Genomic DNA, 55781 nt, shown 5'->3' on the forward strand with positions numbered 1-55781 from the left:
ACCTGCCCGAACGCGGACGCGCGCAGGATCGCGCGCAACTGCGTAAGGAACATCTGCGGCTCGGACAGGCTCCAGCGGATCGCACGCAGGCCGAGCGCCGGGTTCGGCGCCGTCTCGTAGCCTTCGTCGAGCGCCTCGAGCGGCTTGTCCGCGCCGACGTCGATCGTGCGGATCGTCACCGGCATGCCCTTCATCCACTCGACCGCGCGCTTGTACGCGGCGAACTGCTCCTCCTCCTCGGGCATCTCCTTCTGATGCATGAACAGGAACTCGGAGCGGAACAGCCCGACGCCGACCGCGCCAGCCTCGACCGCGGCCTTCGCGTCGTCGGGCAGCTCGATGTTCGCGTACAGCTCGATCTTCGTGCCGCACAGCGTTTGCGTCGGCGAGAACTTCAGGCGCTGCAGCTTGCGTTGCTCGAGCAGCTTCTCCGACTGGCGGTACGAATATTCCTCGAGGACGATCGGCGCGGGATCGACGATCACGATCCCCTGGTCGCCGTCGACGATGATCAGGTCGTCCTGCCGGATCAGCGCGCTCGCATGCTGGACGCCGACCGCGGCGGGAATGCCGAGGCTGCGCGCGACGATCGCCGTGTGCGACGTGCGGCCGCCGAGATCGGTGACGAACGCCTGGAACGATTGCGACTTGAACTGCATCATGTCGGCCGGCGCGATGTCGTGCGCGACGACGATCATCTCGTTCGTGCCGTTCGCGGCCGCTCGGTCGAGCGCCTGCGACGCGGACGGCGCACCGGCGAGTGCCTTCAGCACGCGCTCGACCACCTGTTCGATGTCGGCCTTGCGCTCGCGCAAGTATTCGTCCTCGATATCGTCGAAGTGGCGCGTGAGCAATTCGAGCTGCTCGGTCAGCGCCCACTCGACGTTGTAGCGGCGCGTGCGGATCAGGTCGATGGTTTCCTGCACGAGCATCGCGTCGCTCAGGATCATCATGTGGACGTCGATGAATGCGCCCACTTCGCTCGGGGTGTCGTCGGTCAGGTCGGCGCGCAACGCGTCGAGTTCGCGATGCACGACTTCGAGCGCCGTGCGGAAACGCTCGACCTCGGCGTCGATCTGGTTCGCCTCGACCAGGTAATGGGCGACGTCGAGCGCCGCCGGCGCGATCAGATACGCTCGCCCGATCGCGATACCACGTGAGACGGGAATGCCATGCAGCGTGAAGGACACGCGCACCTCCTCTGTACATGTAAAGCCGCGGCACACTGCTGCGATGCGCTTATGACCCCGGTTAGTGATTATAAATTCCGTACCTCCATGCTGACTGCGTGCAGCGCAGCATTACCATTTCCGCATCAACGCCGCGGACGAAAAAAATGCCGCGGCAAACGCGGCATTCTGCTTCGAAACGACAACGATCCCGCGCGGGGATCACTGACCTTCGCCGAACTTGTCCGCGATCAGCTTGAGCAGTGCATCCATCGCCTCGCGTTCGTCGGGACCGTCGGTCTCGATCGACACGGTGCTGCCGATGCCCGCCGCGAGCATCATCACGCCCATGATGCTTTTCGCGTTGATCTTGCGTCCGTTACGCGTCATCCAGACTTCGGACTGGAAGTTGCCGGCCAGTTGCGTAAGCTTGGCCGATGCGCGTGCATGGAGCCCCAATTTGTTGACGATGGTGGTTTCTTGTTGAAGCATGATTCTCGGTCGGGTCGGTCGCGGCCGCCGGCGACGTGCGTCGGCGGGTCAGTCTAAAACGAAAAACGGGACGGTCAGTGCGATTCGGTGCGCGGTTGCGGCTCGGGCGGAATCGGCGCGCACTGGCCGCAGCCGACTTCGGTCGGCGGCGGCGGTGTACCGGCCGCCACTTCGTGAACGCCCTTCGCGCCGCCGGACAGCGCCTTGTCGACGAGCTTGTCGAGCGGCACGGAACGGTAGCAGACGGCCCGCACCAGCATCGGCAGGTTCACGCCCGCCAGCACGCGCACGTTGTCGAGCTTCGCGAGCTGGCCCGCGATGTTCGCGGGCGTCGCGCCGTACATGTCGGTCAGCACGACGACGCCATTTTCTTCCCTGAGCCGCGCGAGCTCCGCGTGCGCGAACGCCATCACCTGGGTGGGATCGCTGTCGGCCAGCACGTCGATGCAGCCGATGCGCGCGGGCACGCCGCCGTAGATGTGCGCGATGCAGTCCCGCAGCGCGGTGGCGAGCGGTGCGTGCGCGATGATCAGAATCCCGGCCATGTCAGACTGCCCCCGGCCGCCCCTGGCGGGCCGACGCCCCGCAGCGGGGCAACGAGCATAGCGAAAGAGGGAATCGTTTCATGTTCAGCCTTGCAACGGTTTCGGCCCGACCGCCGGGCCTTCGGCGCGCTGGTCGCGGCACCGGGCAAGCGGGCATTGTAGCAGGCCAGTCAAGCTGCTCCGGCGACGGGGGACCTGCGCGGCCGCCGCCGGGGTTGCGCGGGAAGACGGCCTACGCGGCCGCACGTTCCAGCGCGTCGATGAACATCGCGGCGACGTCGAAGCCCGTCTGCTCCATGATCTCGCGGAAGCACGTCGGGCTCGTCACGTTCACCTCGGTCAGCCAGTCGCCGATCGCGTCGAGCCCGACCAGCAGCAGCCCGCGCGACGCGAGCACCGGCCCGAGCGTCTCCGCGATCTCGCGATCGCGGGCAGTCAGCGGCTGTGCGACGCCGAGCCCGCCCGCGGCGAGATTGCCGCGCACTTCGCTGCCCTGCGGAATGCGCGCGAGCGAATACGGCACCGGCTCGCCCGCGATCAGCAGAATGCGTTTGTCGCCCGCCGTGATCTCGGGGATGAACTTCTGGATCATCAGCGAGCGCGTGCCGTCGTGGCCGAGCATCTCGATGATCGCGCCGAGATTCATCCCGTCGGCCTTCACGCGGAACACGCCCATCCCGCCCATGCCGTCGAGCGGCTTCACGATCACGTCGCCGTGCTCGGCATGGAACGCGCGCAATCGTGCGGCATCGCGCGTGACCAGCGTCGGCGCGACGAATTGCGGAAACTCGCCGATCGCCAGCTTCTCCGAATGGTCGCGGATCGACTGCGGCTTGTTGAACACGCGCGCGCCCGCGCGCTCGGCGAGTTCGAGCATCCAGGTGGCCGTCACGTACTCCATGTCGAACGGCGGATCCTTGCGCATCAGCACCGCGCCGAACGACGTCAGCAGACGCGATTGATGCGCGGCCGCCTCGTACCACGGATGGCGATGCAGGTCGGCCGTGTCGCCGACAATCGTCACGCGCTGCACGTCCGCCTCGACGCCCGACCCCGTCCACGCAAGCTGGTGCGGCTCGCACGTGTAGATCGCGTGCCCGCGCCGCGCGGCCTCCGCCATCATCGCGTAGGTCGAATCCTTGTAGATCTTGAAGCGCTCGAGCGGGTCGGCGATAAAGAGAATGTCCATGCGGGTCCTGTACGTAGCGAAGCCGTTACACCTGGATGGCTTCGGGATCGGTCTTTTCCAGTTCGATCGACGACGCGATCAGCGACAGCCGCGCGACGACGCCGTACATGTAGAAACGGTTCGGCGGCGCGGCGCCCGGCTTCGCGCCGGCATCCGGCAGCGCGGTGTGCTCGAAGCCGAGCGGGACGTAGTGCATGCCGGGCGCGTTCAGGTTCTGGTCGCGCTCGCGGCCGCCGTGCGTGCGGTAGAAACCGCCGACCACGTAGCGGTCGATCATGTACACGACCGGCTCCGCGACTTCGTCGCCGACGCGCTCGAACGTATAGACGCCTTCCTGCACGATCACGTCGCGCACCGCGAGGCCGGCCTTCGACTCGGCCATCTGCGCGCGCTCGGCCTTCGACATGCGGCCGATCTCGGCCGCGTCGTGCACGGTCATCACGCCGCGCCCGGCGGTGCCCGCGTCCGCCTTCACGACGACGTACGGCTTTTCGCTGATCCCGTATTCGCGATACTTGCGCGCGATCTTCTTCAGCACGCCGTCGATCGCGTCGGCGAGCGCCTGCTCGCCTTCATGGCCCTGCCAGTCGACGCCTTCGACGTGTGCGAAATACGGATTCACCATCCACGGATCGACACCGACCATCTTCGCGAACTTCTTCGCGACGTCGTCGTAGCACGAGAAGTGCGTCGACTTGCTGCGCACGGCCCAGCCCGCGTGCAGCGGCGGCAGGAGGTACTGCTCGTGCAGGTTTTCCAGCACGGCGGGAATGCCGGCCGACAGGTCGTTGTTCAGCAGGATCGAACACGGATCGAAATTCTTCAGGCCGAGGCGGCGCTGCGAACGCTCGAGCGGTTCGAGCACGATCTTCTGGCCGTCGGCCAGCGTGATCGGTGTCATGTCGGTGATGCTCGGGTCGAGCGAGCCGAAGCGCACGTTCAGGCCGGCCTGGCGCATGATCGTCGCGAGCCGCGCGACGTTTTCCAGGTAGAACGCGTTGCGGGTCGGCAGCTCGGGAATCACGAGCAGGTTCTTCGCGTCCGGGCAGATCTTCTCGATCGCGGCCATCGCGGCCTGGACGGCGAGCGGCAGCACTTCGGACGGCAGATTATTGAACGCGCCGGGGAACAGGTTCGCGTCGACGGGCGCCAGCTTGAAACCGGCGTTGCGCAGGTCCACCGAACAATAGAACGGCGGGGTGTGTTCCTGCCATTCGAGCCTGAACCAGCGTTCGATCGCAGGCGTCGCGTCGAGGATCTTCTGCTCGAGCTCGAGCAGCGGACCGTTCAACGCGGTAACGAGGTGGGGAACCATGAATCACTCGCGAGCGGGAGAATGAAGATTGTAGAGCAATTGCCCTGTCCATTTGGGGATTGTTCCCGGCTTCGCAAGGGTTTGGAGGAAGTTTTCGGCTATTGACCCGATAGCGTGAAGGGTTATGCGCTACGGCAGCACGCGGCAGGAGAAAAAAAAGCCCGCCGGGCGGGCGGGCCGAAGTCGCTGCGCTCATTCGTGGCGGGTGCCGTCTGCGCGGCGGCCCGCCGTCATCCGTACGACTTATTCGACGTGCTCGCCGTGCAGGATCACGTCGAGGCCTTCGCGCTCTTCCTCTTCGGACACGCGCAAACCAATCGTCAGGTCGATCAGCTTGAGCAGCACGAAGCTCAGCACGCCGCTGTAGACCAGCGTGATCAGCACGCCCTTCGCCTGCAGCAGCAGGCTGCCGTCGGCGCCGCCGATGTCCTTGACCGCGAACACGCCCGTCAGCAGCGCGCCGAGAATCCCGCCCACGCCGTGCACGCCGAACGCATCGAGCGAATCGTCGTAGCCGAGCTTCGACTTGAGCCACGTCGCCGACCAGAAGCAGACCACGCCTGCCGCGATGCCGATCACGAGCGCACCCGCCACGCCGACGAAGCCGGCAGCCGGGGTGATCGCCACGAGACCCGCGACCGCGCCCGACACGATGCCGAGCACCGACGGCTTGCCCTTCGCGACCCACTCGGCAAACATCCAGCCGAGCGCCGCGCAGGCCGTCGCCACTTGCGTGGTCAGCATCGCGAAGCCGGCACGGCCGTCAGCCGCGACCGCCGAACCCGCGTTGAAGCCGAACCAGCCGACCCACAGCATCGAGCCGCCGATCATCGTCAGCACGAGGTTGTGCGGCGCCATCGATTCGCGGCCGTAGCCGACGCGCTTGCCGAGCACGAGGCACGACATCAGGCCCGCGATACCGGCGTTGATGTGCACCACCGTGCCGCCCGCGAAGTCGAGCACGCCGTCGGCCGACAGCCAGCCGGTCGGCTCCCACACCATGTGCGCGATCGGCACATAGACGATCAGCGACCAGAGCGTCATGAACACGAGCATCGCCGAGAACTTCATCCGGTCGGCGAACGCGCCGCAGATCAGTGCCGGCGTGATGATCGCGAACGTCATCTGGTAGACGAAGTAGACCGATTCCGGAATCGTCGTCGCCAGGTGGCTGACGGTCAGCGTGGTCGCCTTGTCGCCCTTCACGTAGGTCATCCCGTGCAGGAACGCGCGCGACAGGCCGCCGATGAAGCCGTTGCCCGGCGTGAACGCGAGGCTGTAGCCGACCACCGTCCACAGCACCGTGATCAGCGCGGTGATCGCGAAGCTCTGCATCACGGTCGCGAGCACGTTCTTCTTGCGGACCATGCCCGCGTAGAACAGCGCGAGACCGGGGACCGTCATGAACAGCACGAGCGCGGTGGACGTCAGCATCCACGCGGTGTCGCCCGAGTTGATCTTCGACGAATCGACGGAGAACGGCTCGGTCGGCGCGGCGGGTGCGGCCGGCGCGGACGCGGCGGCGGCAGCCGATGCGTCGGAGGCGGCGCCCGAAGCGGGTGCGGCGGCAGCGGCGGATGCGTCAGGCGCGGCGCTCGCCGTCGCGGCGGGTGCCGCGGCAGCCGATGCGTCGGAAGCCGTTGCGGCGGGCGCGGACGCAGCCGCGGCGGACGCCGCGTCGTCGGCGAGCGCGGGGCCGACACCGGCCGCGATCAGCGAGCCGGCCATCAGCAGGGACATCAGAAGTTTGCGCATCTTGGATTTCCTCTTGTCGCTTGTCTTTGTCTGTTACAGCGCGTCTGCGCCGGTCTCCCCGGTCCGGATCCGAATCACTTGCTCGATCGGCGTGACGAAGATCTTCCCGTCGCCGATCTTGCCGGTGCGGGCGGCCCGCTCGATCGCCTCGACCGCCTGGTCGACCAGATCGTCGGACACGGCCGCCTCGATCTTCATCTTCGGCAGGAAGTCGACCACGTATTCGGCGCCCCGGTACAGCTCCGTGTGCCCCTTCTGGCGCCCGAACCCTTTCACCTCCGTGACCGTGATGCCGGAGACGCCGAGCGCTGAGAGCGCTTCGCGCGTCTCATCGAGCTTGAACGGCTTGATGATTGCGGTAATGAGTTTCATGAAGTCCTCTCGCTGGGTGGTCCCGTCGAATTGGTTGGAATGGTGTGACGGTCTCTCCTCAGCAACTCGCATGCCATGTTCGTGCGAACACCGCCTCGAACGGCTCTTAAACAGGGTCGCATCTGATGCTGAAAGGTGCGAAAGCCCGGCCGAATGGCCAACATGGCCCGGTTCGCTGGCGCGCCGAAAGGATCGTTGCTAGAGTGCACGCACGTCCCGGCTTACCGGGCCATTCACCCATGCGGGCGCCATGCCCGGAAATCGCGCCACGGGCGCACCATTTCCGGTCATGCGTGCATCATGGGCACGTATGCAACTGAAGATGCACATTTTTTGTGCAAGGAAGGGAAATCTCATGAAGCAACCCAGCGATGTTTTCAACGACCTGCAGTCGCGCGTCAGCGACCTGCTAAAAAACTCGCCGGCCAAGGATGTCGAGCGCAACGTGAAGGCCATGTTGTCGCAAGGCTTCTCGAAGCTCGATCTCGTCACGCGCGAGGAGTTCGACACGCAGGCACATGTGCTCGCCCGCACTCGCGTGCGTCTCGAGGAACTCGAGAAGCGCGTCGCGGAACTCGAGCAGAAGCTCGCAGCGCCCCAGGCCTGACGCCCCCACCCGACCGACTGGTCGGGGCGCGGGCCGCCTCGCGCGGCCCGCGCCTGCCCCCCGGAAATCAGCCAGTCGGCAAGCCGTTCCGTCGTTCTTCGCTGTTCCTCGCTCTTCGCAGTTCGTCGTTCCTCGTTCTTTTCCGCGCCACGCCGGCAGCGCGCAACGATTCCTCCGATTCCCGCGGCATGCGGCCCTGAACGGCCGTCGCCCGTCCGATTCATCTACAGGAGCCTCGCCATGTCGCTCGCCGTGGTGCGCAGTCGCGCGCCGGCGGCCGGCCGCGCGCCGGACGTCACCGTCGAAGTTCATCTTGCCAACGGGTTGCCGTCATTCTCGATCGTCGGCCTGCCTGATCTCGAAGTCCGCGAAAGCCGCGAGCGCGTGCGCGCCGCGCTGCAGAACTGCGGATTCGACTTCCCCGTCAGGCGTATCACCGTCAATCTCGCGCCGGCCGACTTGCCGAAGGAGTCGGGCCGCTTCGACCTGCCGATCGCGCTCGGCATCCTCGCCGCGAACGGCCAGCTCCCGGCCGACGCGCTGGCCGGCCGCGAATTCGCGGGAGAACTGTCGCTGACCGGCGCGCTGCGGCCGATGCGCGGCGCGTTCGCGATGGCGTGCGGCGCCGCGCGCGACTGGCGCGCGGGTCATGCCGAAGCGCAACTCGATTCCGGCGCCCGTTTCAGTTTCGATTCCAGCGGCCATGCCGGCGTCGATTGCGCCGCGATATCCGGCGAGACAGCCCCGTCGCGCCCGCCCGAGCTGTACCTGCCGCTCGACAGCGCGGCCGAGGCCGCGCTGGTGCCGGGCGTCACCGTGTTCGGCGCCCCCGACCTCCCCGCGCTGTGCGCGCACCTGGCCGGTGCGCCGGATGCCCGGCTCGCGCCGGTCGCGGCGCCCTGCCTCGATGGCGTGCCGGCGCCGGCCGCGCCCGATCTCGCGGACGTCGTTGGCCAACGCGGCGCCCGGCGCGCGCTCGAAGTCGCCGCCGCCGGCGGGCACCACATGCTGATGATCGGGCCGCCCGGCGCCGGCAAGTCGATGCTCGCCGCGCGGCTGCCCGGCCTCCTGCCGCCGCTGACCGACGACGAGGCGCTGACGTCGGCCGCGCTCCTTTCCGCGAGTCGCATCGGCTTCTCGCCCCCGCAGTGGCGGCGGCGCCCGTTCCGCTCGCCGCACCATTCGTCGAGCGCCGCCGCGCTGGTCGGCGGCCGCAACCCGCCTCAGCCGGGCGAGATCACGCTCGCGCACCTCGGCGTGCTGTTTCTCGACGAGTTGCCCGAATTCGACCGGCATGTGCTGGAAATGCTGCGCGAACCGCTGGAAGCGGGCCGCATCACGATCTCGCGCGCGGCCCAGCAGGCCGACTTCCCCGCCGCATGCCAGCTGATCGCCGCGATGAATCCGTGCCCGTGCGGGTGGCACGGCGATCCGTCCGGGCGCTGCCGGTGCACGCCGGATGTCGCCACGCGCTACCTGCGCAAGCTGTCGGGCCCGTTGCTCGACCGGATCGACATCCAGATCGACCTGCCAGCGCTGTCGCCGGCCGAACTCGCGTCGCGCGCGACGGCACCGGGCGAGCCGAGCGCGGCGGTCGCCGCGCGGGTCGCCCAGGCGCGTGCGTTGCAGCTCGAGCGGCAGGGCAAGACCAATCACATGCTGAGCGGCCGCGAGACCGACGACCTGTGCCGACCGACCGACGACGGCGAGCGGCTGCTGCGCGAGGCCGGCGAGCGCTTCGGCTGGTCGGCGCGCGCGTATTTCCGCGTGCTGAAGGTCGCGCGCACGATCGCCGACCTGGCCGGCGACCCGTTGCCGACGGCCGCGCAGATCGCCGAAGCGATCCGCTACCGGCGTGCGCTCACGGCGCTGTGAGCGCCTTCGGAGGACAAAATACGGCTGTCAAGACTTGACTTATGCACAATTTCACGAACCCGGCCCCAGATCACCCTGCACGGCCGCCCTTTCGTCGAAAAAATCATATCCCGTTGTTTTTATTGATTTTTCTCAAGGGGAGCGTGAGCTGTCAAATGCGCCGGAGGGCCGTCCGGCGCGGCTTTGCGGGAGATCCGGTCAACTTTTCAACAAAGTTATCCACATGCGCTGTGGATAGCCGAAAAATCCCCGCAAAATCCGGCGATTAGCGTCGAAAGCTGCGAATGAACTTTCAATTGCCACGGGAGTCGGAGGCGCCCTCGCCGGCCGCTGTCAGTCGAGTTTGAACGAGCCGAAAAACTGGTCGAGTTGTTCCTGCGCGAGCGGCCGGTCGGCGATCGCGACGGCCTGGTACGCGTGCCGGCCCCGCGCCACGAGCCGCGCCACGATTGTCTTGTGGGAATGGTCGCCGCCGCTGGCCGCGCCCGCGATATGCAGTTCGAGCCCGTTTACCGCACCGCCGGCCGCGAGCGGCACCGGCACCGAGGCCGTCTCTGACACGCCTTCGAGATTGCGCGACAACCCGGCCCGCAGGAACTCGAGCGCCGCGCGGCGCGTATCGTCGCGATCGTCGGGCAGCGTCAGCGTGCCGACCGCGAACACCGCGCCGTCGACATGCGCGGCCTGCATCCGCATCGGCATCGACGCACCGCCGACCGCCACCGGCTGATCCTCGACGGTCGGCTTCGCCGGCAGGTCGATCGTGTAGCCGGCGTCGTTGTGCAGCGTACGCCAGTCATATGACGGCGAGCACGCGGCCAGCGCCGCGCTCACGCACGCGAGCGCGGCGAAGTGTCGCAGGGGGCGAAAAAGGGGGCGCAACGAATGGAGAACTTCCTTCGGCATGGCAGTGATGGGGACAGGCAAAACGCCATTATCCGCCGAAGCCGACGCCCGGTATGCGCGGCGGCCGCCGGTGCATGCGCCGCATTCGCGCTAAAATGAGCGCCGAATTTCGACGTCCTTTGCATCGATCCGCGTCATCGACCGACTCCGAGAGCACCGCAGATGAACACCACGCCTCCCGCCCAGCGCCGCACCGGCCCCGCCCGCTATATCGTCGCGGCCGTCGTCGTCGCGGCCATCGCCGTTGCCGGCTTCTTCGCGTTCAACGGCAAGTCCACCGTGCCGGACGCCACGTTCACGCTGCTGTCGGGCCAGAAGGTGTCGACGGCCGGCGACCTGAAAGGCAAGGTCTACCTCGTGAATTTCTGGGCGACGAGCTGCGCGACCTGCATGCAGGAAATGCCGCAGATGGTCGATACCTACAATCGCTTCAAGGGCCAGGGGCTGGAATTCGTCGCGGTCGCGATGAACTACGATCCGCCGATGTACGTCGCGAACTACGCGCAGACGCGCCAGCTGCCGTTCAAGGTCGCGCTCGACGACGGCAGCGTCGCGAAGCAGTTCGGCAACGTGCAGCTCACGCCAACGACCTTCGTCGTCGACAAGGACGGCAAGATCCTGAAGCGCTACGTCGGCGCCCCGCAATTCGCGGAACTCGACGCGCTGCTCAAGAAGGCGCTCGACGGCAACGCGGCCTGAGCGCCGCACGACAGGACTCGCGGGGGCGTCCACTGCGCCCTGCTCCGCACCACGGACCGCCCGACCGGCCAGCCCGGTTCCGCGGTCCGTCTCTTTTTCAGCGCTCGGTTTCGCCTTTCGCCGACAGCCCGTAGCGCTTCATCTTCTCGTACAGCGTCGCCTTGCCGACATGCAGCCGGTCGGCCGTCGCCGCGACCGCGCCGCCCGTCTGGTTCAGCGCCTCGGCGATCACTGCGCGCTCGAACTGCTCGATGCGCTCCTTCAGCGTCTGGTCGCTCTGAGCATCGTCGCCGCCCGCGCCGGCTTCCTGCGGCATGTCGGCGACGCCGAGCACGAAGCGGTCGGCCGCGTTGCGCAGCTCGCGCACGTTGCCGGGCCAGTCGCGCTGCATCAGGCTCGCGCGCTGCCGGTCGGTCAGCACGGGGGCCGGCCGCCCGTAGCGCACGGCCGCGTCGAGCATGAAGTGCTCGAACAGCGGCACGATGTCCTCGCGGCGCTCGGCGAGCGGCGGCAGCGCGATCGTCACGACGTTGAGCCGGTACAGCAGGTCGCGCCGGAACGTGCCGGCCGCGACGAGTTCGCTCATGTCGCCTTTCGCGGCCGCGACGACGCGGCAGTTCACGCGGATCGGCTGGTTCGAGCCGAGCCGCTCCAGCACGCCGTCCTGCAGCACGCGCAAGAGCTTCACCTGCAGCGCGAGCGGCATGCTTTCGATTTCGTCGAGGAACAGCGTGCCGCCGGATGCGTATTCGAGCTTGCCGACGCGGCGTTTCGCGGCGCCGGTGAACGCGCCGGGCTCGTAGCCGAACATCTCCGACTCGAACATCGGCTCGGGCAGCGCGCCGCAGTTCACCGCGATGAACGGCTTGTCGCGACGCGGCGACAGCTCGTGCAGGCTGCGCGCGATCAGCTCCTTGCCGGCACCCGTGTCGCCGTTGATCAACACCGACGCGTCGGTCGGCGCGACGTTCGCGATCAGCTTGCGCACTTGTTCGATCGCCGGGCTGCGGCCGATGATGCGCGGCGCGACGATGTTCTGCCCGGCCAGCTCGCGCCGCAGCGCATGGTTCTCGAGCACGAGCTCGCGCCGCTCGAGCGCGCGGCGCACGGTCTCGATCAGCCGCTCGGCCGCGAACGGCTTCTCGATGAAGTCGTACGCGCCGTCGCGCATCGCCTGCACGGCCATCGAGATGTCACCGTGGCCCGTGACGAGGATCACCGGCACGTCGGGCACGCGCTCGCGGCACTGCGCGAGCAGGTCGAGCCCGCTCGCGCCGGGCAGCCTGATGTCGCTGACGATCGCGCCGGCGGTTTCCGCGACGATCGCCTTGTCGGCCGCCTCGGCCGATTCGAACCCGACGACGTCGAACCCCGCGAGCTGGAGGCTCTGCACGCTCGCCCGGCGAACGAGCGCATCGTCTTCGATATAGATCACTTGCAGCCGGTTGGCCATCTTGGTCACTTGCTCCTGACAGGCCGCGCGGCGCGGGTGCGCGCGGCTCTCGTTGATGCCGGTCGTGCGGCGAACGGGTTTGCGGCGAGTCCTAGTGCGAGCCCGCCGGCTCGGACACCGAGTCCGGATGATGCGTGCGCGCGCGCCGCAGCGTCAAGACGAACAGCGCGCCGCCGGACGGTGCATTGCGCGCGGTCAGCGCGCCGCCCGCGTCGCTCGCGATCGACGACGAGATCGCGAGGCCCAGCCCGAGCCCGCGCCCCATTTCCTTGGTCGTGAAGAACGGCTCGAACAAGCGTGGCAGCAAGTCGGGCGCGATGCCGGAGCCGTTGTCGCGTACCTCGATCGCGAGCGTCGCGACCGACACCGCGATCGTCACTTCGATTGCCGGTGCCGCGACGCCCGCGACCGCGTCGAGCGCGTTGCCGAGCAGGTTGATCAGCACCTGTTCGAGACGCAAGTCCTCGCAGCGGGCGACGAGTTCCGGATAGTCGCCCGCGAGGTCGAGCGGCGCATCCTGCGCGGGCGATACGGTCGCATCCTGCAGCGTCAGCGTGAGCGCGACGCCGTGCAGCCGGTCGCCGAGCAGCGACAGCACGCTGCGCAGCGCGCGCACGACGAGCGCCCGTTCGTTGCGCGGCTTCGCGCGGCCGACGAACAGCTTCAGCTGGTTGGTGATCTTGCCCATCCGCTCGGTCAGCGCGGCGATCGCCTCGAGGTTTTCGCGCGCGGCCGCCTGCTCGCCTCGATCGAGCAGCACGCGCGTGTTGTCCGAGAAGCTGCGCAGCGCCGCGAGCGGCTGGTTCAGTTCATGCGTGATGCCGGCCGCCATCTGGCCGAGCGCGGCGAGCTTGCTCGCCTGGATCAGTTCGTCGTGCGCGGCGCGCAATTCCTGTTCCGCGCGGATCCGGTCGCCGACTTCCTTCTGCAATTGCTCGTTCGCCTCCGACAGGTCGGCCGTGCGCTCCTCGACGCGCCGGTTCAGCTCGGCATACGCCTGCTGCAGCAGTGCGCGGCCGCGGATCATCTCGCGCACGCGTGCGCGGCGCATGCGCCAGTAGAACGCGAGCAAGGCGACCGACACGAAGCCGAAGCCGGTGACGATCGTCGCATTGCGCGCGTCGGCGTCGATGGGCGCGATCGGCGCGAGCGTCACCAGCAGCCAGTCGGGTTCGCCGATCCGCCGCTTGCTGGCGAGGAAGCGCGGCGCGCGCAGGCCGGGACCGAGACGCACGATCTCCGCGTCGGCGTCGAGCACCTGCTCGACGCGCAGCGGCAGCGGCGTGACGGGTTGCTGCGCGTACTGGCGCGTCTCGTAGATCGACGCGGCGACGGGCCCCGTCAACGGATGCAGCGTGTGGTATTTCCACGCGGGCACGGACGACAGGAACACGACGCCGTGATCGTCCGCGACGACGAGCGGCTCGGACGCGTCGGCGCCCTGGAACCATTCGAGATTGAGCTTCACGACGACGACGCCCGCGATCCTGCCGTCGCGCCACACCGGCTGCGAGATGTAGTAGCCGGGATCGCGCGAGATCGTGCCGATCCCGAAGAAGCGGCCGACCTGGCCGCCCATCGCATCGATGAAATACGGACGAAACTGGTATCCGGTCCCGACGAAGCTGTCGGGCGCGCGCCAGTTGCTGGCGGCGACGCACAGGCCGTCCGCGCCGATCACGTAGGTGACGGTCGCGTGCGCGTGTTCGTTGAGGTCTTCGAGATAGCGGTTCGCGCGCGCGGTGAAATCGGCGCGCTTCGGCTCGGCGAGCAGGTCCAGGACGTACGGGTGGCTGCCGAGCAGATAAGGCAGCGACTCGTAACGGTCGAGCGTGCTCTTGAGCGCGTTGGTGGTGCGGTCGGCCCGCACCGCGGCGTTGCGCTGCAGCTCGGCGACGCCGCGCCGCCACGTGATGGTCCACGTCAGCGCGCACGCCGCCGCGAGCGCGGCGGCAAGCATGACGAGGATGAGCAGGCGGCGCTTCACGGACGTGACTTCCTGGCGATGCGGATCGCCTATTGTGTCATAGGGCTCCATATCGCCGCCCGGGCCGCCGCGCGGCGCACCGCCCGCGGGCGGTGCCGCCGCCTGCTCATTCATGACGTCAGACGCCGGCCGTCTCGGTCGTCGCGACCTCGCCGCCGCCCTTCAGCGCCTGGCGCAGCTTGTTGCGGTCGAGCTCCTTTTCCCAGGCCGACACGACGACCGTCGCCACGCCGTTGCCGACGATGTTGGTCAGCGCGCGGCATTCGCTCATGAAGCGATCGATGCCGAGGATCAGCACCATGCCCGACAGCGGGATCGTCGGCACGACGGCGAGCGTCGCGGCGAGCGTGATGAAGCCCGCGCCCGTGACACCGCTCGCGCCCTTCGACGTCAGCATCGCGACCGCGAGCAGCGTGAGCTGCTGCATCCACGTCAGCTCGATGTTGGTCGCCTGCGCGATGAACAGCACGGCCATCGTCATGTAGATGTTGGTGCCGTCGAGGTTGAACGAGTAACCGGTCGGCACGACGAGGCCAACCACCGAGCGCGAGCAGCCGGCCTTCTCCAGCTTTTCCATCAGCTGCGGCAGCGCGGCTTCCGACGAGCTCGTGCCGAGCACGATCAGCAGCTCTTCCTTGATGTACGACACGAAGCGGATGATCGAGAAGCCCGTGGCGCGTGCGATCGCGCCGAGCACGACCAGCACGAACACGACCGCGGTCAGGTAGAACGTGCCGATCAGCTTGAGCAGCGGCACCAGCGAGCCGACGCCGTACTTGCCGATCGTGAACGCCATCGCGCCGAACGCGCCGATCGGTGCCAGCTTCGTGACGATGTGCACGATGCCGAACAGCACGCGCGTGAAGCCGTCGATGAAGTCGGTCACGACCTTGCCGCGCTCGCCGAGGTGCGCGAGCACGCTGCCGAACAGCAGCGCAATCAGCAGGATCTGCAGGATCTCGCCCTGCGCGAACGCATCGACCATCGTGTTCGGGATGATGTGCATCAGGAAGTCGACCGTCGACTGCCCGTGCGCCTTCGCCGCGTACGACGCGACGGCCTTGCCGTCGAGCGTCGCCGGATCGATGTTGAAGCCGACGCCCGGACGCAGGATGTGCGTGGCCGCGAGGCCGAGCAGCAGCGCGAAGGTCGACACGATCTCGAAGTACAGCAGCGCCTTGCCGCCGACGCGTCCGACCTTCTTCATGTCCTCCATGCCGGCGATGCCGGTGACGACCGTACAGAAGATGATCGGACCGATCACCATCTTGATCAGCTTGATGAAGCCGTCGCCGAGCGGCTTCATGTCGGTGGCGAGCGCCGGGTAGAAGTGGCCGAGGATCACGCCGACGATGATGGCGAAGATCACCTGCACGTAGAGCACTTTGTAGAAGGGTTTCTTCTTCACGATGGTTCCTGCTGAAGTAGATGAGCCGATGGAAACGGCGTCACGCGCGCGGACGAATGTGTCAGGGGAAAAGTTACTCGCCCGCGCGGCTGCCGTGCCGCAACAAGCGATGCCTCAGGACGTCCGGAGGGAGTGGAAGGCAGTGGTCATCGATTGTCTCCTTGGTTTAATAGTCGGCCGGGGGATGGCCGTGCTTTTCATATTGCAAGGTCGATGCCAGGTGTCCGGAACCCCTCAAGCCGTTGTTTTCATTGTATTTCTCATAATGCGGCAGGCAAGGAAATCCGGGATTCCGGATTTCCGGAAAACATCCGTCCGGCGATCCGGACGGATGGGGCATTTCATCTGACGAATCAGTGCTGCACGGCTTCACCGGCCAGCACGCCCGTCTGCGCATAGAACTCCTGCCGCGCGAAGGCCTCGCGTTCGCGCCGCGCGCGCTCGCCGCGGTCCGCGAGCGAGCCGACGACGATCCCGAAGAACGCGAGCGGCACCGACACGAGCGCCGGGTTGTCGAGGAACACCGGCGCATGCGCGTGGTGCAGCACGTCGACCCACACCGACTTCGACAGCACCGTGAGCGCCACCGCCGACGCGAGGCCCAGGCTGCCGCCGAGCACCGCGCCGCGCGTCGTCATCCCGCGCCAGAAGATCGACATCGCGAGCACCGGGAAATTGGCGCTGGCGGCCACCGCGGCGACGAGGCCGACCATGAACGCGACGTTCACGTGCTCGAACAGGATCGACAGCGCGATCGCGACCGCGGACAGCCCGATCGTCGCCGCGCGCGAGATGCGCATTTCCAGCCGCTCGTCGGGCTTGCCGCGCGCCCACATCTGCGCGTACAGGTCATGCGAGATCGTGGTCGCGCCGGCGAGCGTCAGCCCGGCGACCACCGCGAGGATCGTCGCGAACGTGACGGCCGCGATGAAGCCGTAGAACCAGTTGCCGCCGACCGCCTGCGCGAGCTTCACCGCGACCATGTTGGAGCCGCCGAGCAGGTCGTGCGTCAGGTTGAAGGTGCCGTTCGCGCCGAGCTTGAAGAACTCGGGATGCTGCGCGAGCAGCACGATCGCGGAGAAGCCGATCACGAAGGTCAGCAGGTAGAAGTAGCCGATGAAGCCGGTCGCGTAGAGCACCGACTTGCGCGCCTCCTTCGCGTTCGGCACCGTGAAGAAGCGCATCAGGATGTGCGGGAAGCCGGCCGTGCCGAACATCAGCGCGATGCCGAGCGACAGCGCGTTGGCCGGATCGCGGATCAGCTTGCCGGGCCCCATGATGCCGAGCGCGCCCGGATGCACGGCCACCGCACGGCGGAACATCTCGTCGATGCTGAAGCCGAATTCGGCGAGCGCGAGCAATACGAGCAGCGTCGCACCGCACAGCAGCAGCACGGCCTTGATCACCTGCACCCAGGTGGTCGCGGTCATCCCGCCGAAGAACACATACACGACCATCAGCACGCCGACGATCAGCTCGGCCGTGCCGTACGACAGCCCGAACAGCAACTGGATCAGCTTGCCCGCGCCGACCATCTGCACGACCAGGTACAGCACGACGATCGTCAGTGCGTTCGCGGACGTCAGTAGCCGGATCGGCCGCTGCGCGAAGCGGTACGCGACGACGTCGACGAACGTGAACTTGCCGAGGTTGCGCAGCGGCTCGGCGATCAGGAACATCACGAACGGCCAGCCGACCAGGAAGCCGATCGAGTAGATCAGTCCGTCGAAGCCGAACATGAACACCATCCCCGACAGCCCGAGGAACGACGCGGCCGACATGTAGTCGCCCGCGATCGCGAGCCCGTTCTGCAGCCCGGTGATGCCGCCGCCGGCCGTGTAGAAGTCGCGCGTCGAGCGCGTGCGGCGCGCGGCCCAGCGCGTGAGCGCGAGCGTCGCGAACACGAACGCGAAGAACATCGCGATCGCGACCGGGTTCAGCTCGACCTTGTCGGGCATCGGCCCCGCGACGGCGCTCGCGTGCACGGTGCAGGTGGAGAAAACGAGAACGGCCAGCGCGCCGAGCGCGCTCGAGATGCGTCGCATGTCGGCCTCCGTCACGAACGTTGCAGGATCGCGTCGACGCGGCGGTCGAACGCACGGTTCGCGCGCAGCACGTAGCACGCGGTCAGTCCGATCGCGACCAGGATGATCGCGACGCCCGCGACGATCCCGACCGTGGTCGTCGCGCCGCGGTACAGCGGCGCGGCCAGCACGTGCGGCGCGAGCGCGACGAGCAGGATGAAGCCGTAGTAGGTGGCGATCATCAGCGCCGTCAGCGTGAAGCTGAAGCGGCGTCGGGCACGCACGAGCTGCTGGTAGTCACGGCGCGCCGTGACCGATTCGATGAAGGAATGCTGCATGGTGTCTCCAATGTCCCCTCGTCGTTCGCGAGGCGTGTCTTATGGATGGTCGGCGCGCGTCGACTGCTCCGCCCGCGCCGCGGCGGCAATACATGAAACGCGCTACACGACGCGATCCGCATGCAGCCGCGCCAGGTCGTCCGGCGACAGCCCGAGCCAGCTACCGAGCACGTCGTCCGTATCGGCGCCGAGCACGGGCGGCGCACCGCGCACCGGCAGGCGCGCGCCGTCGAAGCGATACGGCGGCGCGAGCACGTCGACGCCGCCCGCGACCGGATGCGGCTGCCGCGTGACGAGCCCCGCACGGGTCGCGCGCTCCGACGTCAGCGCGTCGTGCAGCCCGAGCACCTCGCCGCACGGAATGCCCGCATCGGCGAGTGCCGCGAGCAGCATCGCGCGCGGCCGCCGCGCGAGCTCGCCCCGAATCTCCGGCAGCAGCGCGGCGCGGTTCTCCGAACGGCCGAGGTTGGTCCTGTAGCGGTCGTCCGCGGCGAGGTCGGGCCGCTCGATCGCGTCGCAAAAACGCGCGAACTGCGTGTTGTTGCCGACCGTGATCACGAGCGGACCGTCGGCCGCGTCGAACACGCCGTACGGCACGATCGACGGATGCGCGTTGCCGTAGCGCGGCGGATCCTCGCCCATCAGCAGCGCGTCGAGTCCGTAGTACGCGGTGATCATCAGCCCGCAGTCGAACAGCGCCATCTCGATGCGCCGTCCGCGCCCCGTCGCATGGCGCTCGTACAGCGCGGCGAGGATCGCCTGCGCCGAATACATGCCGGTGAACAGGTCGACCGCCGCGACGCCGAATTTCAGCGGCGGCTGGCCGGCCTCGCCGTTCAGCGCCATCAGCCCCGCCTCGCCCTGCACGACGAGGTCGTAGCCGGGCCGCGCGGCCTCCGGGCCCGAGCGGTCGTAGCCGGAAATCGCGCAATGCACGAGCCGCGGATTCAATTCGGCCAGCGCGTCGTAGCCGAGGCCGAGCTTCTCCGCGCCGCCGAACTTGAAGTTGTGGATCAGCACGTCGGCCTGCGCGGCTAGCTCGCGCGCGATGCGCTGCCCCTCTTCGGTCTGCAGGTCGACGCAGATCGACCGCTTGCTCCGGTTCACGCTGTTGAAGTAGGTCGTCTCGGTCGCGCCGATCCGCAGCCCCCAGTCGCGCGTGTCGTCGCCGCGCACCGGATGCTCGACCTTGATCACGTCCGCGCCGAAATCGGCGAGCACCATCGCGCTCCACGGGCCCGCGAGCACGCGCGAGAAATCGAGCACCTTCACGCCGGCCAGCGGCAATGCGCGCGGGTCGTTCGTCATCCTTGTCTCCTCCATTCGCGTCGTATGCCTTTACTGTTTCGACAGCGCGATGTAGCGCGCGAGATGGTGATCCTCGTCGCCGAGCTGGTGATCGATCATCACGAGCCGCTTCGCGTAATGCGACAGCGGCAGCTCCCATGTCATCCCGATCCCGCCGTGCAGCTGAATGCTTTCCTCGGCGACCAGCGTGCCGATCCGGCCGATGCTGTATTTCGCCGCTGCGAGCGCGCGCTCGCGCACCACACGCGGCGCATCGAGCTGCGCGGCCGCATTGATCACCGCCGAGCGCGCCTGCTCGACTTCGAGCAGCAGATCGGCCATCCGGTGCTGCAGCGCCTGGAAGCTGCCGATCGGCAGCCCGAACTGCTTGCGCGTGCGCAGGTAGTCGAGCGTCGCGTCCTTCGCGACGTCCATCGCGCCGAGCGCCTCCGCCGACAGCGCGAGCAGCCCGTAGCCGAGCACGCGTTCGAGTAGTGCCGCGCCCGTTTCGCCGTCGAGCGCATCCGGCGCGCCGAGCGCGGCATCGGCCGGCAGCGCGACACGCTCGAAGCGCACTTCGGCCGCGCGGCCGCCGTCGATCTTCCGGTAGTCGCGCAGCGACACGCCCGGCGCGTCGGCCGGCACGACGAACAGGCCGATGCCCGCCGCGTCGTCGTCGCGTCCCGACACGCGCGCGCTCACGACGAAGAACGCCGCCTGCGCGGCCTGGTCGACGACGCCCTTCGCGCCCGTCAGCACCCAGCCATCGCCGGCACGCTCGGCGCGTGTGCGCACGGTCGTCAGTTCGTAGTGCGAGCCCGGCTCGTCGTGCGCGAACGCGGCGCTCGCGCGGCCGTCGATCAGCGCGGCAAGCCGTTCACGATGCGCGGCGCCGCCGGCGAGCGACAACGCGCGGCCCGCGAGCAGCGCGCCGAGGAACGGCTCGACGACGAGCCCGCGCCCGAGGCATTCGAACACCACGGCGATGTCGAAGCCCGCGCCGCCGAAGCCGCCGTCGGCTTCGGGAAACAGCGCGCCGACCGCGCCGAGTTCGGCGAAGCGCTGCCACATCGCGCGATCGAATCCGTCGGCCGACTGCGCGATGCGGTCGCGCACCGGGAACGCATACTGTTCGGCGATGAAGCGGTTCAACGTGTCCGCCAGCATCCGGCGGTCTTCTGTGTGCTGGAAATCCATCGTCGCGTTCCTCGTTACAGCCCGAGCATCATCTTCGCGATGATGTTCTTCTGGATCTCGTTCGAGCCGCCGAAGATCGACAGCTTGCGGTTGTTGAAGTACTGCTGCGCGGCGCTCGCGGCGCCGTCCGGGCCGACCGGCTCGCCGTCGTGATCGGCGTCGAGCGCCTCCGCGATGAACGGCTGCGCGTATGGCCCCATCGCGCGGCGCATCAGCGCGGTGATCTCCTGGCGGATCTGCGTGCCGCGGATCTTCAGCATCGAGCTTTCCGCGCCCGGCACGCCGCCGCCCGCGACCGCGGCCAGCACGCGCAGGTTGGTCGTGCGCATGTTCTCGAGCTCGATCTCGACGCGCGCGACGCGCGCCGCGAAGAACGGATCGTCCGCGAGCGGCCGGCCATTCTTCGTCACCTTCGCGGCGACCGCGCGCAGGCGGTCGAGCGCGGCCGTCGAGAAGCCGATTCCGGCGATGTTGGTGCGCTCGTACGTGAGCAGGTATTTCGCGTAGGTCCAGCCGCGGTTCTCTTCGCCGACGAGGTTCTCCACAGGCACGCGCACGTCGGTGAAGAACACTTCGTTCACCTCGTGCTCGCCGTCGAGCGTGATGATCGGGCGCACTTCGACGCCCGGCGTGTTCATGTCGATCAGCAGGAAGCTGATGCCTTCCTGCTTGCGCACGTCGGTCGCGGTGCGCACGAGGCAGAAGATCATGTTCGCGTAGTGGCCGAGCGTGGTCCACGTCTTCTGGCCGTTCACGATGTAGTGCTTGCCGTCGCGCACCGCGCTCGTCTTCACCGACGCGAGATCGGAACCGGCGCCCGGCTCCGAATAGCCCTGGCACCACCAGTCGGTGCCGTCGAGAATGCGCGGCAGCCAGTGGCGCTTCTGCGCTTCGTCGCCGTACTTGATCAGCACGGGCCCGAGCATGTTGACGCCGAACGGGACGATGCGCGGCGCGCCGGCGAGCGCGCATTCGTTGTCGAACAGAAATTTCTGCGCGACGCTCCAGCCGGGGCCGCCATACTCGCGCGGCCAGTGGCTCGCGAGCCAGCCGCGGGCATTCAGGATTGCGTGCCATTCGCGCATGTCGTCGCGCGTCAGATGCAGGCCGCCCTTCACCTTGCGCGCGGTGCGCGCGGGCAGTTCGGCGGCGAGAAAGCGCTGCACGTCGGTGCGGAACGCTTCCTCTTCGGGAGTGAAATTGAGGTCCATCGTGAGTCCGTTGCGAATGCGGTGGGCGTTCAGTCGATATGGTTCAGGCTCGCGAAATCCGCGCCGCGCTCGACCAGCTCGACGATCAGCGGCGAAGGCTTCCAGAACAGCGGATCTTCCTTCGCGAACGCGCGGATGTCGGCGAGCACGTTCGCGAGGCCGACCGTGTCCGCGTAGTGCATCGGGCCGCCGCGATAGCGCGGGAAGCCGTAGCCGTACAGGAACACGGCGTCGACGTCGAGCGGGCGCAGCGCGATCTTCTCGTGCACGACGTTCGCGCCTTCGTTGATCATCGCGGCGAGGTAGCGGCGCATGATCTCGTCGTCGGTGAACGAGCGCGGCGCGATGCCCTTCTTCGCGCGCTCGTCGGCGACGATCGCCTCGACTTCCGGGTCCGGCGTGCCGACGCGCGCGCCGTCCGGATACAGGTAGTAGCCGCGCGCGGTCTTCTGCCCGAACCAGCCGCGCTCGCACAGCCGGTCGGAAATCTCCACGTAGCGCGCGCGCGGGTCGCGCGTCGCCGCGCGGCGCTTGCGGGTCGCCCAGCCGATGTCGCCGCCCGCGAGGTCGACGACCTGGAACGGCCCCATCGGGAAGCCGAATTCACGCACCGCGCGATCGATCTGATACGGCGACGCGCCATCTTCCATCAGGTAGTCGGCGGCGGTGCGATAGACCGCGAGGATCCGGTTGCCGATGAAGCCGTCGCACACGCCGGCGCGCACCGGCGTCTTCTTCAGCTGTTTGGCCAGCGCGAACGCGGTCGCGACGACATCCGCACTCACGCGCGCCGGCACGACGATCTCGAGCAGCTTCATCACGTTGGCCGGCGAGAAGAAATGCAGGCCGATCACGTCGGACGGGCGGTCGACGCTGGCGGCCAGCTCGTCGATGTCGAGATACGACGTGTTGGTCGCGAGCACCGCGCCGGGCTTGCACACGCGCGAAAGTTCCGCGAACACCGCCTTCTTCACGCCCATGTCCTCGAACACGGCTTCGATGACCACGTCGGCCTGCGCGAGCGCGTCATACGACGTGCTGCCCTTGAAGCGCGCGAGCCGCGCCGCGTGCGCGGCCGGCGTCATCCGCCCCTTCGCGACGAGGCCGTCGTACACCTTCTCGACATGCGCGCGGCCGCGCGCGAGCGACGCTTCGTCGCGCTCGATCATCGTCACGGGCAGCCCGGCATCGAGCGCCGCGACCGCGATGCCGGCGCCCATCGTGCCGCCACCGACCACGCCGATCCGCTCGACCGCACGCGCGCTCGCGCGGCGCGCCTCGGGTGCCTTGGCCGCCTCGCGTTCCGCGAAGAATGCATGCACGAGGCCCGCGCGCTGCGGGCTGTCGATGCATTGCAGGAACAGGCCGCGTTCGAGCTTCATCCCCGCGTCGAACGACAGCGTGAGCGCGGCCTCGACCGCATCGACGATCTTCGCCGGCGAGAACAGGCCGCGCGACTTCTTCGGCAGGTCGGCGCGCGCCGCGTCGATCGCGGCCTGCGCGGCCGCGCGATCGGCAAGCCCCTGCGCATCGCGCGTGCGCCGCGCCGGCGCGCCGAGCGACACGAGCTCCTGCGCATAGGCGAGACCTTCGGCGAGCGTGTCGTCGCTGTGCGCGACGCGATCGACGAGGCCGAGCGCGAGCGCTTCGTCGGCGCTTGCGTGACGCCCCGTCAGCATCAGGTCGAGCGCGGCCTTCGCGCCGATCAGGCGCGGCGTGCGCTGCGTGCCGCCCGCGCCGGGCAGCAGGCCGAGCGTGACTTCGGGAAGGCCGAGCTTCGCGCCGGGCACCGCCAGCCGGTAATGCGCGGCGAGCGCGACCTCGAGGCCGCCGCCGAGCGTCGCGCCGTGCAGCGCGACCACGACCGGCTTCGCGCTCGACTCGATCCGCTCGCACACGTCCGGCAGCGACGGCGGCACCGGCGGCTTGCCGAACTCGCGGATGTCGGCGCCCGCGATGAAGTTGCGGCCGGCGCCGACGATCAGCACCGCACGGATCGCGTCGTCGGCCTGCGCGGCGTCGAGCGCGTCGGCGAGACTGCGCCGCACGTCGGCGGACAGCGCGTTGACGGGCGGATGGTCGATCGTGACGACGAGCACCTTGTCGCGCCGTTCGCGTGTGACGGTGCCGGCTCGGGATGGTTCGGTGGAAGCGGGTGAATTCATCGTGTCTCCAGTGCGGTGCGCCGCGCGGGCGGAACCGGTCGTCGGGCCGGCGAGCGGTGCCGGCTCCCGAGCCGGGTGCCGCGCGGCGGGAAACGATCCGGCGTGTTTGCCGGGCATGACTCGATTCTCGATTGATCGAGATTTATTGACAATTCCCGCACGCCTTTACAAGCTGTCAAGTCTGACTTGACATTGAATGTTTTCGGACCGTTAAACGGGCCGGATCGGGAGACACCGCGCATGGACCTGAACGCGCTGACGCTGCTCGTCGAGATCCTCGACGCGGGCAATCTGAGCAAGGCCGCGCAGCGGCTCAAGATGAGCCGCGCGAACGTCAGCTACCGGCTGAACCAGCTCGAACGCTCGATCGGCCAGCAGCTCGTGCGTCGCACGACGCGCCGCATCGAGCCGACCGAGATCGGGCTGAAGCTGTACGAGCACGGCCGGCGCATCCGCAACGAACTGCTCGCCGCGCAGGAATCGGTGACGACGCTCGGCCAGGACCTGCAGGGTCGCGTGCGGCTGTCGGTGCCGAGCGGCTACGGGCAGATGGTGATGTCGGAGTGGCTGCTCGCGTTCAAGCGCCTGCATCCGGGCATCGTGCTCGACGTCGTGTTCGAGAATCGCGTGGAAGACCTGATGCGCGACGAAGTCGACATCGCGATCCGCGTGATGTCCGAGCCGCCTCAGAACCTCGTCGCGCGCGACATGGGCGCGGTGCGCTACGTCGCGTGCGCGTCGCCCGCGTTCGCGGCCGCGCACGGGATGCCCGCGAGCCTCGAGGCGCTGGCCGCCGCGCCGGTCGTCACCGCGACGGTGCTGGGGCGGCAGCTGCGGATCGCCGCGTATCTCGGCGACGAGCGCCACGAGGTGCTGCTCGAACCCACGCTGATTTCGGAGAACTTCCTGTTCCTGCGCCAGGCGATCCTCGCCGGGATCGGCGTCGGCATCGTGCCCGACTACGTGATGCAGGACGACATGCGGCGCGGCACGGTCGTCACGTCGCTCGACGCGTACCGGCTCAGCATCTTCGGCACGCACATGTACATGCTCTACATGCCGAACCGGCACCACACGCGCGCGACCGCGACGTTCATAGAGTTCATCCTCGAACAGGCCGGAAAGACCGGCCGGGGCGGGCCGGACAGGATGCGTCAGGGTTTCCTGTCGGGTGACAACCCGCCGGCCGCGCGGCGACAATAGCGCGCCGCCCGTGCGGAGCGCGTGCCGCGCACACGCCGCCTCCTTCGAATTCACTGTTGCCGAGGGTTCAATGTTCGACCGGATTCGTCCGCATTCGCGTCCCTGGACGCCCGTTGCCGCGCTCGCGCACGTCACGCTCGCCGCGCTCGTCACGTTCAGCGCCGGCTGTACGTCCCCGTCCGCGCCATCGGGCGCCGTCGTCCCGGTCGCCGCCGCGTCGGGCGCCGCGGTGCCGCTGCCCGGCGTGCATGCGCCGGAACAGTCGTCCGGCTGGACCGACAAGCCGGGCTGGACCTCGCAGCACTTCATGATCGCGGCCGCGAACCCGCTCGCGACGCAGGCCGGCTACGAGATGCTGAAGGCCGGCGGCACCGCGATCGACGCCGCGATCGCGACGCAGATGGTGCTCGCGCTCGTCGAGCCGCAATCGTCGGGGATCGGCGGCGGCGCGTTCATGCTGTACTTTGACGGCCGTGCGACGCAGGCGTACGACGGCCGCGAAACCGCGCCGGCCGCCGCGACCGACCGCCTGTTCTACGGGCCGACCGGCCAGCCGATGGGCTTGTACGAAGGCGTCGTCGGCGGTCGCTCGGTCGGCACTCCGGGCGTGCTGCGCATGCTCGACGCCGCGCACCGTGCGCACGGCAAGCTGCCGTGGCGCCGGCTGTTCCAGCCCGCGATCCGGCTCGCCGAGCACGGCTTCACGATCAGCCCGCGCCTGGCGATGCTGATCGCGAACGACCGGTACCTGAAGAACGACCCGGCCGCGCGTGCGTACTTCTACAACAAGGACGGCACGCCGAAGACGGCCGGCACGGTGCTGAAGAACCCCGCGCTCGCGACCGTGCTGCGCCAGATCGCCGACCGCGGCGCGAACGCGTTCTACACCGGCGCGATCGCGCGCGACATCGTCGCGAAGGTGCGCAAGCACCCGACCAACCCGGGCCTGCTGTCGCTGCAGGATCTCGCACACTACAAGGCGAAGGTGCGCGCGCCGCTGTGCGCCGACTACCGGCGCTCGGTGGTGTGCGGGATGCCGCCGCCGTCGTCGGGCGGCCTCGCGGTCGCGCAGATGCTCGGCATCCTCGAGGCGATGCCCGACTGGCAGCAGATCGGCGCGCAGAAGCCGGTGCGGACCGAGCTGGGCTACGAGCCGACGCCGTTCGCCGCGCACCTGTTCAGCGAGGCCGGACGCCTCGCGTATGCGGACCGCGCGCGCTATGTCGCCGATCCCGATTTCGTGCCGCTGCCGGGCGGCAACTGGGCGAGCCTCACCGACAAGACCTATCTCGCGCAGCGCGCGCGCCTGATCGGCGACACGAGCATGGGCGTCGCGCAGGCCGGCACGCCGCAGGGCGCGACGCTCGCGCTGGCCGACGACCGCAGCCCCGACCTGCCGTCGACGTCCGACATCGCCATCGTCGACCGCTACGGCCAAGCGCTGTCGATGACGACCAGCGTCGAGGACGCATTCGGCTCGCGGCTGATGGTGCGCGGTTTCATGCTGAACAACCAGCTCACCGATTTCTCGTTCGTGGCGAGCGAGAACGGCCGGCCCGTCGCGAACCGCGTGCAGCCGGGCAAGCGGCCGCGCTCGTCGATGTCGCCGGAACTCGTGTTCGACAAGAAGACGAAGCAGGTGACGATGATCGTCGGTTCGGCCGGCGGCCCCGCGATCATCAACCACGTCGCGAAGACGCTGATCGGCGTGATGGACTGGGGGATGACGATGCAGCAGGCGATCGCGCTGCCGAACCTCGGGTCGATGAACGGGCCGACGCAGCTCGAGCGCGGCCGCGTGTCGGACGCGCTCGTCGACGGGCTGAAGGGGCGCGGGCACGACGTGCAGGTCGTCGAGATGAATTCGGGACTGCAGGGGATCCAGCGGCTGAACGTGCAGGGGCAGACGGTGTGGTTCGGCGGCGCCGACCCGCGGCGCGAAGGGATCGCGATGGGTGATTGAAGGCAGCCGGCCGAGGCGGCGCACATGCGCCGCCTGCTGCGTGTCATCCGCGCCCTTTCCACGGCACGATCCGCCGCTCGACCCATCGCATCGCGAGATCGAACAGCCACGCGATCGCGCCGATGATCAGGATGCCCATCACGACGATATCCGTGCGCAGGAAGCTCGACGCATTGAGCACCATCTGCCCGAGCCCGGCCGTCGCGGCGACCGTCTCGGCCGCGACGAGCGTCGTCCAGCCGAACCCGATCGCGATCCGCAGGCCGGTGAGGATTTCCGGCAGCGCGGCCGGCAGCACGACGTGGCGCACGACCTGCGCGAAGCTGCCGCCGAGCGAATATGCGGCGTTGATCTGCTCGACCGTCGCCGCACGCACGCCCGCACGGGCGGCCATCGCGATCGGCGCGAAGCACGCGAGGAAGATCACGACCAGCTTCGCCGTCTCGTCGATGCCGAACCAGATCACGACGAGTGGCAGGTACGCGAGCGGCGGCAGCGGCCGGTAGAACTCCAGCAGCGGATCGAGCACGCCGCGCGCAACACGGCTCACGCCCATCAGGACGCCGGCCGGCACGCCGGCCACGGTGGCGAGCAGGAACGCCCCGAACACGCGCGCGGCACTCCACAGCAGATGCTCGGACAGCGGCAGGCCACCCTGGATGCGGCCGTGCCACGCGTCGACGAATGCCGCCCACACCGCTTCCGGCGCGGGCAGGAACAGCGGCGGCAACCACTGCCGATGCGTCGCGACCCACCACAGCACGGCCAGCGCCGCGACCGTCGCCGCGCTGAGCCCTGCGGTTTTTCCCTGGCCCGGCAACCGGTAGCGGCGCGACGGCCGCGCCGCCTTGCGCCGTGTCGTGCGCTCGTCCTGCTCGAACCCTCCGGCCGCTCGATCGGCCACCCAGGAATCCTGCGTGCTCATGTCGTCCTGCCTGTGCAAAGTACTGATCCGGCCGCGCCCGACGGACGCGCCCTGCCGCGCGAACTCGTGCATCACGCGGTCTCCCCGACCGCCTCGTCGAGATGCAGATACGCGATCAGCCGCTCGCGCCATGCGATGAATTCCGGCGACGACTTCACCGCGCGCGCATCGCGCGATTCGACGTAGCGCCGCGCGAACGGCAGCTCGAAGGTTTCCGCGATGCGGCCGGGGCCGGGCGTCATCACGACGAGACGCGTCGCGAGGAACAGCGCCTCCTCGACGTCGTGCGTGATGAGGAACACCGTCTTGCCCGTGCGCGCCCATACGTCGAGGACGAGCGCCTGCATCGTGCCGCGCGTCATCGCGTCGAGCGCGCCCATCGGCTCGTCCATCAGCAGCACGCGCGGATCGCTCGCGAGCGCACGCGCGATGCCGACGCGCTGCTGCATCCCGCCGGACAGTTCGTACACGCGCGCATGCGCATGGCGCTCGAGGCCGACCAGCGCGAGCATCTCCGTCGCACGCGCTTGGCGTTCGGCCTTCGACACGCGTGCGAAGCGCAGCCCGAGCGCGACGTTGTCGAGCACGTCGAGCCATGGCAGCAACGCGTATTTCTGGAATACGACGCCGCGATCGGCGCCGGGGCCCTCGACCGGTACGCCGTCGACGCGCACGTCGCCCGTCGTCGGCGCGACGAAGCCGGCCATGCAGTTCAGCAGCGTCGTCTTCCCGCACCCCGACGCGCCGAGCGCGACGACGAATTCACCGGAATCGATGCGCAGGTCGACGCGCGCGAGCGCCTGCGTCGTCGTCCGACCGCGTGCGCCCGGATAGGCGACCGATACCTGACGGACTTCCAGCGTGCTCATGATCGAGGGCTCCGCGATGAGTGGCCTGAGTCGCCTGATGCGCCGCGCTCAGCGCGCGGCCTTCTGCACGAACTGCGGATCGACGCCGACCGAGTAGTCGGCGAGCACCGTCTGGATCGTGCCTTGCGATTTGAGGAAGGTGGCGGTGGCCGCGAGCGACTTCGCGGCGCCCGACTGCGCACCGCCGCCGAGCCAGGTCGGCGACGCCTGCTCGGCCGGCGTCGGGAACGCGTAGAGCGCGAGGCTCGCGGGCACGTCCTGCACGTTCGCGCCCGACACCTTCGCGACCGCCGCGACCTGCGGCGAACCGGCCTTCCACGCGGCCGCGTGCGCGCGGTAATCGGCGTCGGCGGACGCGAGCACCTTCACGAAGCGCGTGACGAACTCGGGGTTCTCGCGCGCGAACTTGCGGCTCACGACGAAGCCGTCGAACGTCGCCTTGCCACTTTCTTTCGCAACCTGACCGGACGTCGTCAGCACCGTGCCAGACTGCTTGACCTTCGCGAGCACGGGATCCCAGATATAGGTCGCGTCGATGTCGCCGCGCGCCCACGCGGCCGCGACTTCGGGCGGACGCAGGTTGACGATCTTCACGTCGTTCGGATTCACGCCGGCGGCCTGCAGCGCGACGAGCGTATGGAAATGCGACGTCGACACGAACGGCACGCCGATCTTCTTGCCCTTCAGCGCCGCGATGCTCGTGACGCCCGAGCCGTTGCGCGCGACGAGCGCCTCGGCGTCGTTGATGTTGTCGAGCACCCAGAACAGCGAGATATCGAGCCCCTGCGACAGGCCGGCCGCGATCGGGCTCGACCCGGCCTCGCCGAGCTGCACGGAGCCCGACGCGAGCGCGCGGATCACGTCGGCGCCGCTGTCGAGCTTTCGGAACGTGACCTTGTAGCCGGTCGCCTTTTCGACTTCACCGCTTGCCTGCGCGTAGCGCCACGGCACGACCATGTCCTGGTACGCGATCACGACTTCGCGCGATTCGGCGTGCGCCGCGCCCAGCGCGGCAAAGGCGGTCAGCGCGACGGCGGCGCGGCGGATGAAGCTGAAACGGGACATGCGGCTCTCCTTCGAATGCGGGCATTGCTGCGGGAGAGCCGACTTTACGAGCTTTGCGCGCGGCGGGAGCGAAGTTATCCTGCGAAGCTATCGATGCCGTTTCAGCTTTGCTTTCCACGTTCGACCGGATCGGGCATCCGGTCGGGTGGCGATTGTCGCGCGAACGCGCGGGCGGCAGCCGCACCAACGAAAAAGCCCGCATCGCTGCGGGCTTTTTTCGATTGCATGACTTCTGCGGAACAGGCCAATGGCGCTCAGACCACCCCTGCCCCATGCGCCTGCAGATCGGCGTGATAGCTCGACCGCACCATCGCGCCGACGGCCGCGTGCGTGAAGCCCATCTTGTACGCCTCTTCCTCGTACATCTTGAACGTATCCGGATGCACATACGCACGCACCGGCAGGTGGTGCTCGGACGGCTGCAGGTACTGGCCGATCGTCAGCATGTCGACGTCGTGCGCGCGCAGGTCGCGCATCACCTGCAGGATTTCCTCTTCGGTCTCGCCGAGGCCGACCATCAGGCCCGACTTCGTCGCGACGTCCGGATGCTGCGCCTTGAAGTCCTTCAGGAGCTTCAGCGAATGCGCGTAGTCCGAACCCGGGCGCGCTTCCTTGTACAGGCGCGGCACCGTCTCGAGGTTGTGGTTCATCACGTCGGGCGGTGCCGCGTTCAGGATCGAGATCGCGCGGTCGAGACGGCCGCGGAAGTCCGGCGTCAGGATCTCGATGCGCGTTTCCGGCGACTGCTCGCGCGTTTCGCGGATGCACTCGACGAAGTGGGCGGCGCCGCCGTCGCGCAGGTCGTCGCGGTCGACGCTCGTGATCACCACGTACTTGAGCTTCAGCGCGGCGATCGTGCGGGCCAGGTTCTTCGGTTCATCCGCGTCGAGCGGATCGGGACGGCCGTGGCCGACGTCGCAGAACGGGCAGCGGCGCGTGCACTTGTCGCCCATGATCATGAACGTCGCGGTGCCCTTGCCGAAGCATTCGCCGATGTTCGGGCAGCTCGCTTCCTCGCACACGGTGTGCAGGTTGTGCTCGCGCAGGATCGTCTTGATCTCGTTGAAGCGCGAACTGCCGGTGGCCGCCTTCACGCGGATCCATTCCGGCTTCTTCAGCTTCTCGATCGGAATGACCTTGATCGGGATGCGCGCCGTCTTCGCCTGCGCCTTCTGCTTGGCGGTCGGATCGTAGGCAGGGGTCGCGGCCGAATCGGCCGGTGCGGGAGAAGCGGTAACGTCAGTCATTCGATTGTTCCAGTGCCTGCGGCTTGTCGGCGGCCGCGGATTCGCCGTCGAGGTTGGCGATCAGACGCCCCACCAGCGTGTGGGCGACGTCGTTCCAGTCGGCGGCAACCTCGAGGCTCGCCATGTCGACGGTTTCCAGTCCGGCATAGCCGCACGGGTTGATCGCGAGAAACGGGCGCAGATCCATCTTCACGTTCAGGCTCAGCCCGTGATAGCTGCAGCCGTTGCGGATCTTCAGGCCAAGGGCCGCGATCTTCGCGCCCTCGTGCACGCCGGATGCCACGTAGATTCCGGGCGCGCCCGCCTTGCGGACCGAAGCGAGATTATACGCCGCGAGGGTTTCGATCACGGCCTCCTCGATCTTCGTCACGAGCGTGCGCACCATCAGCTTGCGCCGGCGCAGGTCCAGCAGCAGGTAAACGACGATCTGGCCGGGGCCGTGGTAGGTGATTTGCCCGCCGCGGTCGACCTTCACGAGCGGCACGCCGCTGTCGGCCACCAGCAGGTGGGCCGGGTCGCCGGCCTGGCCGAGCGTGTAGACGGGCGGATGCTCGACGACCCAGATTTCGTCGCCGGTGTCGGCCGTGCGCGTGTCGGTGAACGCGCGCATCGCGTCGAAGCTCGTCTCGTAGGCCTCGCTGCCCCGCCAGCGCACGGTGACCGGCGCGACGGGCTGAACCGGAGACCCGGCGGGCGATTCGGAAACAGCGACAGGCGTGGACACGATGGCAACCGGCGAGACGGACATGGCCGGTAGTTTACCGAAAACCCATGCGTCTCGCCGGCTCTGGAAGGGGACGGATCGCGAGTATCCGTCGGAGGAAAGGCACGTCAGACGGTGCGCCAGCCGTCGTGGAGCAGCGCATTCACGCGATTGCGCAGCCGTGCGAGCGCGCCGCGCGCGACTTCCCCTGCCGGTCGCGACACCGAGAATGCGACCTGCGCGCCCTGCCGGCCTTCCGCACTGAGCCACAGCCGCTCGCCGCGATGCAGCCGGAGCGTCTCGCCGTCGACCAGGAAGTAATCTTCGACGTCATTGCTGCGCGTCGCCCATACCGGCCCGCACTGCACCGTCAGGCGGGTGCTGCGCTGCACCTTCATCGGCACGGTTTCGCCCGCGGGAATTTCGAAGGTGATGCTTGAAGAAATTTCTTGCATGATCGACTCCGCCAATAAATGCTTCGATGGCTACAATCGTAGTCATTTGAAGGCACTCGACCAAACGACCAATTTTCACGTCGATGTGAGGAAAATTAGCAAATGGACCTCCGCCAGCTGCCTGCGCTGAACGCGATTCGCGCGTTCGAAGCCGCCGCCCGCCACGAGAATTTCTCCCGCGCCGCCGACGAGCTGTATGTCACGCACGGCGCGGTCAGTCACCAGGTTCGCGCGCTCGAGGAGGAGCTCGGCGTGCAGCTGTTCACGCGCAACGGCAAGCGGCTGTGCCTGACCGACGCCGGCATGCGCTACGCGCAGCAGGTCCGCAGCGCGCTGATGGTGATCGCCGATGCGACGCGCGAGGTGCGCGCAAGCGACCGCAGCCGACGGCTGGTGGTGTCGATGCTGTCGTCGTTCGCCGCACGCTTCATCACGCCGCGCATCGGCACGTTCATCGAGCGGCATCCGGAAATCGACGTCGAACTGCAGTCGACCAACTCGCTCACCGATTTCGCGCGCGACGACGTCGACCTCGCGATCCGGTTCGGCTCGGGCAGCTATCCGGGGCTGCATGTCGAGCCGCTGTTCGAGGAGGTGTTCTTTCCGGCGTGCTCGCCAACATTGAACGGCGGCAAGCTGCCGCAGACGCCCGCCGATCTCGTGCATTACAAGCTGCTGCGCTCGGACGACGAGCTGTGGCGGCCGTGGTTCGACGCGGCCGGGCTCGATACGCTGACCGAGCCGAAACGGGGAATTTTGTACCAGGACTCGTCGAACCTGTTGCTGGCCGCGATCGACGGCCAGGGCATCGCGCTGGTGCGCCGCTCGCTCGCGGTGCACGACCTGCTGGACGGGCGCCTCGTGCGCCTGTTCGACATCGACGGGCAGAGCCCGTGGCACTATTTTTTCGTGTGTCCGCCGCCGCTCCTGAACACGCCGCGCGTGCAGGCGTTCAGGACCTGGCTGCTTCAGGAAGTCGCCGAATACAAGCTGCTGTGCGACGAGCTGGACGCGCGGCGCGCGGCGGGGAAGACCCCCGCCGAGTGCGCGCAGGAAGGCGGGTGGAAAGCGGCGCTCAGAGCACGACCTTGACCATCGGATGGCCGGTCAGTGCGCGGTAGATGTCGTCGAGCTGTTGCTGGCTGGTCGCGCGCACGGTGATCGTGAGGCCGGTGTAGTTGCCGCCGCTCGATGCACGCTCCTCGATTTTCTCGACGTCGATCTCGTTGTCGTGGACGGCCACGACCTTGAAGATCGTGTCCTTGAATTCCGGGTGCGCCTTGCCCATGATCTTGATCGGGAAATCGCACGGAAACTCCAGCAGCGACTCCTTCCGGGTATCGATCGCGCCGGTGACCTCGATGGTTTTGGTCGGTTCGCTCATCATTTTCTCCGGGTTAGGTCAAACTGTTCAAACTCGCGTGCCTTCGCACGCTGGTATGCGTCGTACAACGCCGCGAACACGGGGCCCGGTTTGCCGCCCTGCACGGGCAGATCGTCGAGCGACGTGACGGGCAAAATTTCCTTCGTGGCCGACGTGATCATGATCTCGTCCGCCGAACGCAACTCGACCTCGCTGATCTCGCGCGCGACGAACCGAATGCCGCACTCCTCGGCCAGCTGCTCGACCAGCGCGTAGCGGATCCCTTCAAGGATCCTGTTGCTGCGCGGCGGCGCCATCAGCTCGCCGTTCTTCACGATCCATACGTTCGACGACGAACCTTCGGTCACGTTGTCGTCGCGCAGCTGGATCGTCTCGAACGCGTCGCGTTCGGCCGCATGCTGCGCCATCAGCACGTTGCCGAGCAGCGAAATCGACTTGATGTCGCAATGCAGCCAACGGCGATCCTCCGCCGTCACGCAGCGCACGCCCCGCGCGCGTTCCTCTTCCGACGGCAGCCGCAGCGGGTTCGTCATGACGAACACCGTCGGCACCGCGTTCGCCGGGAACGCATGGCCGCGCTTCGCGACGCCGCGCGTCACCTGCAGGTAGACGAGCGCATGGCCGTCGCCGAGGCCTTCCGCGTTCGCGGCGACCACGCGCTCGATCAACGCGCGCCAGCCGGCCGCGTCATGCGGATCGTCGATGCCGATCTTCTTCAGGCTGCGCGCGAGCCGCTCCAGATGCTGTTCGATCCGGAACGGCACGTGCGCGCCGTCGTGCGCATAAACGGGGACGACTTCATACACGCCATCGCCGAAGATGAACCCGCGGTCGAGCACCGGCACCCGGGCTTGCGACAGCGGCACCAGTTCCTCCTGCGACGACACGCTGAGGTAGACGATCGGTTCGAATTCGGCTTGGCTCATGGCTATGACAGATGGGGATGAAGTCGTGAAAACAAAGGTCCGTCGTGCTTACTTCTTCTTGCTGAACATCAGCAGGATCGAGTCCCAGATACGACCGAAGATACCCGCTTCCGGCACCGCCTGCAGCGCGACGACCGGGAACTCCGACAGCGTCTTGCCGTCGGCGACGATCTTCACGGTACCGACCTGCTGGCCTTCCGCGAGCGGCGCGATCAGCGGCGCGTTGACCTCGACTTCCGGCTTGACCTTGTCACCCAGGCCGCGCGGCACGGTCACCCACTGGTCGCCCTTCACGCCGACCTGCACGGTGTTTTCCTTGCCCTTGTAGATGCGCGGCGTCGACATCGCCTGGCCGCCCTTGAACAGGCGCACCGCGTCGAACGCGCTATAGCCGTAGTTCAGCATCTTCATGCTGTCCTGCGTGCGCTCGCCTTCCTTCTGCTCGCCCATCATCACCGACACGAGACGGCGCTGGCTGTCGACACCCGGGATCGCGCGCTTGGCCGACGCGATCAGGCAATAGCCGGCCGCTTGCGTATGGCCCGTCTTCAGGCCGTCGACCGTCGGATCCAGCCACAGCAGGCGGTTGCGGTTGCCCTGGCGGATGTTGTTGTACTTGAATTCCTTCTCCGAGAAGATGCTGTAGTACTGCGGAAAATCGCGGATCAGGTGCGCGGACAGCTTCGCGAGGTCGCCGGCCGTCGTGTAGTGGTTCGGGTCGGGCATGCCGTTCACGTCGGCGAAGTGCGTGCCCTTCATGCCGAGGCGCGCCGCCTCGTCGTTCATCATCGTGACGAACTGCCCTTCGCTGCCGCCGACCAGTTCCGCCAGCGCGATCGCGGCGTCGTTGCCCGACTGGATGATCATCCCGTATACGAGATCGTGCACCGACACGGGCTTGTTCGCCTCGATGAACATGCGCGACTCGTCGCGGCCGACGCGGCGCACCGCTTCGCTCGGCGTGACGATCTGCTCCATCGAGATCTTCTTCTTGTCGAGCGCCTCGAACACCAGGTAGGCCGTCATCAGCTTCGTCAGCGACGCGGGCTCGACGCGTTCGTCGGCGTTGCCCGATGCGAGCACGGTGTTGCTCGTCGCATCGACGAGCACCCACGAGCGCGCGTTCACGCCCGGCGGCGGCACCGCGCCCGGCATGAACGTCGCGGGCGCGCCGGTGAACTGCTCGGTGGCGGCGGCCGGCGCGGCATGCGCGGCCTTTGCCTTGGCGGCCGGCTTCGCCTCGGCGACGACGATCGTCGACGCGAGTGCGACGGGCAGCATCACGCCCAGCGCGACGTTGCGCGCGGCGGTGCCGAAGGCGATGGAAGAAGCGAGGGACTTGAGGCCTTGGGGAGACAGACGCATGATCGATTCAGGCTGGTGGCAGAAAGTGCGGCGCGAAACGCGCAGGGGTTGAACGGCAAGGCGGCGAGCGTTCCGGCGTTCGTCCGACTGCGTCGGACGGCACGAAACGCGCCGGTTGGACTCATGCGGACGCGTTCGGTTCGCGGCCGTCGCGAGCGGGCGGACAGGCGGCGAAACGAGCGCCGCATGGGCCCGGCCGGGCCGCGGGCGACGCGAAATGCGGCCATTATACGTGGCCGCGAACGGCGTTTTCGCGAACCAGGGCTCAGGTGGCCACACCGAGGCTTCGGGAGGATAGCGCGGCTTCGCTGCGGAGAATCGTGCGCGAAGCCACGCGAAAGGCGTGCGCAGGCGCCGTGCAAGCCGGGTTGCGCCGCGCTTGAGCGGGCATGTGCGATCGTGTCGTGACACGGCGCGGCGCGATGTCGCGCGCGCGGCGGCATCGCGGTCGTGCGGCGGCGGCGCCGCACGCCGGGTTCAGCGGATCAACGCCACGCGTCGACGATGATGCGCTTCAGCACGTGCAGCTTGCGATGCAGGAAATGCTCGGCGCCGGGGATCACGACGACCGGCAGTTCCTGCGGCCGCGCCCAGTCGTAGACCGATCCGATCGGCACCGTGTCATCGGTTTCGCCGTGGATCACGAGCGTGTTCTCCGGCACGTCGGCGACCTGCCAGCGGCTCGCGGCCGTGCCGACAAACACCATCCGCTCGATCGTCTCGCCCGCGTCGCGCAACCGCTTCGCGACGTGCGACAGCACGAAAGTGCCGAACGAGAAGCCCGCGAGCACGAGCGGCAGGTCCGCATAGGCGGGCTGCGCGCGCATGTGCGCGAGCACGGCGAGCAGGTCGTCGGCCTCGCCGATGCCGTTGTCGTGCACGCCCTCGGTCGCGCCGACGCCGCGGAAGTTCGACCGGTACACCACGTAGTCGAGCTGGACCAGCGTGCGCGCGAGCGTTTGCGCGACCTTGTTGTCCATCGTGCCGCCGAACAGCGGATGCGGATGCGCGACGAGCGCGATGCCGCGCGGCGCGGCGCCGCCTTCGCGCACGGCGTCGGGCAGGTCGACCGCGATTTCGATCTGCCCGACCGGGCCGGGGATCAGCGACTTCTGCGTATGAACGTTCATTCGGCTGGCCCGCTCAGATCTTCAGGCGGTCGACGACCTTGCCGTCGCGCAGGTGCGATTCGACGATCTCGTCGATGTCGGCCTGATCGACGTACGTGTACCACGTGCCTTCCGGATACACGACCATCACCGGCCCTTCCTCGCAGCGGTCGAGGCAGCCGGCCTTGTTGATGCGCACCTTGCCGGGCCCCGCGAGGCCAAGTTCCTTCACGCGCTTTTTCGCGTACTCCTGCATGGTCTGCGCATCGCATTGCGCGCAGCTCGGACGCTCGGCGCCCGGATCGCGCTGATTCAGGCAGAAAAAGACGTGGTGCTGGTAGTAGGAATCCATGATGGTGACGAGCGGCCCGGTGCGGTGCCGGGCGGAAAGAAGGGCGATTGCCGTTGCGCGCGGCAACGGATGTGCGGTCGATTATAGCGACCGGCGCGCACGGCTGCCCGCGATCGCCGCGAGGCGCGGCCGCGCGGCCCCGTTGCCGCTCCTGCGGCGTCAGCGCCGCCGCGCGGCCGGCAGCCACGCGTGCTCGACCCGCTGACCGAGCCAGATCAGCGCCGCGTAGGGCCAGATCCACGCAAGCCAGCGCGCGATGCTGTTGAAGTGCACGTAGCGGCCCTGCCGCCAGCCCGACAGCGTGAAATCGAAGAACGGGTTGACGGGCAGCAGGTTGACGAGCACCACACCGGCCAGCAGCGCGAGCGCCGCGAGCAGCGCGCGCCACGCGGCCGGCACGCGCAACGCGAGCAGCGCCGCCGCGAAGCCGAGCTCGATGCCGAGCCGCGCGCCGGGCGTCGCCCACACGACGACGAGGCCGGTGCTCGACTGCATGAAGGTCGCGGCCGCCTTCAGCGCGAGCGTCGCGCCGACGAACGCGATCAGGAGCCGCACGCGCGGCGCGCCGGCACGCATCGCCAGCGACGCGATCGCCAGCGCGGCGAACAGCATCAACCCGCCGAGCGCGGCTTCCCACGCGGAGTCGGACAGCCAGCCGTCGACGCGCTCGGGCCATTCGCTCACGCGCCACGCGGCCGGCAGCCATGCGAGCAGCGCGTCCTGCATCGAGCCGTCGGCGCGCTCCCACAGCGCGGCCGGCCAGTCGCCGATGCCGAACAGGAACGGCGAAGGAAACAGGATCGCGAACGGCCACAGCGCGGCGAGCAGCAGCGGCGTCGCGCCGTCGGTCTCGAACCACGCGAAGCGCAGCCGGCGCAATGCGCCGCGGTCGAGCAGCGCGCCGGTGGCCGGTGCCGCGAGCGCCGCGCCGAGCAGCGCGCCGAGCGCATTGGCCGCGAGGTCGAGATTCGACGCGACGCGCGTCGGCAGGTAGGTCTGCAGCGCCTCCATAGATCCCGACAGCAGCACGCCGAGGCCGCCCACGATCAGCGTCGCGGCCACGCCGCGCCAGCGCGGATGCAGCGCGAGCACGCCGAGTGCGCCGAACGGCATGTAGCCGAGCACGTTGGTGACCACGTCGAACGCGGTCACATAACGCTGCATCGGTGCGAACAAATAATCGAACGGCCCGATGCCGAGCGATACCCAGCCGCCGAACGGATACAGCGATGCATAGACGATGAGCGCCGCATACGCGGCGAACGCCTGCCGCGCCAGCGACGACGCGCGCGACGTGCCCGGCGCGCTCATCGCGGCTGCGCGTGCGGCGTCACGGGTTGCCCGCGTACGCCTGCACGCCGACCCACGCGGCGATCTGCGACACGAGCTCGTCGCTCGCGGCCGCGAGCGCCCGCGCGCCGCCAGCCGCATCGGGCGTGCTCGACGGCGCGCGCGCGACGAACGTGCGCTGGCCGAGCACCTTGCCGCCCTGCAACAGCGTCGCGCGCGCGGTGACCGCGCCGTGGCTCTTCGACTCCCCGTCGAACACCTGCTCGAATTCGTTCAGGTCGACCTTGAGCGTCGGCGCGCGCACGCCGTCGGAACCCTCGAGCACCGCGCCGCGCGACGACAACGCGCCGCGCAGCCGCTGCGTGAGCAGTTGCGCGGGCGGCGCGATCCAGCGGCTGTCGCGATAGACGGCCATGCGCTGCGCATCCGCATACGCGAGCCGGTAGACGAACTTGTCCGTGTCGAGCGCGTCGGACGCGGCGACGTCGAGCACCTTCAGCGCGGGGCCCGTGCCGGCCGTGACGGCCGATGCGGCCGGCCCGAGGTCGTAGCGGACGTTCGACAGCGCCGCACTGTTGCCGGCGCAGCCGGCGGCGAACACGAGCGTCAGCATCGCGAGCGCGGTCGCGGCGGGACGCAGCCCGCGATCAGGGATTCGTGGCATGGCATGTTCCTGCATGATGTTTCCGGTTTCGATGGCGTCGTGGTCCGGTCTCGCGCCGGGTCGGCCGATCAACGTCGATGGGCTGACGATCTGCTTCACTTCCCGGCCGCGCTCCCCGCCCCCGGCCAGACGAAGCCCGCCTCGCCGGGGCCGGGCGCGGAGCCGGGCGAACCGAACAACAGACTGCTCGGATTGCGGCCGAGTTCACCGGCGACGTCCTTCAATTGCCGCGACGCATCGCCGACGCTGCCGGCCAGCGCGTTGAAGCGCGGCAGCGTGTCGTACTGGACCCGCGCGTTCAGGTCGTTCAGCGCGACGCCGACCTGCTCGGCAGCCGAGCCGGCCTTGTTCAGGTTCGACACGAGCGGCCCGTTCGGCTGCAGCAGCGTGTTCGCCGACGCCATCGCGCGATCGACCTGGTGCATCGTTTCCGGCAGCGCGGCCACCGCCGGCGCGAGCTGCTTCGACAGCGTCGTCGCGCCATCGGCCGCGTGCTGCAGGCTTTCGGCCGTCGCGCGCAACTGCTCGCGCATCTCGGGCGACATCAGCGCGTTCGCGCTTTTCGCGGCCAGTTCGAGCTGCCGCAGCAGCACGTCGCCGCGCTCCTGGATCTGGTCGAACAGGCTCGGCCGCATCGGGATCTGCGCGATCGCCTTCGGCGACGACGGCAGCGGCGCCAGGTCGCGGCCCGTATCCTCGAGCTGCACGAACGCGATGCCCGTCACGCCCTGGAAGCCGAGGCTGCCGTAGGTCGACTGCGTGATCGGCGCATCGTGGTCGACGAGAATCCGGATCCGGATCTGGCCCGGGTGCGTGCGGTCGAAGCCGATCGACTGCACCTTGCCGACGTCGAGGCCGCGAAAGCGCACGGCCGCGTCCGGGAACAGGCCCGTCACGTTGGTGCGCGCGAGCAGGTCGTACGGCACGCGCACGGTCCGGTCGACGTTGAACCAGAACACGGTGCCCGCGATCGCCAGCGTCAGCGCGATCGTGAACAGGCCGGCCCAGAACGCATGTGATTTGTTTTCCATTCGCGGGTTCCTTGCTTCTTGCCTTTCCTACAATTCGACGCTCGACAGCGCCGGCTCGAGGGCCGCCTTCGGCAGCTTCGCGCGCCGCTCGGGCGGCAGCGCCTGCAGTGCGCGGCGCCCGCGCAGCCCCAGGAAATATTCGTGGATGAACGGATGGTCGACGTTCGCGGCCTCCTCGACCGGCGCCGCGACCAGCACCTTGCGATCGGCCAGCACCGCGACGCGCGTCGACAGCGCGACCATCGTGTCGAGATCGTGCGTCACCATCACGACGGTCAGCCCGAGCGTGCGATGCAGCGTCGCGATCAACTCGACGAATTCGTCGGACGCCTGCGGGTCGAGGCCAGCGGTCGGCTCGTCGAGGAACAGCAGCTCGGGCTCGAGCGCGATCGCGCGCGCGATGCCGACCCGCTTCACCATCCCGCCCGACAGCGCGGCCGGCATCTTCGACGCGTGCTTGCACGGCAGCCCGACCATCTCGAGCTTCAGCATCACGATGTCGTGCAGCAGGTCCGACGGCACGCGGCCGAGCTCGCGCAGCGGCTGCGCGACGTTGTCGAACACCGTCATCGACGAAAACAGCGCGCCCTGCTGGAACAGCATCCCCGAACGCGTGCGCATCATCCGCGCGGTCGCGTCGTCGATCTTCGACGTGTCTTCGCCGAACACCTTGATCGTGCCCGACGTCGGCCGCTCGAGGCCGAGGATCTGCCGCACGAGCGTCGTCTTGCCCGAGCCCGAGCCGCCGACGATCGCGACGATCTCGCCGCGCCGCACGTCGAAATCGAGCTTCTGGTGAATGATGTTGCGCCCGTAGCGCTTGGTCAGGTTGCGCACCTCGATCACGAGGTCGCCGCCATGCGCGGCCGCCGCCGGCGGCATGCCGACCGTGCCCGCGCCGACTGCCGTGGCATGTGCGCTGGCGCCATCGGCCGGCGCGGCACCGGCCGGCGATTCATTCGACGCGTTCATCCGAGCCCCACGTTCTGGAACAGGATCGCGAACACCGCGTCGGCGAGGATCACGACCGTGATCGACGACACGACCGACGTCGTCGTGCCTTCGCCGAGGCTTTGCGAGTTCGCCTTGATCCGGAAACCGAAATGACATGCGACCAGCGCGATCAGCATGCCGAACACGACGCCCTTGCCGAGGCCGATGTACAGGTTCGCGATCGGCACGACGCCCGGCAGCGAGCGCACGAAATAGTTGACGTCGATCCCGAGCACGAACTTCGCGGCAAGCGCGCCGCCCGTCAGCGCGACGATGTTGGTCCACATCACGAGCAGCGGCATCGCGACGCCGAGCGCGAGCACGCGCGGCAGGATCAGCCGCAGCCCGTGCGGAATGCCCATCACGCGCATCGCGTCGAGCTCCTCGGTCACGCGCATCACGCCGATCTGCGCGGTGATCGCCGAGCCCGAGCGGCCCGCGACGAGGATCGCCGAAAGCACGGGCCCGAGTTCGCGAATCACCGACAGCCCGAGGATGTTCACGATGTAGCGGTTCGCGCCGAACATCTGCAGCTGCTGCGCGGACAGATAGCTGAGCACGATGCCGATCAGGAATGCGACCAGCGCGGTGATCGGCAGCGCCTGCGCGCCGGCGCTGTAGATGTTCGCCGAGGTTTCCTTCCACGGCATCGTCTGCGGACGGCGCAGCACCGACAGCGCGTCGAGGATCACGAGGCCGAACATCGCGATGCCGCCCTGCAGGTGTTCGCCGAACGCGAAGATCGCCTGGCCGAGGCGCGTGACGGGATCGAAGCGCACGACGCGCTCGGGTGCCTCGCGCTGGCTGTCGAGACGTTCGATCCGCTCGAAGATCGTGCGCTGCGTGTCGGTCAGCTCGACGCCCGCCGGCAGCTTGCGGCCCCATACGCGCCACAGCGCCTGGCCGCCGACGTGGTCGAGCCGCTCGATGCCGGACAGATCCCATTCGTTCACGCGTCCGGACGCGATGCCCGCGATGCGGCGCGCGACCTCGCCGCGATTGCGTGCGAGCGCGAGCGCGGTCCACTGGCCGGTCAGGCGCACCGTCTGGCCCTGGCCGCCGGCGTCGACCAACAGGCCGGGAGGTGTCTCGAAGTCCAAGGGCGGGTTGTTTGCAAAAGGATGACAGCGGCCATTGTAGCGAACCGTCCGGCGCCGCGACGTGAGGATTTCCGTCGGGGCGCGCAGCCGGCGGCGTCGGGCGGAAATGCCGGGCGAGAGGCGCCTCTTTGCGCATGCCCGCCCCGCCACGGCACGGGGTTCGCCGCCGGAACGGCGTGCCGGGCACGCGACCTTTCATTCTTCCGTCACGTTTCCTTTCGATACTCTCACGCGCCGCACGTCAGGCCGTCGGCGCCCGCGCCGCCATTTCGCTGCGCTCCTCGCGATTCATAGAACAGAACACAGAACAGGACAATCGATGCGTCTCCCCCCGCTTTCCCGCCGCCGCGTGACCGCCGCCGCCGCGCTCGCCAGCCTCGCCTTCGCCCTCGCCGGTTGCGGCGGCGACGACGTCACCGCCCCGCCGTCGTCGCAGACGCAGGCGCCCGCCGGCACGACGGCCACGCTCGCGCTGCTCGAAACGACCGACCTGCACACCAACGTGCTGTCGTACGACTATTTCAAGCTCGCCGCCGACAAGTCGCTCGGCTTCGAGCGCGTGTCGACGCTGATCGCGCAGGCGCGCGCGCAGTACCCGAACACGCTGCTGCTCGACAACGGCGACACGATCCAGGGCACCGCGCTGTCGGACTACCAGGCGCTCGTGAACCCGATCGGCTGCGACCAGACGCTCGCGATCTACAAGGTGATGAACGCGGCGAAGTTCGACGGCGGCGGGATCGGCAACCATGAGTTCAACTACGGGCTGCCGTACCTGTCGCAGGTGACCGGCAACACGTTCGACGTCGACGGGCTGCCGGCCCCCGCGCAGCAGAAGAAGTGCGCGGGCCCGAGCTTCCCGCAGGTGCTCGCGAACGTAATCAGCGCGAAGACCAACGCGCCGCTGTTCACGCCGTACACGATCCTGACCCGCACGGTGACGGCCGTCGCGCCCGACGGCAAGACCATCAGCGCGCCGGTGAAGATCGGCATCATCGGCTTCACGCCGCCCGCGATCATGAGCTGGGACAAGCGCTGGCTCGACGGCAAGGTCTACACGACCGGCCTGAAGGAAGCGGCCGAGAAGTACATCCCGGAGATGCGCGCGAAGGGCGCCGATCTCGTCGTCGCGATCTCGCACGGCGGCCTCGACAACACCGCGTATTCGCCGACCATGGAGAACGGCAGCTGGTGGCTGTCGAAGGTGCCCGGCATCGACGCGATGCTGATCGGCCACTCGCACCAGGTGTTCCCGGACGCGAACAGCACCGTGGCGCAGTTCAACCTGCCGGGCGTCGACAAGGCGAAGGGCACCGTCAACGGCGTGCCGACCGTGATGGCCAACTACTGGGGCAAGCATCTCGGCGTGATCAAGCTCGGCCTGACGTTCGACGGCAAGACGTGGAGCGTCGACAAGTCGCAGACGACCGTCGAGGCGCGCCCGATCCAGAACGCGGACAAGAGCTACGTCGCCGCCGATCCGTCGGTGTCCGCCGCGATCGCCGCCGAACACCAGGCGACGATCGACTACGTGAAGACGCCGATCGGCTCGACCGACTACCGGATGAACTCGTACTTCGCGGACGTCGGCGATCCGGGCGCGATCCAGATCGTCAACGAGGCGCAGGCCGATTACGTGAAGACCTACGTGCAGGCGAACCTGCCGCAATACGCATCGCTGCCGGTGCTGTCGGTCAGCGCGCCGTTCAAGAGCGGCTTCGGCGGCGGCAGCGACTACACCGACGTCGCGCCCGGCGCACTTGCGATCAACAACGCGGCCGACCTGTATCTGTATCCGAACACCGTGTACGCGGTAAAGGTGAGCGGCAGCGACGTGAAGAACTGGCTCGAGACGGCCGCGAAGCGCTTCAACACGATCGATCCGACCAAGGCGACGGTGCAACCGCTCGTCAGCAGCTTCCCCGGCTACAACTTCGACATGTTCACGTCCGCGGATCTCGCTTACGAGATCGACGTCACGCAGCCGGTCGGCAGCCGGATCAGGAACCTGACGTACAAGGGCGCGCCGATCGACCCGAACGCGCAGTTCATCGTCGCGACCAACAACTACCGCGCGAGCGGTGGCGGCAACTTCCCGGGCCTCGACGGCAGCAAGACGATCTTCGCATCGCCCGACGCGAACCGCGACGTGCTGATCGCGTTCATCAAGAAGCGCGGCGCGATCACGCGCGCGGCGGACGGCGCGCAGCGCAGCTGGCGCTTCACGAAGCTGGCGAGCTCGGTCGCGCACGTGCAGTTCACGTCCGCGCCGAACCGGCTCGGCGACGCGGCGGCAGCCGGCCTGACCGGCCTCACGCAGGTCGCGGCCGACGACGGCTCGGGCAAGAACCTCGCCATCTACGAGATCGACCTCACGCAATGACCACGAGACCCGCGATGCAACCGATCCGGACGATGCGGCCTGCCGAAGCCGGCTTCACCACCGCCGCGCGGCGCCTGCTGCGCGCGAAACTCCCGCCGGCCGCGTTGCTCGCGGCGGCGGCCGTGACCGTTGCGGCCGTGGTCGCTGCGACCGGCTGGCGCGCCGCCGGCCCCGCGCCGAGCGCCGCGCAGCTCGACGAATGGCAGGCGATGGTCGCGCAGGCCGTCGAGCCGCACGCGCTCGCGCAGTTGCGCACCCTCGCGCGGCGCGGCTCGGGCGACGCGCAGGCGGCGCTCGGCATCGCGCTCGTCGATGCGCGCGAGCCGGGGCTGCGCGACGAGGGACGCGGCTGGCTCGAAACCGCCGCGCAGGCGGACACGAAAGCCGACACGCCGGCCGCGCGGCGTGCGCAGCTGGCACTCGGCAAGGCGCTGCTGCTCGGCAGCGGCGACATCCCGAAGGACTACGCACGTGCCCGCACGCTGCTCGGCGAAGCGGCCGGCCAAGGCGATCCGGCCGCCGCGTATTACCTCGGGCTGATCTATCGCAGCGGCTATGGCGTCGCAGCCGATCCGGTGCAGGCCGCGCACTGGTTCGAGATCGCGTCGCGCGCGGACATCCCGGCCGCGGATTTCATGCTTGCGAACGCGTACCGCGAAGGCAGCGGCGTGCCGCGCGACGAGGCGCGCGCGCTCGCGCTGTATCGCCGTGCGGCCGAGCACGAGCTGCCGGAAGCCGTGCAGACGCTCGCGATGGCCTATCGCAACGGCGAGCTGGGGCTGCGACCCGACGCGGACGCGTTCCACGCGCAGTGGATTGAGACCGCGCATGCGTTGAAGCATCCGGTCGTCGCGCCGTAACGGTGCGTCGGCGGCGCGGGCACGAACGCGCGGCGGCGGCGCGACGGGCACGACCTGGCGCGCCGCCCGTCACGCACTGCCCCCTGTCGCTACAATAGGCGCCATGAACGCCCCCACCTCCTCCGACACGCCCGATTCCGGCGACGCGCACATCGCGCGCAACCGGCTCGAGGCGCACCTGGACGCCGCGCCGCGCGCGTGGCCGCTCGACATCGTCGCCGCCACCGGCTCGACCAACGCCGACGTCGCGACGCGCCTCAAGGCGCTGCCGCGCACCGCGAACGCGCTGCCCGCGCCGCTCGTGCGCGTCGCGTTCGAGCAGACGGCGGGCCGCGGCCGGCAAGGCCGTCCCTGGTTCGCGCAGCCCGGCAACGCACTGCTGTGCTCGGTCGGCTGCATCGTGCCGTGCCCCGTCGATGCGCTCGGCGGCCTCAGCATCGCGATCGGCGTCGCGCTCGCGGAAGGGCTCGCCACGCTGCCGCTCGACGCCCACTCGCGCGTCGCGCTCAAGTGGCCGAACGACCTGCTGCTGACGACCACCGACGACGGCACGTCGCGCATCGTCGGCAAGCTTGCCGGGATCCTGATCGAAACCGTCTGGACCACCGCCGACGCGACCGCCGTCGTGATCGGCTTCGGCATCAACGTGCGCGGCGCGGAGGCCGTCGCCGCGCAGGTCGATGCGCTGCGTGCGCGCGAAGCGGCGCTCGCGAGCGGGCTGCCGCCGGCCGCGTTGTCGGCCGCATGCGCATCGGCGAACCTCACCGATACGCTCGCCGCGGCGCTGAACGCGCTCACGCCCGCACTCGCGCAGTTCGGCACCGACGGGCTCGCGCCGTTCTTGCCGCGCTGGCACGCGCTGCACGCGTACGCGGGACGCGAAGTCGTGCTGCTCGAACAGGGCGTCGAACGCGTGCGCGGCATCGCGACGGGCATCGACGCGACCGGCCAGCTGCTGCTCGACACGCCCGACGGCATCAAGGCGATCGCGGCCGGCGACATATCGCTGCGCGAAGCGCAATGAACGAACCGCATCTGCTGATCGACGCCGGCAACAGCCGGATCAAGTGGGCGCTCGCCGACGCGCAACGCACGCTCGTCGAGACCGGCGCATTCGGCCATACGCGCGACGGCGGTGCCGATCCCGACTGGTCGGCCCTGCCGCGTCCGCATGGCGCATGGATCTCGAACGTCGCGGGCGCCGACGTGGCCGCGCGGCTCGACGCGCTGCTCGACGCCCGCTGGCCGGGCCTGGCGCGCACGACGATCCGCTCGCGGCCCGCGCAATGCGGCGTGACGAACGGCTATACGACGCCCGAGCAGCTTGGCAGCGATCGCTGGGCCGGCCTGATCGGCGCACGGGCGGCGTTTCCGGGCGAGCACCTGCTGATCGCGACGTTCGGCACGGCGACGACGCTCGAAGCGCTGCGCGCGGACGGCCGTTTCACCGGCGGGCTGATCGCGCCGGGCTGGGCCCTGATGATGCGCGCGCTCGGCACGCACACCGCGCAGTTGCCGACGCTGACCACCGACATCGCGAGCGGGCTGCTCGCGGGCGCGCAGGCCGAGCCGTTCCAGGTCGATACGCCGCGCTCGCTGTCGGCGGGCTGCCTGTACGCGCAGGCGGGGCTGATCGAGCGCGCATGGCGCGATCTCGCCGCTGCGTGGCAGGCACCCGTGCGGCTCGTGCTGGCGGGCGGCGCGGCGGACGATGTCGCGCGCGCGCTGACGCTGCCGCATACGCGGCACGACGCGCTGATCCTGTCGGGGCTTGCGTTGATCGCCGCGGAAGCGGCGGCGCAGAATTGACGGAAACCGGTCGGCATCGCGCCGGCCGCGTCGGCCGCGTTGATGCAGGCCCGACTGCGGGCTTCGTCACGGTGAGGATGGAAAGCGGGCGCCGGTGCGGGCGCCCATGCAGACAGCCGGCCGCACATGCATGCGCCCCGGCCGACGCGTGCGATCGCCGGCGGCAACCACCGCGCGTGCCGCGCGGCCGGCCCGACCGAACGGTTGAACGACTGAACAACGACGAGGAGTGTCGACGATGCTGCGCTGGCTGATCGCTGTTCTCATTCTCGCGAACCTGCTTGCGTTCGTCGCCGTGCGCGGCGTGTTCGGGCCGCTGCCGGCGGCAGGCCCGCGCGAACCGGGCGTGCTGTCCCGGCAGGTTCGGCCCGATGCGTTGCATGCGATGCCGCTCGCGCAGGCGAGCGATCAGCCCGTGATCGGCGGTCCGATCGGCCCGCCGGCCGTGACGGCCGAGCCGCTCGCGGCTTCCGCGCCCTGACGGCGCGGCACCCGCATCAGGACTGCTGCGCGCGCACCTTCTTCAGCAGCGCGGTGGTCGAGCGGTCGTGCTCGAACGGAATCGCGAGCGCACGCCCGCCCCAGCTGCGCACGATGGCCGATTCCGGCAGCACGTCCATGTCGTAGTCGCCGCCCTTCACGAGAATGTCCGGACGGACGGCCTCGATCAGCGACACCGGCGTCTTTTCCTCGAATTTCACGACCCAGTCGACGCTTTCCAGCGCCGCGAGCAACGCCATCCGGTCGTCCTCGCGGTTGATCGGCCGGTCGTCGCCCTTGCCGAGCATGCGCACCGACGCATCGCTGTTCACGCCGACGATCAGGCATGCGCCGAGCGCCTTCGCATCGGCGAGATACGTGACGTGGCCACGGTGCAGGATGTCGAACACGCCGTTCGTGAACACGACGGGCGAAGGCAGCGAAGCGCGCAGGGCAACCAGGGCGTCGCGGGTGATCAGCTTTCGTTCGAAGGTAGCGGACATGATGAATTTCGGTTGGCGAGAGCGGCGCGCGGTGCACGTCGCGACGGAACACGGCGGCGCCAGATAAAAAGCCCGCCGGATGGCCGGGCGGGCTTCATGCGGGACTACACTGCGGCGATCGCGACCGGCGGAGCTTCACGCCGGCTGCGATGCCGCGCAGCCTCAAGCCGGTTGCGCGGCCGACGACGGGCCACTTTCGGACTGCAGGCGTCCGGTGACTTCCTTGCGGTAGCGGTTCAGCTCCTGGGCGGTCGCGAACGTGCGCTCGAACAGGATCGACAGGTTGTGCAGGATCCGTTCGACGACCTTCTTTTCCCATTCGCCGTCGAAGCGGATCTGCTCGTCGAGCCAGCGCTCGAGCCATTCCGGATCGGGCAGGCGCGACTGCACGGTGTCGCGCGGGAACAGCGCCTGGTTCACGTGCAGGTTGGTCGGGTGCAGCGGCTTCTCGGTGCGGCGCGCCGACGCCATCAGCACGCCGATCTTCGCGAACGCCGCGCGCGCGACGTCGCCGCAATTGTTCAGCGCCTTCTTCATGTAGCGCAGGTAGGCGCCGCCATGGCGCGCTTCATCGCGCGAAATCGTTTCGTAGATGTGCTTGATGACCGGCTCGGTGTGCCAGTCGGCCGCGCAGCGATACCAGTGGTTCAGGCGGATCTCGCCGCAGAAATGCAGCATCAGCGTCTCGAGCGGCGGCGCCGGATCGAACTCGAAGCGCACCGCGTGCAGTTCCTCTTCGGTCGGCACCATTTCCGGCCGGAAGCGGCGCAGGTATTCCATCAGCACGAGCGAATGCTTCTGCTCCTCGAAGAACCACACGCTCATGAACGCGGAAAAGTCGCTGTCGTGCTGGTTGTCGCGCAGGAACATTTCCGTCGCGGGCAGCGCCGACCATTCGGTGATCGCGTTCATCTTGATCGTCTTCGCCTGCTCGTCGGTGAGCAGCGAAGCGTCGAACTTGTCCCACGGAATGTCCTTCTCCATGTCCCAGCGGACAGCTTCGAGCGACCTGTAAAGTTCCGGATAAAGCATGGTGTTCATGATGGTCCCACCCCTGTTCTGCGCAATGCGACTTCTCTAAACGTGACTGTTGCCGCGTCGGCGCGCAAGCGCGCCTTTCGCAGCCAAGACTGTAATTTTACGCGTGTATCCAGCCCCCGGGACGCAGTTTCCGCCTCCGGCAGCCGGGCGGCCGCGTCGCCGCCTTGAAGCACGCCGCGACCCCGCTCCGCTCGAACGGAACCGGCCGCGCGTGCCTGATGTGGGGGCCGGCGCAGGCCGGCTCGGTGGCGAGCCCGCCCGGCGTCACGCGGTTCCCGGACGGGCTCCCGTGCGACCGCCGGACCGGCGGGCTGCTCGATATGGTGTATACGGCGGCGGCCATGATAGCACGTGCGCATGACGGTTCCGAGACGCGGAACCGGTCGCGCGCCGCCACCTGCGGTGCGGCGATCGGTCGCGGGCAGGCGTCGCGAAAACGCAACCGATATGTAAGTTTCATCCGTTTCGGCCCCGCTCTGCTCGCGTCAGACCCGTATTTCGCCGATCGCGCGGCCGCTCTCCGGCGGCATGCCGGATGCCGGCGCGCTGCCGCCGTCGGCCCCCGCGATCCAGTTCGCCAGCGTGTCGCGCTGCGCGCGCCCGTCGCGATAGCCGAGCTCGATCAGCTCGCGCGTGAAGGCTTCCTCGAACAGCAGGTAGCTCGCGAACGACGCGCCGGCCGGCTGGCTGCCGCCGATCGCGCCGAGCAGCCCGCGCATCGTCGCCGGCATCTGCTTCAGGTGTTTCGCGGCGATCAGCTCGATGCGCTCGGACGGCGCGATCGCGAGCACGTCGACGTGCCGCCAGCCGCTGTCCACTTCGACCTGGTGCGGCAGGTGCTCGATCATCCGGTTGATGTGCTCGATCCGCTCGATGTCCGAGCCGATCGAGTCGAGAAACACGCTCGCGAGCACCTGCTGGCCGATCTGCGCGAGCGTCGGGTAGCCGCGCACCCGTCCCGAGCCGTTCGCGGCCGGAATCTCCGGCCGCGGATCGGCCGCGCCGACGACGACGATCCGGTGCGCGCCGAAGTGGATCGCCGGCGACAGCGGCGCGACCTGCCGGATCGAGCCGTCACCGAAATATTCGATCTGGCCGTCGAGCACGAGCGGCACGGCCGGAAACACGAACGGAATGGCCGACGACGCGAGCAGGTGCGATGCCGACAGATCGACGAGCCGCGCGGTGCGCTGCGCGCGCCGCCATGCCTGGATCGGCTCGGCGGCCTGGTAGAACGTCAGGTGCCGGCCGCTCGAATAGCTGAGCGCCGTCACCGAGAGCGCGTGCAGCAGCCTGCTCTCGAGCATCTGCTCGATCCGGTGAAAGCTCAGCTCGCGCTGCAGCAGGTGCGCGAGCGGAGCGTTATCGAGCAGCCCGCGCGGCGAGCGGCGCGCCGCCCAGCCGAATGACATCGTCGCGAGCCAGCGTGCGCCCGCCGCCGCGATGCCGAGCCAGTCGGTGCGATAGACGTAGTCCGCGCGCAGCGGCTCCCAGAATTCGAGCAGACGCCGCACGCCGTGCGAAAAGTCGTCCGCGTGGCTCGCGATCGACGTCGCATTGATCGCGCCGGCCGACGAGCCGCAGACAACCGTGAACGGTACCGTGTGCCGGTTCGGATCGGCCTCGCGCGCGATCTCGGCCAGCGCCTTCAGCACGCCGACCTGGTAGGCGGCACGTGCGCCGCCCCCCATCAGCACGAGCGCGAGCCGCATGATCGACCTGCTATCCGGTTCGCGTCACGTCGAGCGCTTCGGCGGACGCGTTTCGGGCGACGAGGCCGCCGCCGCGCGCGCCGCGGCCGATCCTGCCGGCTTCGCACGCTTCGCGGCCGGCTTGCGCGGCGCGGCGGCCGCGGCCGCAGCCGGTGCGGGCTGCTCCGCCCGCGCCGTCGATGCGGTCTGCCCGGACGGCGCGGCGCCCGGCTCCGCGGGCTGCGCGCCCGGCTGCGTCATCGCGAGGCTCGCGAGCTGGTTGAACTGCGCCTGCAGCAGGTTCCACCAGCCGGCCGGATCGAACGCCTGCTGCGCGGCGTCGCCTGCCGGCGGTGCGTCAGCCGCGCCAGCGGCATCCGGCGCTTGCGGCGCATCGGCGCGCGGCGCGGACGCCGCTTGCGCGGCCGCGACCGCCGCTTCCTCGGCCGCCGACATCGAGCTTTGCGCGAACGCCCCGAACGCACGCAGCGTCGCGAGCGTCGCGCGCTGCACCTCGAGCGCCTGGATCGCGGACTGCAGCATGCCGAGATTGAGCTTGAGCCACTGCTCGACCGCGCGCAGATCGGTGATTCGCTTGTCGAGCTCCTCGACGCTCGTGAGCGGCGCCATCATGTCGGACATGCTCGACAGCGACGGCGGCAGCCCCGACGCGGCGCCGGGAAACGACGCCATCCCGCCGAACGGCGACATCCGCATCATGTCCCACATCCGGTCGAGCATGTCGGCAGGCTTGAAACCGGCAAAGCCGGCAAAAGGATTGGAGCCGGGGGCATCGGTCGTCATACGGGCATCCTGGTTGGCTGGGTGGGCGAAGCGGTCGGCACGAGTCGTGCGGCCGCCCTTGGTCCGATCATAACGCGCGTCAGAACGGTGCGTCGCCGGGGAAGTCTGGCGGGCGCCGCTCGCGCAGCGAGCGGATGCCCTCCTGAACGTCGGGCCCCGAGAAGCCCATGAATTCGAGCGCGAGCGACGTATCGAAGGTCGGCCCGGCGCTGCGCAGCCAGTTGTTCAGCGCGTACTTGGTCCAGCGGATCGCCGACTGGGATCCGTGCGCGAGCCGCTCCGCGACCTCGTACGCCTTCGGCAGCAGGTCCGCCGGCTCGACCGCGAGCGACACGAGGCCGATCCGCTCGGCCTCCTCGCCGCTCACCGGTTCGCACAGCAGCAGGTAATACTTCGCCTTCGCCATCCCGCACAACAGCGGCCACACGATCGCCGCGTGATCGCCGGCCGCGACGCCGAGCCGCGTATGGCCGTCGATGATGCGCGCATCCTTCGCGGCGATCGAGATGTCGGCGAGCAGCCCGGCGACGAGCCCCGCGCCGACGGCCGGGCCGTGCATCGCGGACACGATCGGCTTGCTGCAGTTGATCACGTTGTAGACGAGGTCGCGCGCCTCGCGCCACACGCGGGCGCGCACGTCGAAGTCGTTCGCCATCGCCTCGACGAGCGCGAGATCGCCGCCCGCCGAAAAACCCTTGCCCTCGCCGCGGATCACCGCGACGCGCGTGTCGGGATCGCGGTCGACGTCGCGCCAGATGTCGGCGAGCTCGCGATGCATGCGCTCGTTCGCGGTCGCGAGGCCGCTGCGGTTGGCGCCCTCGCCGCTCATCACGATGTCGAGCACGCCATGATCGCGGCGCGTCACCTTCAATGCTTCGTAACCGCCGTATGCGGCGAGATCGGCCATGCGCAGCTCCCGGGTTCGTGAAATGCTTGAAACGCCTGAATCGAGTGTAGCCAAGCCCGCGCGGGCAAACATCAGGCGAAACCCGGCGCGCGGGCCGGGACCGGGTTTCGCGCGGACGTCAGGCCGCGCCGTCGGGCGGGGCGACCGCCTGCTCGATCGCACCGAAGATCGACTTGCCGGCCGCGTCGAACATTTCGATGCGCACGGTGTCGCCGTAGCGCATGAATTCGGTCTGCGGCGCGCCGTGCTCGATCGTCTCGAGGCAGCGCTTCTCGGCGATACAGCAGTAGCCGCGCTTCGCGTCCTTGTTCGACACCGTGCCCGAGCCGACGATCGAGCCGGCACGCAGGTTGCGCGTCTTCGCCGCATGCGCGATCAGCTGGCCGAAGTGGAACACCATGTCGGTGCCCGCGTCGGGCTGGCCGACCTTCTTGCCGTTCCAGTGAACGATCATCGGCCGGTGCACGCGGCCTTCGCGCCATTCGTCGCCGAGTTCGTCGGGCGTCACAGCGACCGGTGCGAATGCGGTGGCCGGCTTGCTCTGAAAGAAACCGAAGCCCTTCGCGAGTTCGGCCGGAATCAGGTTGCGCAGCGACACGTCGTTCACGAGCGTGACCAGCCGCACGGCCTTCAGCGCGTCGTCGGGCGATGCGCTCATCGGCACGTCGCCGGTGATCACCGCGACCTCGGCCTCGAAGTCGATGCCCCACGCCTCGGACGGGCACACGATGTCGTCGCGCGCGCCGAGGAAATCGTCGCTGCCGCCCTGGTACATCAGCGGATCTGTCCAGAACTCCGGCGGCATCTCGGCGCCGCGCGCGCGGCGCACGAGCTCGACGTGGTTCACGTACGCGGAGCCGTCGGCCCACTGGAAGGCGCGCGGCAGCGGCGCCATGCAGTTCGCCGGGTCGAACGCGAACGCGTTGCGCGCGCGGCCGTGGTTCAGCGCGTCGTACAGGTCGCGCAGCTGCGGCGCGTAGAACGCCCAGTCGTCGAGGACGCGCTGCAGCGTCGGTGCGATCGCATCGGCGATCGCCGCGGTGTGCAGGTCGCGCGACACGACGATCAGCTGGCCGTCGCGCGTGCCGTCCTTCAGCGATGCAAGTTTCATGGGGTATCTGCCGTTGTAGTGACGATGGAGGGAATCTATTTTACGATGGTGAATCCGCGCGGCGCGCCACGATCGTGCACGCCGTTTTCGTCCCGACTCTTGCCGCCTTGTCGCGCCCCGTTGCCCATGCCCGCCAGCCCGCTTCCCGACGACGATCTCGCCGATTCCGACACCGACGACACCGGCTCCGGCGAGCATGGTGAAGGCGGCGAGAAGGTCCGCTCCGGCATCCAGTCGATCGAGGTCGGCTTCCGCCTGCTCGACGTGCTGACGAGCGAGCCGCGCGCGATGATGCTGCGCGATCTCGCGCAGCGCGCGGGCATGAGCCCGGCGAAGGCGCACCGCTATCTGGTCAGCTTCTCGCGGCTCGGCGTCGTGTCGCAGGATCCCGTGTCGGGCCGCTACGAACTCGGCGGCTTCGCGCTGCAGATGGGGCTCGCGCGGCTCGCGCGCGTCGACGGCGTGAAGCTCGCGCGGATCGCGCTGACCGAGTTGCGCGACCGCGTCGACCAGACGGTCGGCATCGCGGTGTGGGGCAACCAGGGGCCGACGATCGTGCACTGGATGGAATCGAGCCATCCCGCGAAGGCGTCGCTGAAGCTCGGCGACGTGATGCCGCTGCTCGGCTCCGCGACGGGCCTGCTGTTCGCCGCGTACCTGCCGCGCAGCAAGACCGCGGCGATGCTGGAACGCGAGCTCGCCGATACGCGCCGCTCGCCGCATCACGGCGGCCCGCGCACGCTCGACGAGGTCGAGGCGGTGCTCGCCGACGTGCGCGCGCATCAGGCAGCACGCGTCGAAGGGATGCTGCTGCCAACGATCCATGCATTCTGCATGCCGGTGTTCGACGCGGTCGGCGAACTCGCGCTCGCGATCGTCGCGCTCGGCCAGGAAGGCATGTTCGACATCGCGTGGGGCGGCGAGATGGACACCGCGCTGCGTGCATGCGCGCAGAAACTGTCTTACGAACTCGGCTATAGTCCGGACGCGCGCGACGCCTGACACGCGGGGCGTGTGACACCCGCGCGATGTACCGCGAACGCGCGGCGCACCCGGCGGTCCGATGGCTGTGACGCGCGAGGCGCGCCGCGACCGCCCCAACCCTGTTCCGTTTCGCCGATGCCGCCTGCCGACACCCGTCCTCGTCACGCCCTGCCCCGCCACTGGCTGCGCGTGGGCGTCGCGCTCGTCGTCGTGCTGGTGCTGCACGCGCTCGCGGCGGTGTGGCTGGCGCGCAGCCGCGACGCGTTCACGCCGCCCGCGCCTGCCGAGATACCGGTGCAGATCGAGCTGCTCAAGCCGCGGCCGATCGAGCGCCAGCCCGCGCCGAAGCCGGCCGAACGACCGGCCGAGCCAGCGCCGGCGAAGCCGGCCCCCGCCGCACCGAAATCAGCACCGAAATCTGCACCGAAGCCCGCGCCGTCGCCCGAGCCGGTCCTCACGTCGACGCAAACGGCCGAGCAAGGCGAGCCGCCGGCCGCCGCCTCAGCCGCCTCAGCCGCGAGCGGCGCGGCAGGCGCATCCGGCACGCACCCGGCATCGGCCGGCGATGCC

Annotated in this window: 52 protein-coding genes (2 of these 52 only partly in view); 13 read left to right on the plus strand and 39 right to left on the minus strand. The window is 68.8% G+C overall.

All coding sequences use genetic code 11. From position 1 onward, the window contains the following. From ptsP to BTE28158_RS01650, 7 genes are all read right to left on the minus strand, one after another. Positions 1-1190 carry the 5' portion of a phosphoenolpyruvate--protein phosphotransferase gene (gene ptsP, locus BTE28158_RS01620; RefSeq protein ID WP_124626352.1) on the minus strand. 583 nt of this gene lie to the left of the window's left edge, so only the first 1190 of its 1773 coding nucleotides appear in the window; the start codon lies at positions 1188-1190; the stop codon falls past the left edge of the window. Positions 1191-1391: 201 nt separating this feature from the next. Beyond that, positions 1392-1661 carry an HPr family phosphocarrier protein gene (locus BTE28158_RS01625; protein ID WP_059599857.1) on the minus strand — a complete coding sequence of 90 codons (270 nt, stop codon included), beginning with the start codon at positions 1659-1661 and terminating at the stop codon, positions 1392-1394. A 74-nt stretch (positions 1662-1735) separates the two neighbouring features. Further along, entirely contained in the window at positions 1736-2206 is a 471-nt protein-coding gene (locus BTE28158_RS01630) for a PTS sugar transporter subunit IIA (RefSeq protein WP_059599856.1), read from the minus strand. Between the two features lie 232 nt (positions 2207-2438). Further along, positions 2439-3395 (minus strand): glutathione synthase, encoded by a 957-nt coding sequence (gene gshB / locus BTE28158_RS01635; protein ID WP_059599855.1) that lies wholly within the window; start codon positions 3393-3395, stop codon positions 2439-2441. Between the two features lie 25 nt (positions 3396-3420). Then, positions 3421-4710, minus strand: a complete 1290-nt coding sequence (gshA, locus tag BTE28158_RS01640; protein WP_059599854.1) for a glutamate--cysteine ligase — start codon at positions 4708-4710, stop codon at positions 3421-3423. Positions 4711-4953: 243 nt separating this feature from the next. Next, a complete protein-coding gene (locus BTE28158_RS01645) occupies positions 4954-6465 on the minus strand; it encodes an ammonium transporter (RefSeq protein ID WP_124626356.1) in 1512 nt (503 codons plus the stop codon). 33 nt (positions 6466-6498) lie between these two features. Continuing rightward, on the minus strand, positions 6499-6837 hold the full coding sequence (locus BTE28158_RS01650; RefSeq protein WP_006398175.1) for a P-II family nitrogen regulator: 339 nt from the start codon (positions 6835-6837) through the stop codon (positions 6499-6501). 355 nt (positions 6838-7192) lie between these two features. Between BTE28158_RS01650 and BTE28158_RS01655 the strand changes: the two genes are divergently transcribed. Continuing rightward, positions 7193-7444, plus strand: coding sequence for an accessory factor UbiK family protein (locus BTE28158_RS01655; RefSeq protein WP_059599852.1), 252 nt, complete (start codon positions 7193-7195; stop codon positions 7442-7444). 240 nt (positions 7445-7684) lie between these two features. Then, entirely contained in the window at positions 7685-9319 is a 1635-nt protein-coding gene (locus BTE28158_RS01660) for a YifB family Mg chelatase-like AAA ATPase (RefSeq protein WP_124626358.1), read from the plus strand. A gap of 333 nt (positions 9320-9652) precedes the next feature. Here the strand turns inward: BTE28158_RS01660 and BTE28158_RS01665 are convergent, their stop codons facing one another. Next, on the minus strand, positions 9653-10225 hold the full coding sequence (locus tag BTE28158_RS01665) for a hypothetical protein (RefSeq protein ID WP_151051122.1): 573 nt from the start codon (positions 10223-10225) through the stop codon (positions 9653-9655). 162 nt (positions 10226-10387) lie between these two features. Here BTE28158_RS01665 and BTE28158_RS01670 point away from each other — a divergent pair, with 162 nt between their 5' ends. Next, positions 10388-10924: a peroxiredoxin family protein gene (locus tag BTE28158_RS01670; protein WP_044846739.1), complete on the plus strand. Its 537-nt coding sequence runs from the start codon at positions 10388-10390 to the stop codon at positions 10922-10924. A 97-nt stretch (positions 10925-11021) separates the two neighbouring features. Here the strand turns inward: BTE28158_RS01670 and BTE28158_RS01675 are convergent, their stop codons facing one another. The 9 genes from BTE28158_RS01675 to BTE28158_RS01715 form a co-directional block, all read right to left on the minus strand. Then, positions 11022-12377 (minus strand): sigma-54-dependent transcriptional regulator, encoded by a 1356-nt coding sequence (locus BTE28158_RS01675; protein ID WP_059681626.1) that lies wholly within the window; start codon positions 12375-12377, stop codon positions 11022-11024. Between the two features lie 91 nt (positions 12378-12468). Further along, positions 12469-14478 carry a sensor histidine kinase gene (locus BTE28158_RS01680; protein ID WP_151051124.1) on the minus strand — a complete coding sequence of 670 codons (2010 nt, stop codon included), beginning with the start codon at positions 14476-14478 and terminating at the stop codon, positions 12469-12471. Between the two features lie 4 nt (positions 14479-14482). Further along, positions 14483-15772 carry a dicarboxylate/amino acid:cation symporter gene (locus BTE28158_RS01685; RefSeq protein WP_151051126.1) on the minus strand — a complete coding sequence of 430 codons (1290 nt, stop codon included), beginning with the start codon at positions 15770-15772 and terminating at the stop codon, positions 14483-14485. A 353-nt stretch (positions 15773-16125) separates the two neighbouring features. After that, positions 16126-17817 carry a cation acetate symporter gene (locus tag BTE28158_RS01690; protein ID WP_151051128.1) on the minus strand — a complete coding sequence of 564 codons (1692 nt, stop codon included), beginning with the start codon at positions 17815-17817 and terminating at the stop codon, positions 16126-16128. Positions 17818-17828: 11 nt separating this feature from the next. Beyond that, positions 17829-18134, minus strand: a complete 306-nt coding sequence (locus tag BTE28158_RS01695) for a DUF485 domain-containing protein (protein WP_059599844.1) — start codon at positions 18132-18134, stop codon at positions 17829-17831. A 102-nt stretch (positions 18135-18236) separates the two neighbouring features. Next, positions 18237-19442: a CaiB/BaiF CoA transferase family protein gene (locus BTE28158_RS01700; protein ID WP_151051130.1), complete on the minus strand. Its 1206-nt coding sequence runs from the start codon at positions 19440-19442 to the stop codon at positions 18237-18239. Positions 19443-19472: 30 nt separating this feature from the next. Further along, a complete protein-coding gene (locus tag BTE28158_RS01705) occupies positions 19473-20618 on the minus strand; it encodes an acyl-CoA dehydrogenase family protein (protein WP_151051132.1) in 1146 nt (381 codons plus the stop codon). A 14-nt stretch (positions 20619-20632) separates the two neighbouring features. Beyond that, entirely contained in the window at positions 20633-21829 is a 1197-nt protein-coding gene (locus BTE28158_RS01710) for an acyl-CoA dehydrogenase family protein (RefSeq protein WP_151051134.1), read from the minus strand. Between the two features lie 29 nt (positions 21830-21858). Then, complete coding sequence (locus tag BTE28158_RS01715) at positions 21859-23994, minus strand: 3-hydroxyacyl-CoA dehydrogenase NAD-binding domain-containing protein (RefSeq protein ID WP_174919631.1); 2136 nt, start codon at positions 23992-23994, stop codon at positions 21859-21861. A 240-nt stretch (positions 23995-24234) separates the two neighbouring features. On the opposite strand from BTE28158_RS01715, the gene BTE28158_RS01720 reads away from it, so the two are divergent. Together BTE28158_RS01720 and ggt are read left to right on the plus strand one after the other, a co-directional pair. Continuing rightward, complete coding sequence (locus BTE28158_RS01720) at positions 24235-25197, plus strand: LysR family transcriptional regulator (RefSeq protein WP_151051273.1); 963 nt, start codon at positions 24235-24237, stop codon at positions 25195-25197. Positions 25198-25267: 70 nt separating this feature from the next. Next, positions 25268-27160 (plus strand): gamma-glutamyltransferase, encoded by a 1893-nt coding sequence (gene ggt / locus BTE28158_RS01725; protein ID WP_151051275.1) that lies wholly within the window; start codon positions 25268-25270, stop codon positions 27158-27160. Positions 27161-27203: 43 nt separating this feature from the next. Here the strand turns inward: ggt and BTE28158_RS01730 are convergent, their stop codons facing one another. From BTE28158_RS01730 to BTE28158_RS01755, 6 genes are all read right to left on the minus strand, one after another. Then, the gene (locus BTE28158_RS01730) at positions 27204-28157 is read right to left on the minus strand and encodes an ABC transporter permease subunit (RefSeq protein ID WP_151051283.1); all 954 of its coding nucleotides are present in this window, start codon (positions 28155-28157) and stop codon (positions 27204-27206) included. Further along, positions 28157-28954: a taurine ABC transporter ATP-binding protein gene (locus BTE28158_RS01735; RefSeq protein ID WP_151051277.1), complete on the minus strand. Its 798-nt coding sequence runs from the start codon at positions 28952-28954 to the stop codon at positions 28157-28159. Before BTE28158_RS01735 ends, BTE28158_RS01730 begins: the two co-directional genes overlap by 1 nt. Before the next feature lie 48 nt (positions 28955-29002). Further along, positions 29003-30019 (minus strand): taurine ABC transporter substrate-binding protein, encoded by a 1017-nt coding sequence (gene tauA, locus BTE28158_RS01740; RefSeq protein WP_151051279.1) that lies wholly within the window; start codon positions 30017-30019, stop codon positions 29003-29005. Between the two features lie 254 nt (positions 30020-30273). After that, positions 30274-31266 (minus strand): lipoyl synthase, encoded by a 993-nt coding sequence (gene lipA / locus BTE28158_RS01745; RefSeq protein WP_151051281.1) that lies wholly within the window; start codon positions 31264-31266, stop codon positions 30274-30276. Then, positions 31259-32014: a lipoyl(octanoyl) transferase LipB gene (lipB, locus tag BTE28158_RS01750; RefSeq protein WP_059600039.1), complete on the minus strand. Its 756-nt coding sequence runs from the start codon at positions 32012-32014 to the stop codon at positions 31259-31261. The genes lipA and lipB overlap by 8 nt, the downstream gene beginning before the upstream one ends. Before the next feature lie 83 nt (positions 32015-32097). After that, positions 32098-32424 carry a DUF2917 domain-containing protein gene (locus BTE28158_RS01755; RefSeq protein ID WP_124902003.1) on the minus strand — a complete coding sequence of 109 codons (327 nt, stop codon included), beginning with the start codon at positions 32422-32424 and terminating at the stop codon, positions 32098-32100. Positions 32425-32526: 102 nt separating this feature from the next. On the opposite strand from BTE28158_RS01755, the gene BTE28158_RS01760 reads away from it, so the two are divergent. Then, complete coding sequence (locus BTE28158_RS01760; protein WP_059600038.1) at positions 32527-33516, plus strand: transcriptional regulator GcvA; 990 nt, start codon at positions 32527-32529, stop codon at positions 33514-33516. On the opposite strand, the gene BTE28158_RS01765 is transcribed toward BTE28158_RS01760, so the two are convergent. From BTE28158_RS01765 to BTE28158_RS01810, 10 genes are all read right to left on the minus strand, one after another. Further along, positions 33500-33808 carry an HP0495 family protein gene (locus BTE28158_RS01765; RefSeq protein WP_057928637.1) on the minus strand — a complete coding sequence of 103 codons (309 nt, stop codon included), beginning with the start codon at positions 33806-33808 and terminating at the stop codon, positions 33500-33502. The genes BTE28158_RS01760 and BTE28158_RS01765 overlap by 17 nt on opposite strands. Next, on the minus strand, positions 33808-34734 hold the full coding sequence (locus BTE28158_RS01770) for a D-amino acid aminotransferase (protein ID WP_124902002.1): 927 nt from the start codon (positions 34732-34734) through the stop codon (positions 33808-33810). Before BTE28158_RS01770 ends, BTE28158_RS01765 begins: the two co-directional genes overlap by 1 nt. A 48-nt stretch (positions 34735-34782) precedes the next feature. Then, positions 34783-36099: a D-alanyl-D-alanine carboxypeptidase family protein gene (locus tag BTE28158_RS01775; RefSeq protein WP_124626390.1), complete on the minus strand. Its 1317-nt coding sequence runs from the start codon at positions 36097-36099 to the stop codon at positions 34783-34785. A 485-nt stretch (positions 36100-36584) separates the two neighbouring features. Further along, complete coding sequence (locus BTE28158_RS01780) at positions 36585-37229, minus strand: alpha/beta hydrolase (protein ID WP_059524004.1); 645 nt, start codon at positions 37227-37229, stop codon at positions 36585-36587. 13 nt (positions 37230-37242) lie between these two features. Beyond that, positions 37243-37560, minus strand: a complete 318-nt coding sequence (locus tag BTE28158_RS01785) for a (2Fe-2S) ferredoxin domain-containing protein (protein ID WP_006485233.1) — start codon at positions 37558-37560, stop codon at positions 37243-37245. A 159-nt stretch (positions 37561-37719) separates the two neighbouring features. Then, entirely contained in the window at positions 37720-38871 is a 1152-nt protein-coding gene (locus tag BTE28158_RS01790; RefSeq protein WP_124902000.1) for a VanZ family protein, read from the minus strand. A gap of 19 nt (positions 38872-38890) precedes the next feature. Then, positions 38891-39514 (minus strand): ABC-type transport auxiliary lipoprotein family protein, encoded by a 624-nt coding sequence (locus tag BTE28158_RS01795; protein WP_059600044.1) that lies wholly within the window; start codon positions 39512-39514, stop codon positions 38891-38893. 95 nt (positions 39515-39609) lie between these two features. Further along, complete coding sequence (locus BTE28158_RS01800) at positions 39610-40545, minus strand: MlaD family protein (RefSeq protein WP_124626394.1); 936 nt, start codon at positions 40543-40545, stop codon at positions 39610-39612. Positions 40546-40572: 27 nt separating this feature from the next. Next, a complete protein-coding gene (locus BTE28158_RS01805; protein WP_151052246.1) occupies positions 40573-41517 on the minus strand; it encodes an ABC transporter ATP-binding protein in 945 nt (314 codons plus the stop codon). Further along, positions 41514-42638 (minus strand): MlaE family ABC transporter permease, encoded by a 1125-nt coding sequence (locus tag BTE28158_RS01810; RefSeq protein WP_124626397.1) that lies wholly within the window; start codon positions 42636-42638, stop codon positions 41514-41516. Before BTE28158_RS01810 ends, BTE28158_RS01805 begins: the two co-directional genes overlap by 4 nt. 319 nt (positions 42639-42957) lie before the next feature. Between BTE28158_RS01810 and BTE28158_RS01815 the strand changes: the two genes are divergently transcribed. The 5 genes from BTE28158_RS01815 to BTE28158_RS01835 all read left to right on the plus strand — a co-directional run bounded on the left by BTE28158_RS01815 (position 42958) and on the right by BTE28158_RS01835 (position 48171). Beyond that, on the plus strand, positions 42958-45021 hold the full coding sequence (locus BTE28158_RS01815) for a bifunctional 2',3'-cyclic-nucleotide 2'-phosphodiesterase/3'-nucleotidase (RefSeq protein ID WP_151052244.1): 2064 nt from the start codon (positions 42958-42960) through the stop codon (positions 45019-45021). Between the two features lie 14 nt (positions 45022-45035). Further along, on the plus strand, positions 45036-45881 hold the full coding sequence (locus BTE28158_RS01820; RefSeq protein ID WP_174909280.1) for a tetratricopeptide repeat protein: 846 nt from the start codon (positions 45036-45038) through the stop codon (positions 45879-45881). Between the two features lie 103 nt (positions 45882-45984). Next, on the plus strand, positions 45985-46905 hold the full coding sequence (locus BTE28158_RS01825) for a biotin--[acetyl-CoA-carboxylase] ligase (RefSeq protein ID WP_174919632.1): 921 nt from the start codon (positions 45985-45987) through the stop codon (positions 46903-46905). Further along, positions 46902-47690, plus strand: coding sequence for a type III pantothenate kinase (locus tag BTE28158_RS01830; protein WP_124626405.1), 789 nt, complete (start codon positions 46902-46904; stop codon positions 47688-47690). Before BTE28158_RS01825 ends, BTE28158_RS01830 begins: the two co-directional genes overlap by 4 nt. Before the next feature lie 238 nt (positions 47691-47928). Continuing rightward, a complete protein-coding gene (locus tag BTE28158_RS01835; RefSeq protein WP_059600026.1) occupies positions 47929-48171 on the plus strand; it encodes a hypothetical protein in 243 nt (80 codons plus the stop codon). Between the two features lie 16 nt (positions 48172-48187). Here the strand turns inward: BTE28158_RS01835 and rfaE2 are convergent, their stop codons facing one another. The 6 genes from rfaE2 to BTE28158_RS01865 form a co-directional block, all read right to left on the minus strand. Further along, positions 48188-48673: a D-glycero-beta-D-manno-heptose 1-phosphate adenylyltransferase gene (rfaE2, locus tag BTE28158_RS01840; RefSeq protein WP_151052308.1), complete on the minus strand. Its 486-nt coding sequence runs from the start codon at positions 48671-48673 to the stop codon at positions 48188-48190. 162 nt (positions 48674-48835) lie between these two features. Continuing rightward, on the minus strand, positions 48836-49714 hold the full coding sequence (locus BTE28158_RS01845; protein WP_059451551.1) for a ferritin family protein: 879 nt from the start codon (positions 49712-49714) through the stop codon (positions 48836-48838). A 485-nt stretch (positions 49715-50199) separates the two neighbouring features. Then, positions 50200-51426 carry a patatin-like phospholipase family protein gene (locus tag BTE28158_RS01850; RefSeq protein WP_124626406.1) on the minus strand — a complete coding sequence of 409 codons (1227 nt, stop codon included), beginning with the start codon at positions 51424-51426 and terminating at the stop codon, positions 50200-50202. A gap of 24 nt (positions 51427-51450) precedes the next feature. Continuing rightward, positions 51451-52209: a PhaM family polyhydroxyalkanoate granule multifunctional regulatory protein gene (locus BTE28158_RS01855; RefSeq protein WP_124901994.1), complete on the minus strand. Its 759-nt coding sequence runs from the start codon at positions 52207-52209 to the stop codon at positions 51451-51453. 79 nt (positions 52210-52288) lie between these two features. After that, complete coding sequence (locus BTE28158_RS01860) at positions 52289-53116, minus strand: enoyl-CoA hydratase/isomerase family protein (RefSeq protein WP_059600022.1); 828 nt, start codon at positions 53114-53116, stop codon at positions 52289-52291. 118 nt (positions 53117-53234) lie between these two features. Continuing rightward, positions 53235-54227, minus strand: a complete 993-nt coding sequence (locus BTE28158_RS01865) for a fumarylacetoacetate hydrolase family protein (RefSeq protein ID WP_059600021.1) — start codon at positions 54225-54227, stop codon at positions 53235-53237. A 126-nt stretch (positions 54228-54353) separates the two neighbouring features. Here BTE28158_RS01865 and BTE28158_RS01870 point away from each other — a divergent pair, with 126 nt between their 5' ends. Then, positions 54354-55229, plus strand: coding sequence for an IclR family transcriptional regulator (locus BTE28158_RS01870; RefSeq protein ID WP_059523979.1), 876 nt, complete (start codon positions 54354-54356; stop codon positions 55227-55229). A gap of 117 nt (positions 55230-55346) precedes the next feature. Beyond that, positions 55347-55781 carry the 5' portion of a DUF3108 domain-containing protein gene (locus tag BTE28158_RS01875; protein WP_174919633.1) on the plus strand. The gene runs 861 nt beyond the window's last position, so 435 of the gene's 1296 nt are visible here — the first part of the coding sequence; its start codon is at positions 55347-55349; the stop codon falls past the right edge of the window.

The organism is Burkholderia diffusa, from assembly GCF_902499115.1.
Classification (GTDB): Bacteria; Pseudomonadota; Gammaproteobacteria; order Burkholderiales; family Burkholderiaceae; genus Burkholderia; species Burkholderia diffusa.

What these genes read in the sequence shown, in the direction of transcription:
- BTE28158_RS01625 (WP_059599857.1), bottom strand. Translation starts at nt 1,661, where the DNA reads ATGCTTCAACAAGAAACCACCATCGTCAACAAATTGGGGCTCCATGCA.
- BTE28158_RS01630 (WP_059599856.1), bottom strand. Translation starts at nt 2,206, where the DNA reads ATGGCCGGGATTCTGATCATCGCGCACGCACCGCTCGCCACCGCGCTG.
- gshB (WP_059599855.1), bottom strand. Translation starts at nt 3,395, where the DNA reads ATGGACATTCTCTTTATCGCCGACCCGCTCGAGCGCTTCAAGATCTAC.
- gshA (WP_059599854.1), bottom strand. Translation starts at nt 4,710, where the DNA reads ATGGTTCCCCACCTCGTTACCGCGTTGAACGGTCCGCTGCTCGAGCTC.
- BTE28158_RS01645 (WP_124626356.1), bottom strand. Translation starts at nt 6,465, where the DNA reads ATGCGCAAACTTCTGATGTCCCTGCTGATGGCCGGCTCGCTGATCGCG.
- BTE28158_RS01650 (WP_006398175.1), bottom strand. Translation starts at nt 6,837, where the DNA reads ATGAAACTCATTACCGCAATCATCAAGCCGTTCAAGCTCGATGAGACG.
- BTE28158_RS01655 (WP_059599852.1), top strand. Translation starts at nt 7,193, where the DNA reads ATGAAGCAACCCAGCGATGTTTTCAACGACCTGCAGTCGCGCGTCAGC.
- BTE28158_RS01660 (WP_124626358.1), top strand. Translation starts at nt 7,685, where the DNA reads ATGTCGCTCGCCGTGGTGCGCAGTCGCGCGCCGGCGGCCGGCCGCGCG.
- BTE28158_RS01665 (WP_151051122.1), bottom strand. Translation starts at nt 10,225, where the DNA reads ATGCCGAAGGAAGTTCTCCATTCGTTGCGCCCCCTTTTTCGCCCCCTG.
- BTE28158_RS01670 (WP_044846739.1), top strand. Translation starts at nt 10,388, where the DNA reads ATGAACACCACGCCTCCCGCCCAGCGCCGCACCGGCCCCGCCCGCTAT.
- BTE28158_RS01675 (WP_059681626.1), bottom strand. Translation starts at nt 12,377, where the DNA reads ATGGCCAACCGGCTGCAAGTGATCTATATCGAAGACGATGCGCTCGTT.
- BTE28158_RS01680 (WP_151051124.1), bottom strand. Translation starts at nt 14,478, where the DNA reads ATGAATGAGCAGGCGGCGGCACCGCCCGCGGGCGGTGCGCCGCGCGGC.
- BTE28158_RS01690 (WP_151051128.1), bottom strand. Translation starts at nt 17,817, where the DNA reads ATGCGACGCATCTCGAGCGCGCTCGGCGCGCTGGCCGTTCTCGTTTTC.
- BTE28158_RS01695 (WP_059599844.1), bottom strand. Translation starts at nt 18,134, where the DNA reads ATGCAGCATTCCTTCATCGAATCGGTCACGGCGCGCCGTGACTACCAG.
- BTE28158_RS01700 (WP_151051130.1), bottom strand. Translation starts at nt 19,442, where the DNA reads ATGACGAACGACCCGCGCGCATTGCCGCTGGCCGGCGTGAAGGTGCTC.
- BTE28158_RS01705 (WP_151051132.1), bottom strand. Translation starts at nt 20,618, where the DNA reads ATGGATTTCCAGCACACAGAAGACCGCCGGATGCTGGCGGACACGTTG.
- BTE28158_RS01710 (WP_151051134.1), bottom strand. Translation starts at nt 21,829, where the DNA reads ATGGACCTCAATTTCACTCCCGAAGAGGAAGCGTTCCGCACCGACGTG.
- BTE28158_RS01715 (WP_174919631.1), bottom strand. Translation starts at nt 23,994, where the DNA reads ATGAATTCACCCGCTTCCACCGAACCATCCCGAGCCGGCACCGTCACA.
- BTE28158_RS01720 (WP_151051273.1), top strand. Translation starts at nt 24,235, where the DNA reads ATGGACCTGAACGCGCTGACGCTGCTCGTCGAGATCCTCGACGCGGGC.
- ggt (WP_151051275.1), top strand. Translation starts at nt 25,268, where the DNA reads ATGTTCGACCGGATTCGTCCGCATTCGCGTCCCTGGACGCCCGTTGCC.
- BTE28158_RS01730 (WP_151051283.1), bottom strand. Translation starts at nt 28,157, where the DNA reads ATGCACGAGTTCGCGCGGCAGGGCGCGTCCGTCGGGCGCGGCCGGATC.
- BTE28158_RS01735 (WP_151051277.1), bottom strand. Translation starts at nt 28,954, where the DNA reads ATGAGCACGCTGGAAGTCCGTCAGGTATCGGTCGCCTATCCGGGCGCA.
- tauA (WP_151051279.1), bottom strand. Translation starts at nt 30,019, where the DNA reads ATGTCCCGTTTCAGCTTCATCCGCCGCGCCGCCGTCGCGCTGACCGCC.
- lipA (WP_151051281.1), bottom strand. Translation starts at nt 31,266, where the DNA reads ATGACTGACGTTACCGCTTCTCCCGCACCGGCCGATTCGGCCGCGACC.
- lipB (WP_059600039.1), bottom strand. Translation starts at nt 32,014, where the DNA reads ATGTCCGTCTCGCCGGTTGCCATCGTGTCCACGCCTGTCGCTGTTTCC.
- BTE28158_RS01755 (WP_124902003.1), bottom strand. Translation starts at nt 32,424, where the DNA reads ATGCAAGAAATTTCTTCAAGCATCACCTTCGAAATTCCCGCGGGCGAA.
- BTE28158_RS01760 (WP_059600038.1), top strand. Translation starts at nt 32,527, where the DNA reads ATGGACCTCCGCCAGCTGCCTGCGCTGAACGCGATTCGCGCGTTCGAA.
- BTE28158_RS01765 (WP_057928637.1), bottom strand. Translation starts at nt 33,808, where the DNA reads ATGAGCGAACCGACCAAAACCATCGAGGTCACCGGCGCGATCGATACC.
- BTE28158_RS01770 (WP_124902002.1), bottom strand. Translation starts at nt 34,734, where the DNA reads ATGAGCCAAGCCGAATTCGAACCGATCGTCTACCTCAGCGTGTCGTCG.
- BTE28158_RS01775 (WP_124626390.1), bottom strand. Translation starts at nt 36,099, where the DNA reads ATGCGTCTGTCTCCCCAAGGCCTCAAGTCCCTCGCTTCTTCCATCGCC.
- BTE28158_RS01780 (WP_059524004.1), bottom strand. Translation starts at nt 37,229, where the DNA reads ATGAACGTTCATACGCAGAAGTCGCTGATCCCCGGCCCGGTCGGGCAG.
- BTE28158_RS01785 (WP_006485233.1), bottom strand. Translation starts at nt 37,560, where the DNA reads ATGGATTCCTACTACCAGCACCACGTCTTTTTCTGCCTGAATCAGCGC.
- BTE28158_RS01790 (WP_124902000.1), bottom strand. Translation starts at nt 38,871, where the DNA reads ATGAGCGCGCCGGGCACGTCGCGCGCGTCGTCGCTGGCGCGGCAGGCG.
- BTE28158_RS01795 (WP_059600044.1), bottom strand. Translation starts at nt 39,514, where the DNA reads ATGCCACGAATCCCTGATCGCGGGCTGCGTCCCGCCGCGACCGCGCTC.
- BTE28158_RS01800 (WP_124626394.1), bottom strand. Translation starts at nt 40,545, where the DNA reads ATGGAAAACAAATCACATGCGTTCTGGGCCGGCCTGTTCACGATCGCG.
- BTE28158_RS01805 (WP_151052246.1), bottom strand. Translation starts at nt 41,517, where the DNA reads ATGAACGCGTCGAATGAATCGCCGGCCGGTGCCGCGCCGGCCGATGGC.
- BTE28158_RS01815 (WP_151052244.1), top strand. Translation starts at nt 42,958, where the DNA reads ATGCGTCTCCCCCCGCTTTCCCGCCGCCGCGTGACCGCCGCCGCCGCG.
- BTE28158_RS01820 (WP_174909280.1), top strand. Translation starts at nt 45,036, where the DNA reads ATGCAACCGATCCGGACGATGCGGCCTGCCGAAGCCGGCTTCACCACC.
- BTE28158_RS01825 (WP_174919632.1), top strand. Translation starts at nt 45,985, where the DNA reads ATGAACGCCCCCACCTCCTCCGACACGCCCGATTCCGGCGACGCGCAC.
- BTE28158_RS01830 (WP_124626405.1), top strand. Translation starts at nt 46,902, where the DNA reads ATGAACGAACCGCATCTGCTGATCGACGCCGGCAACAGCCGGATCAAG.
- BTE28158_RS01835 (WP_059600026.1), top strand. Translation starts at nt 47,929, where the DNA reads ATGCTGCGCTGGCTGATCGCTGTTCTCATTCTCGCGAACCTGCTTGCG.
- rfaE2 (WP_151052308.1), bottom strand. Translation starts at nt 48,673, where the DNA reads ATGTCCGCTACCTTCGAACGAAAGCTGATCACCCGCGACGCCCTGGTT.
- BTE28158_RS01845 (WP_059451551.1), bottom strand. Translation starts at nt 49,714, where the DNA reads ATGAACACCATGCTTTATCCGGAACTTTACAGGTCGCTCGAAGCTGTC.
- BTE28158_RS01850 (WP_124626406.1), bottom strand. Translation starts at nt 51,426, where the DNA reads ATGCGGCTCGCGCTCGTGCTGATGGGGGGCGGCGCACGTGCCGCCTAC.
- BTE28158_RS01855 (WP_124901994.1), bottom strand. Translation starts at nt 52,209, where the DNA reads ATGACGACCGATGCCCCCGGCTCCAATCCTTTTGCCGGCTTTGCCGGT.
- BTE28158_RS01860 (WP_059600022.1), bottom strand. Translation starts at nt 53,116, where the DNA reads ATGGCCGATCTCGCCGCATACGGCGGTTACGAAGCATTGAAGGTGACG.
- BTE28158_RS01865 (WP_059600021.1), bottom strand. Translation starts at nt 54,227, where the DNA reads ATGAAACTTGCATCGCTGAAGGACGGCACGCGCGACGGCCAGCTGATC.
- BTE28158_RS01870 (WP_059523979.1), top strand. Translation starts at nt 54,354, where the DNA reads ATGCCCGCCAGCCCGCTTCCCGACGACGATCTCGCCGATTCCGACACC.